Here is a 56,110-nt window from a genome sequence, read left to right as displayed (position 1 = left end):
CCGGCGTCCGCGGCGTCGATCCGGTTGTCGCCGAACGCCTCCTCCTCGATCACCTTCTTCATCGGGTCCCAGCGCGGGTCGTTCGCCGCCGGGTACCAGCCGGTGACGTACGACCCCTCGTACGGCCCCGACCCCCCGCCGGACGCGTCGATCGTCGACTGGTCGACGCTGCCCAGCACGGTCGCGGTGCGCACGTCGGGGTAGTCGGCGCGGGCCCGCCGGAAGGAGTCCATGAAGGTGTTCGTGCGGTCGCCGAGGGCGGGCACCACACAGCCCTGCTCGGCCGTGTCCGCGGTGACGCGCTCCAGGGCCTGCCGCGCCTGGCTCTCGTACGAGGTGGCGTCCTCCGCCGCCCGCTGGTCACCGGAGCGCGCGTGCCCGCCCGCCTCCAGGCCCGAGTCGAGCAGCGGGGGCAGCTGGTCGCCCGTGATGGTGTCGGGCCGGATCAGGGTGACCGGCCCGCAGGTGTCGGCCAGGGTGCGGCCGAGACCGGCCAGCAGCGCCGGCTGGCCGCCGTTGACGGGATAGGACAGGGGGCTGGTGAACTCGTTGGTGGTGATGCCGTAACCGCCGATGTACGGGATTCCGGCGCCCTCCAGGGTGGGCATGAACGAGTCGGCGTACTGGCTGTAGGAGCCGACGACCGCGACGGCCTTCTCCTGCACCGCACGCCGGGCGCACCGCGCGGCGGCCACGGTGTCGTTCTTGTCGTTGCAGGTCAGCACGTTGAGCCGACGGCCGTTGATGCCGCCCTGGGAGTTGACCCAGCGGGCGTACGCTTCGGCGAACGCGGGCATCCCGGGCTTGTTGGTGGCCTGGGTGTCCTGGGGCGCCCACGTCATCACGGTGAGGGGAGCGTCGTCCCCGGAGCCCCCCGTGGCACCGGGGACGATCCCGCACCCGGCGGCGAGCGACGCGCACGCCACCAGCGCGCCCGTGGTCAGGGCGCCGGCTCTGACGGGCCGGTGGAGGAGGCGGGGGAGGAGAATGCTGCGGATGCGTCGCCTGCCGGTCATGCTCACGCACGATTCCGCCACATGGCCAACCTCGGAGTGATCCTTGGTCAACGGACGGTGACGGCGGGGTGAATTACGGGGTCCATTACGACCCGTGCGGCGCGGAAACGTACGATCGACGATCGTGCAAGGTTCGGAGAACTCTTCCCGTCGCGGCCGTCGCTCCTTCACCATGGGCGGCATGCCACTCAACGACATGCCGTGGTGGCGCTGGCGCAGCAATGTGCGCTCCGCGCTGCACATGCTCTCCGATCCCGCCTTCCAGCGGGACGTCTGGCTGGCCGGGGTCGACGGCTACGGCGACGTCACCGACGCCGTCTACCGGCTGGTCGAGGACACCTGGCTGGACAACTGGTCCGCGGAGAAGTACGTCGGCACCATCTTCCGCGACTCGCAGGAGGCGGCGCTCGTCGACACCGCGGTGCTGCGCGTCCTGCGGATCATGCACCAGGTCGGCCCGGACGCGCCGGTGAACGCCTACCTCGAGCACGAGGGGTGGCCGGAGGCGGTGCGGGCCGCGCGGGACGCGCATGTGCGGATGGCGGCGAGCGACGGCGACGACCCCGAGGCGACGCCGAGCACCCTCGAGGTGCTGCGGATCCTGACGCGGTCCGCGTAGCGGAACGGTCGGCCGGGTGCGGCTTCGCGTGTGGGACCCTTTTCTGCATGAGCGAGCAGTCCACCCGAGCCGCGGCCCCGGCCGACCAGTACGTCCTCACCCTGTCCTGTCCCGACAAGCAGGGCATCGTGCACGCCGTGTCGAGCTACCTCTTCATGACCGGCTGCAACATCGAGGACAGCCAGCAGTTCGGTGACCACGACACGGGACTGTTCTTCATGCGCGTCCACTTCTCGGCGGACGCCCCGGTGACCCTGGAGAAGCTGCGGGCGAGCTTCGCGGCGATCGGTGACTCCTTCCACATGGAGTGGCAGATCAACCGGGCCGACGAGAAGATGCGCATCCTGCTCATGGTCAGCAGGTTCGGGCACTGCCTGAACGACCTGCTGTTCCGCGCGCGGACCGGCGCGCTGCCGGTGGAGATAGCCGGGGTGGTGTCCAATCACACGGACTTCGCCGAACTGGTGGCTTCGTACAACATCCCCTTCCATCACATCCCGGTGCCGAAGGGCGGCAAGCCGGAGGCCGAGGCCCGGCTGCTGGAGATCGTGCGTGAGGACGACGTCGAGCTCGTCGTCCTCGCCCGCTACATGCAGGTCCTCTCGGACGACCTGTGCAAGCAGCTCTCCGGGCGGATCATCAACATCCACCACTCCTTCCTGCCGAGCTTCAAGGGCGCGAAGCCGTACCACCAGGCGCACGCGCGGGGTGTGAAGCTCATCGGCGCCACGGCGCACTACGTCACCGCCGACCTCGACGAGGGGCCGATCATCGAGCAGGAGGTCGAGCGGGTGGGGCACGACGTCACCCCCGAGGGGCTCGTCGCGATCGGCCGGGACGTGGAGTGCCAGGCGCTGGCGCGGGCGGTGAAGTGGCACGCGGAGCGCCGCATTCTGCCCAATGGGCGGCGGACGGTGGTGTTCGCCTAGGAGCTCGGAGGGGTTCCGTTCCGTCGGCGGGCGCGGGTGGTCCGTGGTTGCTCGCGCCCACGCGGCGGAGCCGCATGCCGATGCAGTCCCGCGCCCCTTCCGAGTCGGTCCGGTGGACCCACCCCCAGGGGCGCGGGGAACTGCGCGACGAGCCACGGCGAACCCGCACCCGCCGACGAAGCGGGACCCGCCCCTACATCCGGCTCATGCTCGCCGCCGCGAACAGCACGTCCTTGATCGCCTCGCGGTCTCCGACCTGCCCCACCGCTGCCTCCCGCGGCGGCACGTGCCCCGCCGCGAGCCTGCAGAACTCCGCCCCGTCCAGCGCGACGTGCGCCACCTCGTGCTCCGCGGAGCCCTTCGCCGCGGGGGAGTCCAGCGGGATCAGCCACTCGCCCCCGCCGGACCCCTCGATCTCCAGCCGCAGACTGCGCCCCGGCTCCCCGGCGGCGACCAGGTGCCGCTCCACGGGGGAGGCCAGCCCGTGCAGCCGGCGGTGCTCGAGGACGGCCGGCAGCATCCGCGCGGCCAGGTCGACGATGCGGTGCAGATGCCGCCCGGAGGGCGGGTCGTACGGGTAGTCCACCGCCTCGGCGATGTCCTCCGCGTGCACCCAGCACTCGAAGGCCCGGTCCAGCATCGCGTCGTGCAGCGGCAGTTCGTAGTCGCCGTACGACACCGGCAGCCGTCCGGTGCCGCCGTCCGTGAAGGGGACCGTCCGCACGAGGACGTGGCTCTGTTCCCGCCAGGGCGCCCGTACGGAGCGGGTGGGCGGGAAGCGGGAGGCCCGCCAGTACGCCTCGGTGCGGTCCGACGGGGTGGGCCGGACGGCCGTGGCGTCGCCGAGCGGGTCGTCGAGGCCGAGGGCGACCGCGACCAGCCCGTCGACCGTCAGCAGGTGCGCGATGACCCCGGCGACGGTGGTGCGGCGGCTGCTCGCCTCGTCGGACTCGTACCAGCGCAGCCGCACCGGCGCGTGCCACTCGGAGTCGCCGAAGTCCTGGAGCAGCGCGTCCAGCCGCGCGGTCTCGGCGTCGTACGGGGCGGCCCACTCCGGCACGGGGATGCGGGGCGGGCGCCGCTCCAGGCAGGCCTCCAGGACGCGGGTGCGCAGGCCGGGGTCCGGGTCCAGGCTCTCGGGCCGCTGGAGCAGGCCGACCGCCGCGCGCAGCCGCAGCGCCTCGTCCGCGCAGGGTCCGCAGGCGCCGAGGTGCTCCTCGACGGCGGCCGCCTCCGCCTGCGCGCAGGCGGCCAGTGCCCAGGCACCCAGCAGTGACTTCAGCACGTGGTGTTCCAGCACGAGCGGTCCGGCGTCCTTCTCCTGGTCGTCGTACGCCCCGGGGTGGCCGGCGCGGTGCCCGCTCACGCGGCACCCCCGATCCCGGGCGGGGTGCCCGGGGCCCCGGTGTCGTGCGCGGTGGCCAGCAGTTGCAGGCCGAGGCGGAGCCGGCGGCGGGCCTCGTCGTCGGTGACGCCCAGGTCGGCGGCGGTCTGGCGGTAGTCCCGGCGCTGGAAGTAGGCCAGCTCCAGGGCGGCCCGCAGGGGCGCCGGCATGGACTGGACGATGTAGTCGGCGCGGGCCGCCACCGAGGCGTCCCGCACCGTGCGCTCCAGGTCCTCCGTGGTGCCGGGGCCGCCGCGGGCGAGCGCCGCGGTCTCCGTGGTGCGCAGCCGCCGCACGGCCAGTCGGCTGGTCAGCGCGGCGAGCCAGGTGCGCAGGGGTTCCTGCGCGGGGTCGTAGGAGTCCGGGTGCTCCCAGACGTGGGCGAAGACGTCGCGGGTGACGGCGTCGGCGTGTTCGTCGCCGACGACGCGGTGGGCGAGGCCGTGCACGAGCGAGGCGAACCGGTCGTAGAGCTCGCTGAGGGCGGCCGCCTCCCCGTGCGCGAGCCGCTGCTGCATCTTGCGGTCCCAGCGGGGCGGTACGTCCGTTTTCGGCATGCGGCCCCTCACCCCCTGTTCCTCCCCGGTCCCCGGGTTGGTCGGTGCCCGGGTCCGGCGTGTGGCCGGTGACTTCCAGAATGTAATCGGCACGCAGAAGAACGCACGCCCCTTTACGACAATGTGCGCCCCCGGAGGAGCCGCAGGTGGTAAGGGGCCGCCCGCCCACGTCGGACGCCGTCCGGGCCGTGCCCACCCACCTCCGCACCGATCGGAACCGATCGAATCGGAACGAAGGTGACTGGAACAAGCCCTTTTTGTTCGGTACCCGTTTTTCGGCCCGTGTTTCAGGGAACGGCCGGTGGGCAGCCGCGCTGCAAGGAAGCGTAGGGACTGCTTCCGTTTCGGCGAGCGAGGGGCGTGGTGGTGACCTTCAACGTGACCGGCAGAGAGCACGGCGAGTGGGCCGTGCTCCGGGTGTCGGGCGAGCTGGACCTGGTGACGTCCCCGGTGCTGCGCCAGCGGGTGCACGACGTGGTGGCCGAGGGCCGGCACAGCCTCGTCCTCGACCTCTCCGAGGTGTGGTTCTGCGACTCCAGCGGGGTCGGCGTGCTCATCGCCTCCCGCCGGCTGCTCCGCTCCTGCCAGGGCAGCCTGCGGCTGATCCTCCCCGCGCGGGGGGCCGCCGACGGCAGTCACGTCAACAAGGTGCTCGGCGCCCTCGGGGTCCGCAGGCTCTTCGAGATCCACCCGGACGTCCCCTCCGCGGTCGACGAGGAATCCCGCCCGCTGTCGGCGTGACGCCGTGTGCGCGCGCTCACACGTGTCACACGCTTGTCCCGTTATTCCCCCGGTCTTGGTCCGGGCGTCGTTTTCCGGCTCCCCGACGGCCCTCCACCACGTACGCTCCCAGCGAGACGACCCCACTGACCTAAGGCGGCCTGAGAGACATGGTCACCAGCGAGTACGAGCGCAGGATCGCGGCCCGCTTCGCCGGCTTCGACCAGGACGGCAACGGCTACATCGACCGCGAGGACTTCAGCGGAGCGGCCAAGGCGCTGCTCGCCGAGTTCGCCGTCGCGGCCCGCTCCGACCGGGGCCAGGCCCTGTACGTCGGCGCCGAGGCGTTCTGGCAGGGCATGGCGGGGATCGCGGACCGCGACGGCGACCAGCGCATCACGCGCGAGGAGTTCGTGAACGGCGCGGTCAAGCGGCTGCGGGACAACCCGGACCGGTTCGCCGAGATCGCCCGGCCCTTCCTGCACGCGGCGCTCGCCGTCGCCGACACCGACGGCGACGGCGCGGCCACCGTCGAGGACACCGCGCGGGTCATCGAGGCGCTCGGCGTCCCCGGGGACCTCGCCCGCACGGCCGCCGCCGCGCTGGACTCCGACGGCGACGGCAGGATCGGCGAGGAGGAGATCGTCCGCTCCTTCGCCCGCTACTTCACCGTCCCCGAGTAGTTCCGGCGGAACCCCTCCGCGCGGAGGTGCGGAACGCCTCCGCGCGGATGTCACGGATCGTGGCATTTCCATGATCACGGAGGGTTGATACCGGCTCGTGTCCTGTGCCGCTCTCGTCACGGCCCGGAGTCGGACGTCCGCTCCGGTACCTTGTGTGGGATGCGAGTGGTCCCGGGCACGCACCGCGCCGGAGTCGCCCCCGGGGCGGCCCCGTACCGGCCGGTGCCTGCGGCTTTCCGCCGGGTGGCCAGGCGGAACGGCGTCCCCCGTTCGACTCCCCGCGGCGAGCGTCGCACAGTATGCCGCACGTGTACTCCTTCGCGCTGGAATATGCCCGAAGCGCTTGTTGGGGTGACTGTACGTCAACCATGCTGTCTCGCAAGGGAATCACGTTCCGTGACCCCTGTCCCGGCCGTTGTTCTGGCCATGCAGGAAATGGCTACGATCGTGGCCCTCGTGAGGCGCGAGTCCAAGTGTCCGCCGGTTCGGATGGTGTGAGCGGTGCAGGTGCTTCAAGTGCAGCTGGAGATCCGGCCCGACCCCGCTGAGGTGGGACGGGCCCGGCGGTGGGCCCGCTCACGGCTGGCCGGTTCGGGCATAGGGGCCGACGAACCGCTCGCCGAGACCCTGATCCTGCTCGTCTCGGAGCTCGTCACCAACGCCGTGGTGCACACCGGCCGTCCGGCGGTGCTGCGGCTCTCCCTGCCGGGGGCGGACGCCGAGGGGGCCACCGTCCGCCTGGAGGTGACCGACCGCAGCGAACGGGCGCCGGTGCCGCGCTGTGTGGACGGCGAGGCGACGGGCGGACGCGGGCTCGCCCTCGTGGACGGCCTGGCCGACCGCTGGGGCTGGAGCGCGGAGGGGTCCGGCAAGCGGATCTGGTGCGAACTGGACCGCTGCGCGCAGGTGTCCGGCGGGGCGTCGGCGTGCGGCGGACTGGCGTACGAAGCGGTGTGAGGACGCCGCGGTAGAGCTCGGTGTGCCGGGTCGGGCGCCGGCTGCGGGTCGATCGGGGCCGGCCGTGCCCACGCGGCGGAGCCGCATGCCGCCACGGCCCCGCGTCCCTGAACGCGCAGTCGCCCGCACCCCTTCAGGGGGCACGGATGCACGGTGGGTCGGCCGGGTGGGCGAACGTGTGACGCGGTGCGCCGGGTGTGCTTCCGTGCGCGGCCTCGGCGAACAGGGCATATGCCCCAACCAGGTCATTGTCACCCGAACCGGTGTTGACGCGTGGTGACCGTTTGATCACGCTGTTCCTCGGCGATTCGCCGCGAGGGGACGGCGAGGGCTCGACGACGGGAGCCCTCGACGAGCGTGGGTCGTGATCCGGCGCCGGTTCCCAGGGGCGAGGGGGAACCCGGGGAGGGAGCGCCGGAGCCGAAGAGCGGTGCGGCGCTGCCGTGCTCGGGGCGGACAGCGCCGCACCGCCACCGTCGGCGGGAACAGCCGGTTCCGCCACGGCCCGGGGACGGCCTCCCGCTCACCCCCCGGCCGGCGCGACCGCCCCCGGCCGCCGCCCGCCGGCCCGGAAGGTCCGCCGGTACGCGGTCGGCGTCACCCCCAGTGCCGCCTGGAGGTGCTGCCGCATCGACTGGGCCGTGCCGAAACCGGCGTCGCGGGCCACCTGGTCCACGGACAGGTCGGTGGACTCCAGCAGCTGCCGGGCCCGCTCCACCCGCTGCCGGGTCAGCCACTGCCCCGGACTGATCCCGGACTCCTCCCGGAAGCGGCGCGTGAAGGTGCGCACCGACATCGCCTCCCGCGCGGCCATGTCGCGCAGCTGGATCGGCTCGTGCAGCCGGCCCAGCGCCCACGCGCGGGCACCGCTCGTGGAGGACTGCTGCGGATCGGGCACCGGCCGCTCGATGTACTGCGCCTGCCCGCCGTCCCGGTGCGGCGGTACGACCGTACGGCGGGCCACCTCGTTGGCCACGGCGGCGCCGTGGTCACGCCGCACCATGTGCAGGCACAGGTCGATCCCGGCCGCGACGCCCGCCGAGGTCAGGATGGAGCCGTCGTCGACGAACAGCACGTCCGGGTCGACGTCGATCCGGGGGAACAGCCGCTGGAAGCGCTCGGCGTCGGCCCAGTGGGTGGTGGCGGGCCGGCCGTCGAGGTACCCGGCGGCGGCGAGGACGTACACGCCGGTGCAGATGGAGGCGAGCCGGGTGCCGGGGCGGATGCGGGCGAGGGCGGCGGCCAGGGCGTCGGTCAGCTCACCCCGCTCGTACACCGGGCCGAGCTCGTAGGACGCCGGGACGATCACCGTGTCGGCGGTGGCGAGGGCCTCGGGGCCGTGGGCGACGTGGACGGCGAAGTCGGCGTCGGTCTCCACCGGCCCGGGCGGCCGGACCGAGCAGGTGACCACCTCGTACAGGCGCCGCCCCCGCTCGTCCCTCGGGCGGCCGAAGATGCGGTGCGGGATGCCCAGCTCGAAGGGGAGCAGCCCGTCGAGGGCGAGGACGACGACGCGGTGGGGCCGGAAGCCGGCGGACGCGTGCGGGGACTCGACCGGATCCATGGCCCGATCCTAGCGAATGCTGTCCTCCGGGCCACTCGTTGCGGCGGACCCGATCGCGGAAGCTCTAGGGCGTGACCTGGACAAGCGAGACAGCCGCCGTCGTGGAGCCGCCCGCGAGCGGCCCGAAGCCGACCCGCGTCCGTGTGCACCGCGCGTGGTTCGTCGCCGCCGTCACCTTCGTGACGATCATCGGTGCCGCCGCCTTCCGCTCCGTGCCGGGCCTGTTCATCGACCCGTTGCACGACGAGTTCGGCTGGTCGCGCGGGGTCATCGGCGCGGCGGTCTCCGTGAACCTCGCGCTGTACGGCCTCACCGCGCCGTTCGCGGCGGCGCTGATGGACCGCTACGGCATCCGCAAGGTGGTCGCGGTCGCCCTCGGCGTGATCGCGCTCGGCTCGGGCCTGACGGTGTGGATGACGGCGCCCTGGCAACTGCTGCTGTGCTGGGGTCTGCTGGTGGGGCTCGGCTCCGGTTCCATGGCGCTGGCCTTCGCCGCGACCGTCACCAACCGCTGGTTCACCGAGCGCTGGGGACTGGTCAGCGGCATCCTCACCGCCGCGTCCGCCTCCGGGCAGTTGATCTTCCTGCCCCTGCTGTCCTGGATCGTCACCCGGCACGACTGGCGCCCGGCGGCCGTCACCGTGGCGCTCGCCGCGCTCGCGGTGGTCCCGTTCGTCTGGCTGCTGCTGCACGACCACCCGGCCGACGTGGGCCAGAGGCCGTACGGCGCGAAGGAGTTCGTGCCCAAGCCGGCACCCGTTCCCGGCGCCGCCCGGCGTGCGCTGACCGTGCTGTCCTCGGCGGTGCGGACGGGGCCGTTCTGGCTGCTCGCCGGGTCCTTCGCGATCTGCGGCGCCTCGACCAACGGCCTGATCCAGACCCACTTCGTGCCCGCGTCGCACGACCACGGGATGCCGGTCACGACCGCGGCGTCCCTGCTGGCCGTCATCGGCGTCTTCGACGTCGTCGGGACGGTGGCGTCCGGGTGGTTCACGGACCGCTTCGATGCGCGGCGGCTGCTCGCGGTGTACTACGCGCTGCGGGGGGTCTCGCTGCTGTTCCTGCCGATCCTGCTGGCACCGAACGTGCATCCGCCGATGCTGTTCTTCATCGTCTTCTACGGGCTGGACTGGGTGGCCACCGTGCCGCCGACGCTCGCCCTGTGCCGGGAGCACTACGGCGAGGACAGTCCGATCGTGTTCGGCTGGGTGCTCGCCTCGCACCAGGTGGGCGCGGCGGTCGTCGCCTTCCTCGGGGGTGCCGCGCGGGACGCGTTCGGGTCGTACGACGTGGTCTGGTACGCGTCGGGGGCGCTGTGCGCCGCGGCGGCGCTGATGGCGCTGGTGATCCGGCGGCGGGCGGGGGCCTCTCTTGCGACGGCGGTCGCCTAGGGGATCGGGGTCGGGGCCGGGCGCGGTTATGAGGGGAGCCGGGAAACCCCTCCCGCGCGGGACACCGCCTTCGCGATGCGCTGCGCGTCCAGCGCCAGTTCGCGGAGGTTGCCGCTGATCGGGGTGGTGAACCCCGTGAAGTAGAGGCCGGGCGCGCCGGACGGGGTGCGGGCGCCGTGGACGACCGGTCTGCCGCGGTCGTCGAGGACGCCGAGCCCGCCGACCAGACCCTCCAGGCCGCGCACGTAGCCGGTGGCCGCCACGATCGCGTCCGGGCCGATGCGGTCGCCGTCCGCCAGGACGACCTGGCCCTCCTCGAACCCCTCCACCGCGGCCACGACCTCCACCGCTCCCGTGCGCACGGCGTCGACGAGGCCGACGTCCTGCACGGGGATGGCCCCCTCCAGCACCCTGCTGTACAGACCGGAGCCGGGACGCGGGAGTCCCCGGGCCGACAGGTCCGGCAGCGCCACCCTCGCCTGGACCCGGCACAGCCGGTCGACGAGGCCGACCGGCAGCCGGCGCACCAGGACGCCCGAGTACTGCGCGGGCCAGCCCGCGGTCGAGCGGCGCACGATGTGCGGAGGGGTGCGCACGGCCAGCCGCACCCGGGAGGCACCCCCCTCCACCAGGTCCACGGCGATCTCGGCACCCGTGTTGCCGACGCCCACGACCAGCACGTCCCGGCCGGCGAAGGGCTTCGCGTCCCGGTACGCGCAGGCGTGCAGGAACTCGCCGGTGTACGTGTCCCGGCCGGGCCAGTCGGGGACGCGGGGCGTGTGGTTGAAGCCCGTGGCGACGACGACCGCCGCGCCGGTCAGCTCGCGGCCCCCGGTGGCGTGCAGCAGCCAGCCGGTGCCGTCGGGGGTGCGCTCGACCCGGGAGACCTCGACCCCGGTGACGATCTCCAGCCGGTGGTGCTCGGCGTACTTCTCCAGGTACCGGACCACGTCGTCCCGGGCCGGCCACCGCCCGAACCGGCGCGGCATCGGCAGCCCGGGCAGCGCGGACAGGCGGCGGGTGGTGTGCAGGCGCAGCCGGTCGTAGTGGCGCCGCCAGGAGTCCCCCACGCGGCCGGACCGTTCCAGGACGACGGCCCGTATCCCCCGGGCGCGCAGGGCGTACGCGACGGCGAGTCCGCCCGGGCCGCCACCGATGACGTAGACGGGGCGGTCCCCCCGGTTCGGCGCGGTGGGCGGCGCGGACGTGGAGGAGCGGGAGTCGGGGGAGTCGGCCATGAGCGCGAGCGTAATCACACCCCTGGTTGATGGGTATCGGTCAAGATCGGAATTGGTTGCGGATTGATCACGTGTGCGGGGATCGCGGGCTTGAATGTCCTCATGCTCTCCTCATCCGGCCCCACCCGTCCCCTCCCCGAGCTGTACGGCCACGGCCTGTGCCTCCGTCCCTGGGACCCCGGGTCCCGGGCGGACGTGGACACCTGGCTGCGCGGCCTCACGGACCCGGAGTTCCGGCGCTGGAACACCCCGCTCCGGCCGATCACGGACGCGGACGGCGCCCGGGAGTCACTGCGCCGGGGCGCGCAGCGCGACGCGGACGGCACGGGGGCGTCCTTCCGGATCGCCGACGCCCGCAGCGGTACGGCACTGGGGCACATCGGCGTCAACGAGATCCACCCCGTCCTGCGGCGCGGCCTGGTCGGCTACTGGGTGCTCCCCGAGGCGCGCGGCCGGGGCGTCGCCACCCGGGCGCTGCTGCTCGCCTCGCACTGGGCGTTCACCGGGCTCGGCCTGCACCGGCTGGAGCTGGACCACGCCGTCGGGCACGAGGCGTCCTGCCGGGTCGCCGAGCGCTGCGGGTTCCGCCCCGAGGGGACCATGCGCGGCGCGATCTTCGAAGCCGGCCGCCACGACGCGTTCCGCGACGCCCATCTGCACGCCCGCCTCGCCACGGACCCGGAGCCCGTCCTCACGGCCACAGCGACTCCCTGACCCAGCCCTCCGCCCCGCGCCGGTAGCGGAGCCGCACGTGCCGTCGTCGGGCCTCGCCCTGGAAGAACTCCACCTCGTCCGCCCGCAGCCGGTACAGGGTCCAGGACGGGGCCGGGGTGTCCGGCGCGCGCCGTGCCCGCTCCCACGCCGCCTCCGAGGCCCGCGCCAGCTCCTGGGCCGACCCGAGGACCGCGCTCTGCCTGCCGGTCAGCGCGGCGGCCAGCGCCCCGGTGGAACGGGCGTGCAGATCCGCCTGCGCCTCCTCGGCCGGGGCCGCCGCGACGGGCCCGCGCACCCGCACCTGGCGGCCCAGCACCGGCCAGTAGAAGGCCAGCGCGGCGTACGGGCGCGCGGCGAGGTGGCCGCCCTTGCGGCTGTGCGCGTGGGTGGCGAAGGACCAGCCGTCGTCGTCCGCGCCGTGCAGCATCACGATCCGTACGTCCGGCAGCCCCCGGGCGTCCGCCGTGGCCAGGGACATGGTGTGCGGCTCGGCCTGACCGGCCGCCACGGCCTCGGCGAACCACCGCGTGAACAGCGGCAGCGGCTCGGCGGGCGCGGCGGCCGGGTCGAACACCGGCAGGTCGGTGGCCTGCGGGTCCCACACCCGCAGCGACCTCAGCAGCTCGTGGAGATCGGGTTCCATGCACCGATTGTCCGGCGTCCGGCGTCCGGTCGTCGGGCGTCCGGCGGGCTCACACCGATCCGAGGTCCGACGACACCCACCGCTCGGGCCGCATCCGCACGACGACCTGCTCGCCGTGGTTCTTCCAGGAGAAGTCGACGTACCCCTCGACCTTGTCGGCCGGCAGGTAGCGCGCGGAGATCTCCCGCAGCTGCTCGACCGTGGCCGGGGTGGTGTCGAGCACCGGCCCCTCGACCGAGACGTAACGGATGGTGGGTTCGACGCGGTCGACCATGAGGGAGAACCGCCCCGCCGCGCCGATCAGCCGGTTCTTGCGCGAGTCCAGGCCGGTCATGATCCACACGTCGCCGCCGGGTGCGTACTGGTACCAGATCGGCACGGTGAGCGGGGCGCGGCCGTCCCCCGCGTCGACCGCCAGCGCCGCGATGTGCGGCTCGGCCAGGAACTGTTCGCGCTCTTCGCGGGTCAGGGCCATTCCGGGTTCCTCCTGCGGCGGGTGCGTCGGACGTTCACTCGGTCACTCAGGGTCGTTCGGGGTCACTCGGGGTCACTCGGGCCTGCGATCGGCTCACCGGGACACAACACCGGCCGGACGGCGCCGTGTTCCCCGTTCCCCCGCACCGCGCGGAAAGCGACGGGCGGCGGCCCACCGGAGTGAACCGCCGCCCGTCTGACAGGACTTGCGAGACCGCGCATCGGTGTGGGCCGCCGGGCGCCTACTTCGCCGGCTTCTTGCCGGTGACCCCCAGGTGCACCAGCAGGGCGAGGTTCGGTTTGAGTTCCGCCTGCTTGACCCCCCAGGAGGAGAAACCTTTCTGGTGGGAGGCGACGGCCGCAAGCATGGCCACCAGGGAGCCGGCGACCGCCGCGGGGTTCACGTCCTTGTCGATCCGTCCCTTGGCCTGCAGCTCGGCGACGGAGTCCGCCAGCGAGTTGTTCACGGAGTTCAGGATCTTCATGCGGATCTTGTAGAAGCGCTTGTCGCCCTCGGCCGCGCCGAGGTCCACGACCCGCAGGATCGCCTCGTTGTTCCGCCAGAACTCCAGGAAGCCGTCCACGAGTTCCTGTGCCGTCCGCCAGCCGGCCTTCCCCGCCCAGGAGCGTCCCTCCAGCAGCTCGCCCAGCCCGGCGCTCTCGGCGGCCATGCGCTCGGCGATCTCCAGGACGGCGCCCTCGACGTCCGGGAAGTACTGGTAGAAGGTCGCGGGCGAGGTGCCCGCCTTCCGTGCGACATCGATGACTTTGACGTCCCGGTAGGGGGAGGAGCTGAGCATCTCGCTGAGGCAGTCGAGCAGTTTCTGCCGGGTCGCCTGCCCACGCCGGCCGGCCACACGGCCGTCGACGGTACGCACTTGTCCTGTCATGCCGTCAGCTTACCGACGGGTGATCCGAGCGCGATTCGGCCGACTGCAAATGGGGTGTGCGGGTCTGTGGGGGCTGGTGTGCCTGGTCTGCGGCCTGCGGGCGGCGCGGTTACTTTGGCGGCATGGCCGAAAACAGGGCATCGGAGTACGCGCGGTACGCGGAGGGCACCCCCTGCTGGGTGGACGCCCAGCTGCCCGACGTGGAGGCGGGCAAGCGGTTCTACGGCGAGCTCTTCGGGTGGACCTTCGAGGACCAGCCCCAGGGAACCGTACGGGCGTTGAAGGACGGCGACCCCGTCGCCTCCCTCGCGCACAAGACGGACGGCCGGCTGCCCACCGTGTGGACGGTGTCCTTCGCCACCCCGGACGCCGGGGCGCTGTGCCGGCGGGTCCACGCGGCCGGCGGGCGGATCGTCTCCCCGCCGGTGCCCTTCGGCGACCTGGGCGTCACCGCGCTCGTCACCGACCCCGAGGGGGCGGTCTTCTCCCTCTGGCAGGGCACGGGGACCCCCGGCTTCGGGCGCCGGTACGAGCCGGGCACCTTCGCCTGGGCGCAGCTGTACACGCGGGACACGCGGGCGGCCGACACCTTCTACGGCGGCCTCTTCCACGACGCCCTGTTCGGCCCGGACGCCGACCCCGGATTCGGCCGCGCGCCGGTCTCCGACGTCTTCCCCGCCGAGATGCCGCCGCACTTCCTCGTCCACTTCGCCGTCGAGGACCCCGGGGCCGCCCTGGAGGAGGTGGTCCGGCTCGGCGGCCGGGTCCAGGTTCCGCCCTTCGGGACGTCCTACGGCACGGCGGCCGTGGTCACCGACAATCAGGGGGCGTCCTTCGCGCTGCTGCGCCGCTGAGCCGTTTCCACCCCCTGTGTCGTATGAAAACCTGGACACCCTATTTGTCGGCCGGTTCGCAACCGGGCGCGCGGACAGGAAGAATCGGGGTGCGTGCCGCCACGGCGGTGCGGTGGTGAGACGCTGCACTACGGTCGCGGGCACAGGTGGTGGCGCGACTCGTACGGGGAGGTGGCAGGCAAGTGGTGGATCAGCTGACGCAGCACGATCCGCGGCGTATCGGGCCGTTCGAGGTGCTGGGACGGCTGGGAGCCGGCGGCATGGGGCTGGTCTATCTCGCGCGCTCGGCGTCCGGGCGGCGCGTGGCGATCAAGACGGTCCGGACCGAACTGGCCGAGGACCAGCTGTTCCGGGTCCGCTTCACGCGCGAGGTCGAGGCGGCCCGCGCGGTCTCCGGTTTCTACACGGCGGCCGTCGTGGACGCCGATCCGCGCGCCGCCGTGCCCTGGCTGGCCACCGCGTACGTGCCCGCGCCCTCCCTCGAGGAGATAGTGAACGAGTGCGGGCCGCTCCCGGCCCAGGCGGTGCGCTGGCTCGCGGCGGGCGTCGCGGAGGCGCTGCAGTCGATCCACGGTGCCGGGCTGGTCCACCGCGACCTGAAGCCCTCCAACGTCCTCGTCGTCGAGGACGGACCCCGGGTGATCGACTTCGGTATCGCCTCCGGTGTCTCGAACACCCGCCTGACGATGACGAACGTCGCCGTCGGCACGCCCGCCTACATGTCCCCGGAGCAGGCCAAGGACTCCCGCAGCGTCACCGGCGCGAGCGACGTCTTCTCGCTGGGCTCGATGCTGGTCTTCGCCGCCACGGGACATCCGCCGTTCCACGGCGCCAACCCCGTCGAGACCGTCTTCATGCTGCTGCGCGAGGGCCCGGACCTCGAAGGACTCCCGGACGAGCTGCGCCCGCTCATCGAAGCCTGCATGCAGATGGAGGCGACGAGTCGGCCCAACCCCGCCGACCTCCAGGCCCAGCTCGCCCCGCACCTGTTCGGCTCCGGCTCCGACGACAGCGGTACGGCGTCGGCGTGGCTGCCCGAGCGGGCGGTCAGCCTGATCGAGGCGCGGCGGGGCGGCCGGACGGCGGTCCGGCCCGCGCACGGAACCGGCCGCAGCGGCGGTGGCGGGGCCCGCCCCCACGTCCCGCCGCCGCCCCCGCACGACCCGGTCGTCCCGCCGCCGCCCCCGCCGATGCCCGCGCCGGTGGGCGCCCCCGCGGGCGCCCCCGACACCGGCCCCGTACGGCTGGTGGGCGCGGCGGTGCCCATCGGACCCGGCCCGCGCGTCGCCGACACGCGCGCGGCCGCCGTCAAGGCGCCCCCGCCGGCCGCCGCCCTGGCCGCCACCTGGTCCAAGCCCCGCCCCGGCGTCAACGGCGCCGACCCGGCCGTACCGGCACCCGCGGCGCCCACCGTGCCGCCGGAGCACCCCGGCGGCTGGCGCCCGTGGCGCTTCCGCATGTCCAACGACGTCTGGGGCACCCCGGCCGTCGACGGCGACCTCGTCTACGTCACCTCCTTCGAGGTGCACGCCCTCGACGTCGCCACCGGTCGGCGCCGCTTCAAGACCCGCGACGTCGCCTGGTCGATGGCGGTCGCCGACGGCCGTATCCACGCCTCCGACGGGCCCACCCTCTACGCCCTGGAGGCCCGCGAGGGCGGCGACCTGTGGCGGCTGTCCACGGACGCCTGGGTGTACTCCCTCAAGGCCGACCGCGGCACCGTCGTCACCGGCACGCGCGGCGGCGGCGTCCAGGCGTGGGAGGCGTCCACCGGCCAGAAGCTGTGGGAGGTCACCGGCTGCCAGAGCGACTTCGAGTCCCCCGAGGCCGGCCCCGCCGTCCACGAGGGCACGGTCTACGTCTGGCAGGACGCCCGCCTGCGCGCCCTCGACGCCCGCACCGGCGACGAGCGCTGGTCGTACCCCATCGGGGACGCGGCCTCCTGCGGCGGAGTGCCGGTCCGGGTGACGCACGCCCCCGACGGCCACGTCTACGTCTGCGCCGGCACCCGCGTCCTCGCCCTGGAGGTCACCACCGGCCACGTCCGCTGGCACTTCGAGGCCCCGGCGGTCTTCCTCGCCCCGCCCGCCTTCGTCCCCGGCCCGGCGGTCACCGGCGGCGGCCTCTACCTCGCCGACTACCTCGGCACGGTCTACGCCCTCGACGCCACCGACGGCCGCGACCGCTGGCGCATCGCCACCGAGTCCCGCGCCTCCGTCGAGCCGGTCCTGGTCGCCGCCGGCCACGTCCACGTGGGCAGCGGCAAGGGCCTGTACACCCTGGACGCGGTCACCGGCACGCCCAAGTGGCGCTTCCAGTCCGGCGGCGAGATCGTGGGCGCCCCCGCGGTCGCCGAGGGCCGTATCCACTTCGGCTCCAGCGACCACCTGCTCTACACCCTGAAGGCCGACGACGGCCGCCTGAGGTGGAAGCTGGCGACCGGCGGCGAGATCACCGGCTCCCCGGTGGTCCGGGACGGCGTGGTGTACGCGTGCAGCAAGGACCGCTGCGTGTACGCGCTGGACGCGGAGAAGGGGACGGGCACGGCGCGGACGGCGTAGGCCGCGGGTTCCGGGGGCGGCGCGCCGCGGACGGCCGTCGTACCGGGTCGCACGGAAGGGGTGTCGGACGGCGGCCGTCGCTGCGGGGAGCGGCGGCCGCCGCTCCCACCGCAGACGCTACGCCGGGTACGCGACGGTCGCCAGGCGGTGACATGCCCGTGACACAGAGATCGATAGCCTGACGGCCATGAATCCCCGGGGGAACACACTCAAGCTCACAGCGGTCTCGGCGCTCGTCGTCCTCACCCTCACCGGTTTCTCGACCGGCCGCGGCGGCGGCAGCGGGAGCGGCGACGGGGGCGGGGGCGGCGGGTGCAGCAGCTCCGACCAGAACCACGACTCGTCGTCGAGTTCCGGAGGCGGCTCGCACCGCGACTACGACGATGACGACGACGACACCTCGGGCGGCGGCGGAAGCGGGAACGCGTCCGCGTCCGTGCAGGACGCCACGGTGGAACTGGTGACCTGCGCCTCGGAGGCGTCCCCGTACGCCACGGTCGAGGTCACCAACCCGAACGCCACGGACGGCGTCTTCACCGTCACCGTGATCTTCGAGGACACGGCCGGCGCGGAGGTCGCCACCCGGGTCCAGGACGTCGACGTGCCCGCGAACGACACGGCGACGGTGCAGGTGGACGTCGGTGACGGCGCGGACGCGACCCGGGTCGCCGAGTGCGACCCCGGCCTGTACGCCCCGGCGGCCCGCTGAGCCGCGCACACGGCCTGTCGCCGCTCGGAGCGGCGGTGCGCGGGTGGGGAGTGGAGCGCGCGGGCGAGGGCGAGACGGTGTGGTGCGAGCCGGACGGTACGTGGACCACGGCCGTACGACGAGGGGGCCGAGGTCTCCCCCGGCCCCTCGGCGGCCGATCGTTCCGGACGGTTCGCGTCACGGGTCGACCACGGACCCGTGCGGACGCACGTCGGCCGCGACGGCTCCCCCTCCGCGCCGCCGCGGCCGATTCCCCGTGCGGGAAGGACGGCTACTTGCCGTCGAGGTCCAGGGCGGGCGGGGCGGGCGAGTGGTTGTCCAGCGTGGTGATGACACCGTCGGCCGGCGGTACCGGAGAGTGGTTGTCGAGAGTCGTGATCGTCCCGTCGGCCGGCGGCGCGGGAGAGTGGTTGTCCTGCGTGGTCGCGTCTTCCGTCTTCTTCGGACTCTCGCCCATCTCATGGCTCCCTTTGCGAATGGATCAGGTCTGGCGGCCCCTGCTCGGCAACTCCCCCGAGGGTTGCTGAGCAGGGGCCAGTCAGGACTCTCACACAGGAGGTGAGGCCCGAGCGACCCGCCTGCCCCCCGACGCGACGGATCGACATGCCGAGCATGGCAGCCGGGCATAAACAATCGATGAACGTCCCCGCGGACCCGCTATGCGACGGCAAGCGGGGAGAGAAGCGCACGTACGGTGCCTGCTTCGGGAGACCCGGCCTGCTCGTGCAGAGGCAGTGCCTCCAGCCAGCAGACGCGCGCGCGGTCCGTCTGACCCAGTGCGTGCAGGGCGCGTCCCAGGGTGGTCAGTACGCCGGCCCGTACTCGGTCGCCGCCGATACTGCCGATGGTCAGGGCTTGTTCGGCGTGCTGGGCCGCCTGTGGGTAATTCTGTCCCACCAGGTGGGCCTGAGCGATGCGGAAGTGCGTTGTTCCTTCCCAGAGGCGTTGTCGGTTCGTCCGGAACATGTCCAACGCCTCGGTGAGTTCATGGAGGGCGTCACGGGGCCGCTCGGCCTCCGTCAACGCCAGGCCCAAGGCGTACTTGGCATTGGCCAACCGCACGGTCGTTCCCAGGCGGCCGTACACGCCGATGCCCTCCTGAGCGAGGGTGATCGCAAGAGAGGTACGGCCCATGGCCAGGTGGACCCGTGAGAGATTGCACAGGGCGCTTGCCTCCCCGGCCAGGTTCTCGTCCTCCCGCGACACCTCGATGGCGCGGAGCAGGTGCTGCTCGGCGTCCTGGTACCGGCCCTGATTGAGTCCGATGATCCCGCGGTCGTTACTGGCCCAGAAGAGAGGGGTGGGATCCTCCGCGGCACGGGCGAGCAACTCCGCCTGCCGTGCCTCCTCGTCCGCTTCTTCGTAGCGGCCCGCCACCAGGTGCACGTTGGTCAGAGCCGTCCGGGCGCGTCCCTCCGAGTGGGGGTCCCCGACGGACTGCGCGGCGTCCCTGGCGGTGAACGCGACTGTCTCGTACTGCTTGGAATTGGCGCCGGATTCTCCCAAGTCCTTGGCGGCCCAGAGCAGATCCACTCCTCTGCGGAGACGATCGGTGCCGAAGGCCTGCCGGGCGCAGGCCAGGAGAGAGTTGGCCTCGGAGTAAAGCCAGTCCAGGGCCTCTTGCCGGTCATTGAAGTGGAGTCCTGGGTACCGAGTCGCTTCCAGGTGATGAACCAGCCGGTCCCCGGGCCGCTCGATCGCGTACACCCCCGCCGCCGTCGCCAGGTAGAAGTCCAGCAGGCGGGACATCGCCGTCTCCCGCTCGCTCGGCGGCTGTTCGTCCCTCTCCGCGCACGCACGCGCGTAGAGCCGCACCAGATCGTGGAACCGGTACCGTCCCGGCGCCGCCGACTCCAGCAGGGACGTGTCCACCAGGGACTCCAGCAGGTCCTCCGTGTCCTCCGCCGGGAGGTCCAGGACCGCCGCCGCCGCCGCGAGGGAGATGTCCGGGCCGTCCGCGAGTCCCAGCAGCCGGAACGCGCGGGCCTGGGCGGGCTCCAGCTGCCCGTAGCCCAGCTCGAACGTCGCCTTCACCGCCAGGTCACCCGCCTGGAGTTCGTCCAGGCGGCGGCGTTCGTCGGCGAGCTTGGCCGCCAGGACCGAGACGGTCCAGGTGCGCCTCGCCGCCAGCCTGGACGCCGCGATGCGGATCGCCAGCGGCAGGAAGCCGCACGCCGCCACCACGTCCAGGGCGGCATCCCGCTCCGACGCCACCCGCTCCTCGCCCACGATCCTCGTGAAGAGCGCCAGCGCCTCCTCCGGTGACATCACGTCCAGATCGATCAGGTGCGCGCCCGCCAGGCCCACCATCCGGACCCGGGAGGTCACCAGGGCCGCGCAGCCCGCCGTGCCGGGGAGCAGGGGCCTGACCTGCGCCGCGTCCCGCGCGTTGTCCAGCAGCACCAGGACCTTGCGGCCGTCCAGGACCGAGCGGTACAGCGCCGCCCGCTCCTCCAGCGAGTCCGGGATCGCCGAGTCCGCCGTGCCGAGGGCGCGCAGGAAGGAGCCCAGGACCGTCTCCGGTTCCGCGGAACGGGATCCCGCGCCCTGGAGGTCGACGTACAGCTGGCCGTCGGGGAAGGAGGAACGCGCCGCATGAGCCACGTGCACCGCCAGCGTCGTCTTGCCGACGCCGCCGATGCCGGCCAGCGCCGACACCGCCATCACCCGGCCCTCGTCGCCGGACGCCGCCGCGAGGACCTCGCTCAGCTCCCGTACGAAGGACGCGCGGCCCGTGAAGTCCGGGACCGTCGCCGGGAGCTGGGCCGGGCGGACGGGGCCCGCCACCGGTTCCGCCACGGGGGCCGACGGCTCCGCCAGGTTCGGGTCGGCCCGCAGGATGCGCTGCTGGAGTTCCTGGAGGCCGGGGCGCGGGTCGACGCCCAGCTCGTCGGCGAGGAGGCGGCGGGTGTCCGCGTACACCGCGAGGGCCTCCGCCTGGCGGCCGCTGCGGTAGAGCGCCAGCATCAGCAGTTCGCGAAGGCGCTCCCGCAGCGGGTGCGCCGCCGTCAGCGCCGTCAGCTCCGAGACCGCCTCCGCGTGGCAGCCCTGCTCCAAGTCCATGTCCAGGCGGGACTCCAGGAGTCGGAGCCGCCATTCCTCCAGGCGGACCCGCTGGGCCTCCGCGTACGGGCCCGGCACGCCGGCCAGCGTCTCGCCGTCCCAGAGGGACAGGGCCCGGTTCAGCACCTCCCGCGCGTGGCACAGGTCCCCGGTGTTCCGCGCCTTCTCCGCCTCCGCCGCCAGTTCCTGCGCCGCCGCGAGGTCCAGCGCCCCCTCGCCGAGCCCGCGCACCGCGTAGCCGCCGGACTCGCTGACCAGCACCCCGGGGTCCAGCACCTTCCGCAGCCGGGAGGCGTAGGTGCGCACCGCCGCCAGCGCCTGGGACGGGGGTTCCTCGCCCCACAGGGCGTCGATGAGCTCGGCCGCCGTGGCCGTACGGCCCTCGCGCAGCAGCAGGGCGGCGAGCAGGGCGCGCTGCTGGGGGCTGCCGGTGGCGACGGGCTCGTCGTCGCGCCAGGCGCGCACCGGGCCGAGCACGCCGAAGCGCAGCGCCGCGGGCTCCGTCGAGGAGCCGGGACGCCGCTGCTCCGGTCCCCGCGGCACACCGTCCATACAGTCCCCCTCTGCATCCTGAGCAACTACGCCAGTTTGCCTTGTTCATGGCGGATGCGGCAGCCGTGGGAGACGGCGATCACACGGGGAACGACGGGCCGTCACGGTGCCCACACAGTTCGTCCTCAGCCGTCCGGACCCGGATCCAGATCCACCCGCACCGTCAGCAGCCCCGCCCCGAAGGCCCGCACGGCGGCGCTGTTGAAGCGGGGCAGGGTGCGCAGCCGGGCCACGGGGTCGTCGTCGGGCAGGAGGTGTGCGGTGCCGGTGTGCCAGCGGCCCCGGATGCGCACCCGCACCCGGGGGTCCGCCCTGATGTTGCGGACGTACTGCGACCGTTCGCCGAACTCCGACACCAGCCAGAAGGAGTCCCCGGCCCGCCGGCCGCCCACCGGGGTCCGGCGGGGCAGGCCGGAGACGCGTCCCGTGGTCTCCAGGAGGGTCTGGAACGGCAGCCGGCGCAGGACGGGATTGATCCGGCGCTGGAAGGCGGTGGCGCTCCGGTACTTGCGTTCGGCGTGCGAGGTCCCGGGAGTCATCGTGCGGTGAGCCTACCGGCCGCCGAGGAAGATCGGGTTGGTGAATCCGGCCAGGGCGCCGGGCAGCGGTCCGGCGGCCGCCTCGTGCCGCAGTTCGGCGCGTACGTAGGCGGCGTACGACGGTGTGGTCCGCCACTCCACCACGCCCGCCCCGGACACCGGCAGCGGGCCGCCGGTGTGCAGCACGCCCTGGTCGGTCACGAACCGGACGGTGCAGCGCGGGGCGCCGGTGACCTCCAGGCGGACGGTGACCGGGGTGTCCCCGTCCACCCGCAACCGCTCGCCGATGCCCGCGTGTTCACCGCGCCCGCCGGACGCGGTGAAGCCGAGGGACACCTTGCCGGACTCGGCGACGTACGAGCGCCCCGCACGGATGCCGTCCAGGACGGCCTCCCGGGTCAGGTCGTCGGCGAGGACCACGGTCTGCGGGCTGCCGACGGCGTCCGGGTCGCGGTGGGCGTCGCTGCCGCCCATCGCCGGGATCCAGTCGAGCCCGTCCCGCCCGTCCCGTACGGACGCCACCAGCATGCCGTCCCAGTCGGCCAGCGCCACCTCGTCGTCGGGCGTGTACGGGCCGTTCCACACCTCCACGGCGTCCGCCTCGCCGAAGCCGAACTTCCAGGCGCAGCCGATGCAGGTGGCGTGCGGATGGGCGGGGACGACCAGGCCGCCGGCGCGGCGGATCCGCCGGGCGAACCGGCCGAAGCGGTTCTCGCGGGCGCGGTAGCGCCAGTCGACGAACGTGCCGGGGTCCGTGCCGATCGCCACCACGTGGCCGTTCCGCGTGGTGACCTCCTCGCCCAGCAGCACCAGCAGGTCGTCGCCGGCCGCCTCGGCCCAGTGGGCGTGCGCCGCGTGCGTGTTGTGCTCGCTGCTGTTGATGAAGTCCAGCCCGGCCGCGCGGGCGAGCGCGGCGATCTCGGCGGGGGTGCGGCGGCCGTCGGAGTACCAGGAGTGCAGGTGGCAGTCGCCCCGGTACCAGGCCCGCCCCCGCCCCCTGGCCCGCTCCGGCGGGTACACCGGCCGCACGGTCTCGCCGGGCTCCCCGTAGGTCAGCGTCACGGTGATCTCGTACGGCAGTCCCCGCGGGGCCACGGTGTAGGGGCCCAGCGCGATGTGCCAGGTGCCCGCGCGCACCGGGCCGGGAATGTAGCCGGGGGTGGCGTCGTCGGCGCGGAGGAAGAACTCCGTGCGGGCCCCGCCCGACCAGCCCCGGAAGCCCCGGCCGCCCAGGTCGGTGCCGCGCTCGTCGAAGATGCCGATGTCGAGGGCGTTGCCGGTGGTGCCGGCCGGCACGGTGGGCCGGTCGTAGGTGTAGGCGACCTTGATCTCGCGGACGCCGTCGGGCACCTCGACGGGGACGTACACGAAGTCGGGGGAGCCCGGCGGGAGGGTGCCGCGCACCGTCCTCGTCTCCCGGCCGTCCCGGTCCGCCGCGGAAGCGAAGCTCACGCTCCCCAACGTAAGCGCGGCGGCGGCGCCCGTCACGAACACGGCGCGCCGCCCGATCCCGCTCTGCTGCTCCTCGCACATGCTGCTGCTCCCAGGTGTCGTCCGATGACAGGACTCGGGTGGTGCAGGGGTCGGTGCGGTGCCACCTTTGTAGTGAGCGGTGAACTGCCGTGTAAGAGAAGGGAATCGACAGCAGACCATGAGATTCGCCTGGTTCGTCTGGCTCACCCGGCACCTCGACGGTCTCGGTTTCAGCCACGGCCCCGTGAAAGGCGCGATCGGAACGGCCGCCGTGCTGCTCACCGCCGTGCTGCTCGGCTTCGCGCTGCGCCGCCACCGGCCGGCCGACCTGGCCGTCGGCGGTTTCACGGCGGTCGCGGGAATCGGCTGGCTGGCCTTCCACTGAACCGAGCGGGGCGCGAGGAGCCCGTGGGAGGACGGGGAGGCCGGGACGGAATGCCGACCGGTCGGTATGGACAGGTGGGGCCCGTGCGGGTATTGATGGGTCCGTCGTCCGCGTACGAAAGGCCGCTCATGCGCATCGCCGTCACGATCTTCCTCACCGACGAGACGATCACCCCGGTCCGGCTCGCCCGTGAGCTGGAGCAGCGCGGGTTCGCCGGGCTGTACCTGCCGGAGCACACGCACATCCCCGTCGAGCGGACCAGCCCGTACCCGGCGGGCGGGGAGCTGCCGCGGGAGTACGGCCGCACGCTCGACCCCTTCGTCGCGCTCGGGCAGGCCGCCGCCGTCACCGGGCGGCTGGGGCTCGGCACCGGCATCACGCTCGCCGCGCAGCACGACCCGATCGACCTGGCCAAGCAGATCGCGACCCTGGACCACCTCTCCGGCGGCCGGTTCACGCTGGGGCTCGGCTTCGGCTGGAACGTCGAGGAGGCCGCCGACCACGGGGTGCGGTGGCGGACCCGGCGCGAGCTGGTGCGGGACCGGATGGGGCTGATGCGGGCCCTGTGGGCGGAGGAACCGACGGCGTACGAGGGGGAGTTCGGGAGCGTGCGGGCGAGCCTCGCGCACCCCAAGCCCGTGCAGAAGCCGCGCGGTCCTGTGGTCGGGCCGCGCACCCTGGTCGGCGGGGCGGCGGGACCGAAGCTGTTCGCGCACATCTGCGAGTACGCCGACGGCTGGCTGCCGATCGGCGGGCGGGGCCTGACGGAGTCGCTGCCCGCGCTGCGCACCGCCTGGGCCGACGCGGGCCGCGACCCCGGCGCCCTCCAGGTCGTGCCGTACGCCGTGCGTCCCAGCGCGGGCAAGCTGGCCCACTTCGCGGATCTGGGCATCGAGGAGGTCGTGGTGCAGCTGCCGCCGGAGGGGGAGGCGGAGATGCTGCGGGCGCTGGACGCGTTCCAGCCGTTCGTGGACGGGGAAGCGGGCGGTGCGGAGGAAGGGGCCCGATGAGGACGGACAAGGGGCCTGATCAGTCCGAACGTATGCTCAAGGAATGACGACTTCCGTGACCACCGGAACCGGCGGCCCCACCGAGAGCTCCCTGCGGCGCGCCCTCAGACGCGCCCGGGACGGTGTCTCCCTGGACGTCTCCGAGGCGGCGGTCCTGCTCCAGGCGCGCGGTGAGCACCTTCAGGACCTCTCCGCGTCGGCCGCCCGGGTGCGGGACGCGGGGCTTCGGGCGGCGGGGCGCCCCGGTGTCATCACGTACTCGAAGAGCGTCTTCGTCCCGCTGACCCGGCTGTGCCGGGACAAGTGCCACTACTGCACGTTCGTCACCGTGCCCGGCAAGCTGCGCCGGGCCGGACACGGGATGTTCATGTCGCCGGACGAGGTGCTGGACATCGCCCGCAAGGGCGCCGCCCTCGGCTGCAAGGAAGCCCTCATCACCCTCGGCGACAAGCCCGAGGACCGCTGGCCCGAGGCGCGCGAGTGGCTCGACGCGCACGGCTACGACGACACGATCGCCTACGTCCGCGCCATCTCCGTCCGGATCCTGGAGGAGACGGGACTCCTCCCGCACCTCAACCCGGGCGTCATGACCTGGACGGACTTCCAGCGCCTCAAGCCGGTCGCGCCGTCGATGGGCATGATGCTGGAGACGACGGCGACCCGCCTGTGGTCCGAGCCCGGCGGCCCGCACCACGGCTCCCCGGACAAGGAGCCGGCCGTGCGGCTGCGGGTGCTGGAGGACGCGGGCCGCTCCTCGGTCCCCTTCACCTCCGGCATCCTCATCGGCATCGGCGAGACCTACGAGGAGCGCGCCGAGTCGCTGTTCGCCCTCCGCAGGATCTCCCGCGCCCACCACGGCATCCAGGAACTGATCATCCAGAACTTCCGCGCCAAGCCGGACACCGCGATGCGCGGCATGCCGGACGCGGAACTCGACGAGCTGGTCGCCACGGTCGCCGTCGCCCGGCTGGTCCTCGGCCCCGCCGCCTGCCTCCAGGCCCCGCCGAACCTGGTCGACGCCGAGTACGGGCGGCTGATCGCGGCCGGCATCGACGACTGGGGCGGGGTCTCCCCGCTCACCATCGACCACGTCAACCCCGAGCGGCCCTGGCCGAAGATCGAGGAACTGGCCGAGCAGTCCCGGGCGGCCGGCTTCGAGCTGCGCGAACGCCTCTGCGTCTACCCGGAGTTCGTGCGGCGGGGCGAGCCGTGGCTGGACCCGCGGCTGCGCCCGCACGTGGCCGCGCTCGCCGACCCGGAGACGGGTCTGGCCCGCGCGGACGCGGTGGTCGAAGGCCGGCCGTGGCAGGAGCCGGACGAGGCGTTCACCGCGACCGGCCGCACCGACCTGCACCGCACCATCGACACCGAGGGGCGCACCGGCGACCGCCGCGAGGACTTCGACGAGGTCTACGGCGACTGGGACGCCCTGCGCGAGGCCGCCGCCCCCGGCATGGTCCCGGAGCGCATCGACACCGACGTGCGCGGGGCCCTGCGCACGGCGGCCGACGACCCGACGCGGCTCACGGACGCGGAGGCGCTGGCGCTGCTGCACGCGGACGGTCCCGCGCTGGACGCGCTGTGCCGGGTCGCGGACGACGTCCGCAAGTCGGCGGTGGGCGACGAGGTCACCTACATCGTCACCCGCAACATCAACTTCACCAACGTCTGCTACACCGGCTGCCGCTTCTGCGCCTTCGCGCAGCGCCGCACCGACGCGGACGCCTACACGCTCTCGCTGGAGCAGGTCGCCGACCGCGCCCAGCAGGCGTGGGACGTGGGCGCGGTGGAGGTCTGCATGCAGGGCGGCATCCACCCCGACCTGCCGGGCACGGCGTACTTCGACATCGCGAGGGCGGTGAAGGAACGCGTCCCCGGCATGCACGTGCACGCCTTTTCCCCGATGGAGGTCGTCAACGGCGCGACCCGCACCGGCCTGTCGATCCGGGAGTGGCTCACGGCGGCGAAGGAGGCCGGCCTGGACACCATCCCCGGCACGGCGGCGGAGATCCTCGACGACGAGGTCCGCTGGATCCTGACCAAGGGGAAACTCCCGGCGGCGACCTGGACCGAGGTGGTCACCACGGCCCACGAGCTGGGCATCCGCTCCTCCTCGACGATGATGTACGGCCACGTCGACCAGCCCCGCCACTGGCTGGGCCACCTGCGGACCCTGGCGGACATCCAGCGGCGGACCGGTGGCTTCACGGAGTTCGTGACGCTTCCCTTCGTGCACACCAACGCCCCCGTCTACCTGGCGGGCATCGCCCGCCCGGGCCCGACGGTCCGGGACAACCGCGCGGTCACGGCGATGGCCCGCCTCCTCCTCCACCCGCACATCCCGAACATCCAGACGAGCTGGGTGAAACTGGGCGCGGAGGGCGCGGCGGAGATGCTCCGCTCCGGCGCGAACGACCTCGGCGGCACGCTGATGGAGGAGACGATCTCGCGGATGGCGGGTTCGTCGTACGGCTCCTACAAGTCGGTCAAGGACCTGATCGCGGTCGCGGAGGCCGCGGGCCGCCCGGCGAAGCCCCGCACCACCCTGTACGGCGAGGTGCCCAAGGAGCGCCGTCGGGCGGCGGAGGCGTCGGACGGTCACCTGCCGGAGCTGCTGCCGGTGCTGGACTGAGACGGACCGGGGGAGCGCGGGCGCTGGCAGTAGGATGATCCGAACCGCGTTCGACCGGGTGCCGTGGCCTGCGATCGGGACCCGTAGCTGAGGAGATGCGTACCGGTGCCTGCCCGTCTTCCTTCGTGGGCCTGGGTGACCGGGCTGACCACGGGGGCGATTGCCGCGGTGGCGGTCCTGGCCGTCCAGGCGGACCAGGGGACGAAGCCCGTCGCCGCCACACCCCGGCCGAGCGCGTCGGCGACGGCGGACGCGAAACCGTCCGCCGAGCCGGAGGAGGAGAAGCCGGTGGCGGTACCGGACGGCTCGGGCACCGGCCGCCGGATCGTCTACTCCCTCGGCCAGAAGCGGGTCTGGCTGGTCGACGCCAGCGACACCCCCCGCCGCTCCTTCGCGGTCTGGCCGGGCACGGTCGCCCCGGACCCCGGCACGTACACGATCGGCAAGCGCACCGAGGCCACCACCGGCAGCGACGGCGTCCCGGTCGAGCACATCATGTACTTCGCCCAGAAGTCCGGCGTCTTCGTCGCCTTCTCCAACGCGGTCGACGGCTCCTCGCCCCCGCCCGCGGACCCGGGCGCGCAGACGGGCGGCATCCGCGTCGGCAAGTCCGACGGCAAGTCCCTGTGGACCTTCGGCGCGGCGGGCACGACGGTCAGGGTCGTCGAGTAGGCGCGGCGGAGCACGAGAAGACCGGTCGCGGCGACGTGCGTGGCTACTCGGTGTCTTTCGGGTGGCGAGTGGACGCGTACACGAAATGAACCGTGCGGCGTGCCTCGTCGACGAGGTAGCGGACGCGGCCGCCTGACGTCACCTCGTACTCCCACTGGGGATAATCCCGACCACCGAGGCCGCCGGTGGCCAGTCGGCCGCGGAGCCTGTGCTGACGGTCCGGGTCGGCCCGGGACAGTGGATCGCGGCGCAGGGCTTCGAAGCACCGACGTGTGTTCCCCGGGGCCTCCGCGCCCAGCTCGCCCCATCCCTTGGCTGCTTCGTTGGTCGCGAATCGCAGGCGCCACTCACCGTCCACCGGCGGCGGAGCGACGTCGTCACCGCGCTTCGGACTCACGGCACCGTCACCTCGCCGTGGTCCTCGTCCGGCCGCGGGCGGGTGAGCTGTGCCGTGAGCTCAGGATCGGCGAGGATACGAGCCGTCGCGCGCCATTCGACGACGAGGCGATGAAGATTGCCATGGACGTCCAGCTGGGCCGCGTCGTGCGTGGCGTCGATGAGTTCGGTCACGAACTCCCGCGACTCCTCGGCGTTCAAGTGGCGGACCCACGGGAAGACCGATGGCAGCGCGCGCAGTATGGCCCGCTCGCCGGCGTCACTGCGCACAAGGGCGGCCAGGAGACGGGCGGTGATGTCCGCCGTCTCCTCGCGCTGCTGGTCGTGGCGGGCGGTGGTCAGGTAGAGATCCTCGCCGTCCCGACGCGTGACGTGCACGCGCTGCGTCCGGTCGAGTGTCTCGGCGACCCGCTTCGAATTCTTCGAGAGCTCGGAAAAGGCAACCGTGGGAGTGGACACGGGTCGACGGTACTTCGGAATGTATTCCGAAGTCAATCGGGGCGGTGACCGGATTGCCCGCCCTGCTGGACCGGCAACTGGTCGACCAGCAGCACCACCCCGCTGAAGACGAACACCCGCAGCGCCGCGTCCAGGCCGTTCCAGTCCTCCGACTGCCACATCGCGAACCACTCGCCGCCGATCGCCATGAAGCCGGCGCCGAAGAGGAGCATCACCATCAGCAGGCCGTAGGTGGAGACGCGGCGGGCGCGCGGGTGGTCGTGGCGGACCCAGAGCCAGGTGCCGTACACCAGGACCAGCGCGGCGGCCGTCTCCCAGACGATGATCGCGATGTACGCGGCGTCCTGCACGCCCTCGTTGGTGATCGCGCGCCACATCAGGTCGTCGTCCTTGAACGTGGTGTCCATCGCGAGGACGTGCCGTACGAAGTCCTGGTTCGTCCCGAAGTCCGTGATGTTGCCGAAGGCGACCAGCGCCATGTAGAGGGCGACGGAGGCGGTGAGGAGCGTGGCGGCGAGGGGCAGCGCGCCGCGTGCGGTCGTGGTGGGCATGCCCTCTTCCTTCCCCGCGAAGGCCGTTGTCTCCCCTGCCGGTTGAGCGAGAATGGGGCGCGTCGGGTTCCGGGGTGAGGAGACGTTCGCGTGGCGCAGGCACGGTCGTCGATGCAACAGATCGTCCAGCGGCGCAGACGCACCGGACTCGTGGCCCGCGACGCCGAACGCGAGTTGTTCCGGGCGAACTTCGACACCTCGCCCGAGGAGGAACGGCACCGCTTCCTGTTCCACGTGCACGGCGACGCGGGGGTCGGGAAGACCTTCCTGGTCCGGGAGTTCGAGCAGATCGCCCGGGAACGGGGGGCGCTGACCGCGTACGTCGACGAGAGCGCGGGCAGCGTGCCCGAGGTACTGGCCGCGGTGTGCCGTCAGGCCGGCGACCAGGGGCACCGCTTCAAGGAGCTGGACAGGCTCCTGCTCGCACACCGCGAACGGCGCCACGAGGCGGAGCTCGCCGCTCTCGCCGCACTGGACCCGCAGCCGGACGCCGGCGGCCCGTCGGCGGGCAGCATGGCCCTGGCCCGGGCGGGACTGGCCGGGCTCGGACTGATCCCGGGCGTCGGCGCCTTCGCCGGCGCCGTCGATCCGGGGCAACTCGCCCAGGGCGCCGACCGGTTGCGCTCCGGGCTCGGCGCACGCTTCCGCAGCCACGAGGACGTGCGGCTGGTCCTCTCCCCGGAGAGCGTCCTCACCCCGGTGCTGACGAAGGAACTCGCCGACGCCGCCGCCTCGGTGCCGTGGATCGTGCTGTTCTTCGACACCTACGAGCGCACCGGCCCCTTCCTCGACGGCTGGCTGCACGACGTGATGACGACCGACCGCCACGGCGTCCTGCCCGCCACCGTCGTGGTGGTGACCGCCGGCCAGCGCCCCTTCGACACCGCCCGCTGGGGCGGCTTCGCGGATTTCATGACCGCGGTGCCGCTCGAACCGTTCACCGAGGCGGAGGCGCGTGGCCTGCTCGCCGGCCGGGGCGTCACGGCGGAGCCGGTCGTCGCCGAGGTCCTGCGGCTCACCGGCGGCCTCCCGGTCCTGGTCTCCACCCTCGCCGGGACCCGGCCCGCCGGACCCGACGACGTGCAGGACCCGAGCGCGACGGCGGTCGAGCGGTTCCTCAAATGGGAGCGGGAACCCGCGCGCAGGGCCGCCGCGGTCTGGGGCGCGCTGCCGCGCTGGCTGGACGCGGACGTGTTCCGGGTGGCGGCCGACTGCCCGGAGGAGCGGTGCGACGAGCTGTACGACTGGCTGGGCGGGCTGGCGTTCACCGACGAACGCGCGGCCCGGCTCCGCTACCACGACGTCGTGCGCGCCCCGATGCTGCGGTGGCAGCGCACCCGCTCCCCGCGCGGCTGGGCGGAACGGCACCGCCACCTGGCGGGGACGTTCCGCCGGTGGCGGGAGGAGACCGAGGCCGGGCGGGACGCCGCGGAGCTGTGGGCGGACGCGGAGTGGCGGGAACTGCGGCTGGCGGAGTCGTACCACCTGCTGTGCGCCCGGGAGCGCGGGGCGCCGCAGGCGGTGGTCGGGGATCTGATCGCGGCCTGCGAGCAGGGCGAGGCCGCGGCCGAGCGGTGGGTGCGGCTGCTGGAGGACGCGGGCCGGGACGCGGACCTGGAGACACTGACCGGCTGGTGGCGGGAGCTGTCCGAGGCGCTCGGGGAGGGCGGCCCGGCGGCCGTCCTGGACCGGCTGTTGGGCTTGCTGCCCCAACCACCCGTCAAGAAGGCCCGGGCGAACCGCCACCCCTTGGTGGTCGGTGACGACGCCGACCTGCTGCCGGGTCTGTGGCCGGTCCCCCCGGGCGCCGACGCGGGGCGGCACGACGAGGACCACGAGGCCGACGAGGCCGACGTGCCCTGGCCCGCCGACCCGGACCCCGGCTCCGAGCCGTACGTTCCCGGGGCCGCCGACCCGGACCCCGGCATCCTGCTCCCGGCCTCCCTGGCCGTCCGGCTCCAGCGCGGCTCGGCCGTCCTGGCCGCGGCCCGGGGCGACTACGGGGCCGCCGTCACCCGGCTGCGGTACGCGATCCGGCTGGCGCCGCGGGACGCCGGTCTCTTCGCCCTGAGGGGGGAGTACCGCCGCGTCCTGCGGCAGCACTCCGCGGCGGTGCGGGACCTCCGCCACGCGCTCACCCTGGATCCGGGGCGCGCCTACGCCTGGGCCTCCCTCGGCGCCGCCCGTCTCGCCCTCGGCGCCCCGGCCGCCGCGCTCATCGCACTGGACCGCGCCCTTGAGCTCGACCCGGACTACGCCTGGGCGCTGATCCGCCGGGCCCGTGTCTGGCGGGAGCTCGGCGAACCCGGACGCCGGCTCACCGACCTCGACCGCGCCGTCGCCCTGCAGCCCGACTCGCCGTGGGCCCACTGCGAGCGCGGGGACGCGCTGCGTGCCGCCGGCCGGGACGAGGAGGCCCTCACCGACTACGACGTCGCCCTGACCCTCGACCCCGACTACGCGTCGGCGTACGCGAGCCGGGGGGTCTCCCGCTTCCACCTCGGCCGCGCCGCGGACGCCCTGGCCGACCTGGACCGCGCCCTGGAACTCAGCCCCTCCTACGCGTGGGCGCGGGACCGGCGCGACGAGGTCGTACGTCACCTGGACGGCTGAAATCCCCCTGTCCGCCCCCTTCCGATCACCCGGTTCACACTCCTCACACTCCGCATCCCGATCCGCCCCCTCAACCGACCGTCCCCGTTCGATTACAGTGCTGGGCGTCGTACGAACGGACGGTGCCTGGGAGGTCGTGGTGGCCGGTACTGCCGGGCCCGTGTGGGGGCGCCGTGAGCAGCAGGACTTCCGCAGCCGGGTGCGCGGGACGCTGCTCGGGGCCGCCCTCGGGGACGCGCTGGGCGCGCCCGTGGACGGGGTGACGACCGACGGGATACGGGAGGCGCACGGCGCGGAGGGCCTCGCCGACCTCGCCCCCGCCCACGGCCGGCGCGGTGCCGTCACCCACCACACCCAGCTCACCCTCTTCTCCGTGGACGGCCTGATCCGCGCCCAGGTACGGCGCGACACCGGCGCCTGGCACCCGCCGACCGATCTGCACCGGGCGTATCTGCGCTGGGCCACCACCCAGCGGGACTGGGGCCCGGACGAGCGGCGCGAGGACGACGGGTGGCTGGCGCGCGAGGAGTGGCTGTACGCCCGCCGGAACCCCGCCCGCCCGCTGCTGCTGGGGCTCGGGGACGAGGTGATGGGGACGCCCGAGGCGCCCAAGAACCCCGGTGCGGCGGGGCCCGAGGCCGCCGCCCGGTCCGCGCCGTTCGGGCTGCTCGTCGGCTGGGAGCCGCAGCTCGTCGCCCAGCTCGCCGTGGAGTGCGCGGCGCAGACCCACGGCCACCCGGTCGCCTGCCTCGCGGCGGGCGCGTACGCCGTGATCGTGCACGCGCTGGCCCGGGGCGAGAGCCTGGACACGGCGGTGCAGCGGGCGCTCGCGCTGCTGGCCGCCCGGCCGGGCCACCAGCCGGTGTCGGACGCGCTCCAGCACGCGCTGGGCGCCGTACGGCAGGGGATACCCACTCCGCAGCGGGTCACGGAGCTGGTCGGGAACGCCACCGCCGAGGGAGTGCTCGCCGCCGCCGTGTACTGCGCGCTGGTGGGGGAGGACGTACGGCAGGGGCTGTGCCTGGCCGTGAACCACGACGGTCCCAGCGCCGCCGCCGGGGCGCTGGCCGGCGGGCTGCTCGGGGCGCTGCACGGCGAGACGGCCCTCCCGCCGGCCTGGCTGGCCGAGCTGGAGGGCCGTCCCACGATCCTGGAACTCGCCGACGACTTCGCGATGGAGATGACCCAGGGCCCCGCGCTGCACGGGCCCGCGGGCTCGTCCCCGGCGTGGCTGGCGCGCTACCCGCGAGGGGCCTGACCCCTGATAGGGGCGCGGGCACAAAGGGGCGCGGGGAACTGCGCGAAGGGGGTCTGGGGGCAGAGCCCCCAGGCACGGGAAGGGGCGGCGGGGGCGGGAAACCCAGGGCACGACGAACCGCCCACCCTGCGCCCCGCCGCTGTCGCACCTAGTCCTTCACGGGGGCGGGGGCGGTCCCCTCCGCCGGAGCCGGAACCGGTACCGCGGCCGCCGCCGAGTCGTCGTCGCCGTCGGTGTTGACGCGTTCGATGATCGCCATCCGCTCCGGGGTGTCCTCCGGCTTCACATAGCCGATCAGGACGTACAGGACCAGCGAGACCGCCAGCGGGATGGAGACCTGGTACTCCAGCGGCACGCCGCCGTCGACGGCCCAGTGGATCGGGTAGTTCACCAGCCAGAAGGCCAGCAGGCCCATGGCCCAGCTGATGATGGCCGCCGTCGGGCCGGAGCGGCGGAACGGCCGCAGCAGGCCCAGCATCATCGGGATGGCGATCGGGCCCATCAGTCCGGCCACCCACTTGATGACGACCGTGATGATGTCCTTGAAGGTCGGCGAGTTGACCTGCGTCGCGACGGCCATGGACAGGCCGAGGAAGACCACCGTCGTGATCCGGGCCGCGAGCAGGCCGGACCGCTCGCCCCACGTCCGCGCCCTCGCCGACAGCACCGGCGCCACGTCACGGGTGAAGACGGCCGCGATGGCGTTGGCGTCCGAGGAGCACATGGCCATCGTGTGGGAGAAGAAGCCGACGATGACCAGGCCCAGCAGGCCGTGCGGCAGCAGCTGCTCGGTCATCAGGGCGTAGGAGTCGGAGCCGTCCGGCTTCTGGGACTCCACCAGCAGCGGCGACATCCACATCGGGTAGAACAGGATCACCGGCCAGACCAGCCACAGCACCGCCGACAGCCGCGCCGAGCGCTCCGCCTCGCGGGCGTTGGGGGTGGCCATGTAGCGCTGGGCCTGGTTGAGCATGCCGCCGTTGTACTCGAACAGCTTGATGAACAGGAACGCCAGCAGGAAGATCGTGCCGTACGGTCCGACCAGCGGCTCCCCGTGGCCCTGGAGCTCCGGCTCGTCCCACGCCCCGAAGAAGCCGCCGTGGTCGCCGAGTTCGGCCACCACCGCGACGAACATCGCGAGGCCGGCCAGCAGCTGGATGATGAACTGGCCGAGTTCGGTCAGCGCGTCCGCCCACAGGCCGCCGATGGTGCAGTAGATCGCCGTGACGACACCGGTGATGAGGATGCCCTGGTTGAGCGAGACGCCGGTGAACACCGACAGCAGGGTGGCGATGGCCGCCCACTTCGCGCCCACGTCCACGATCTTCAGCAGCATGCCGGACCAGGCCAGCGCCTGCTGAGTCTTCAGGTCGTAGCGGTTCTTCAGGTACTCCAGCGGGGACGCCACGTGGAGCCGGGAGCGCAGCCGGTTGATCCGCGGGGCGAACAGCTTCGACCCGATGGCGATGCCGAAGGCGATGGGGAACGACCAGGTGACGAAGGACGTCACGCCGTAGGTGTAGGCGATGCCGGCGTAGCCGGTGAACATCACCGCGCTGTACCCCGACATGTGGTGGGAGATGCCGGAGAGCCACCACGGCATCTTGCCGCCGGCCGTGAAGAAGTCGCTGACGTTGTCCACCCGCTTGTGCGACCAGACACCGATGGCGACCATCACGGCGAAGTAGCCGATGAGAACCGCCCAGTCGAGACCGTTCATGTCCCCCCTTCCAGGGTCTTCCTTGTGAACTCCACTCAGCTGGTTGGCACTTCGCCTGAGTGGGGTAGGGACGAGGAAGGCCGCGAAGTGCCCGCTCATCGTGGGCGCGATGGCGCGATCATGACAAGGAAGCGTAAGGTCAAGAGCAGGTAAAAATGTTCGGCTAGCTGACCTGCGTTCATATTCGTGAATGAGTCCGGAGGGGGCGGAACCCCCGGGTCAGCGCAGCTCGTCCGGGCAGGGCGTGCCCCGCTCCCCCCACTTGTACGGAGCCGCCAGGCGGTACGTCCCCGGCTTCGGCGCGAGCAGCGTCGTCCACGTGTCGCCGTTCGCGTCCTCCTCCGTCTCCATCAGGCAGCCGTGGACGTTCTCGTACGTCCTCGGCTCGCCCTCCGGGCGGTCCTCGGACTCCTCCGTCTCCCGCGGAGGCTCCAGCGCCTTGCCCTCGGCGTCGACGAGACCCAGCCACGGCGAGTACGGGACGCGGATCAGGATCCGGCCCGCCTTCTCCACCCGCAGCGTCCACTCACCCTGCTCGGCCCGCTCCACGACCGTGTCCGGCTCCGCCAGCGGCGTCGGCTGCTCCACCGCGAACAGCTGCCAGTTGGCGTCGCCCCAGATCTGGTTCAGATACGGCAGCCCGCGCTGCACCAGCTCCCGCTCCCGCTGGCCGCCGTCACCGTCCGGCTCGTCCTTGGGCAGCACCACGTAGCGCACGCCCCAGCGCTTCAGCCATTCGTGGTAGTTCGCCGAGTTGAGGGTGTCGTCGTAGAAGAGCGGGTTGCGCTCCATGTCGGCCTGCCGGTTCCAGCCCCGGGCCAGGTTGACGTACGGGGCGAGGGCGGACGCCTCACGGTGCGAGCGGGCCGGGACGACCTCCACGCGGCCCCGCCAGGCGCCGACCTCCTGGAGCTCGTTCACCAGCGGCGCCAGCTCGCGCGCCCAGGACGCGCGCGGTGTGGTGTGCACGACGTCGTCGACCGTCTTGAAGCCGATCCAGCCGGTGAAGCCGACGAAGGCGAGGACGATCGCGTACCACTTGAGGGTCCTCGGCACCGCGAACGGCAGCGCCGCCACCAGCACCACCCCGCCGAACAGCATCGCCAGCCGGGTCATGTTCGACCCGATCTGCGAACTGATCAGCCACACCAGCACGAGCCCCAGCCCGTACACCGCGGCCGTGATCCGCACGGTCCTCCACTCCGCGGGGACCAGGACGTACACCAGGACCGAGTACAGCAGCGGCAGGACCACCGAGCCGATGCCCATCGGCTGGGTCCCCGAGAACGGGAACAGCCAGGCCGACACCGCCACCACCGCGCTCGGCGCCAGACCCAGCGCCCACGCGCCCGGCCGGCGCTTCTGCAGGAACAGCGCCGCCGCCACCAGGCCCACGAACAGGCCCGCGACCGGCGAGGCCATGGTGGCCAGCGCCGCCAGCGGGGCCGCGCACAGGGCCTTCGCCCACCGCTTGTAGCGCCACCGGTGGGGCCAGCAGAAGACGACGGCGACCGCGCCGAGCGCGAACATCGTGCCGAGCCCGTACGTCACCCGCCCCGAGGCCGCGTTGCACAGCAGCGCGAACACCCCCGCGAGCGCGGCCCACAGGGGGTTCCGCACCTCCCGGCTGCGCATCAGCACCAGCGTCAGCAGCCCCGCCGACACCGTGCCCGCGATCATCATCGTGGTCCGCACCCCGAGGACCGACATCAGGTACGGCGACACCACGCTGTACGACACCGGGTGCATACCGCCGTACCAGGCGAGGTTGTACGCCGAGTCCGGGTGCCGGCCGACGAACTCCGCCCACGCGTCCTGCGCGGCGAGATCGCCGCCGCTGTTGGCGAACGTGAAGAACCAGACGACGTGCAGCAGGCCGGCGAGCGCGGTGACGGACAGCGCCGGGTGCCGCAGCATGCGGGCGCGCACGGCGAGGACGGCGGCCACGGGGGCGCCGGGCGGCCGCTCGGGCGACTGCTCAGGAGGCCGCTGCCGCTGATCTCCGGGTACGGGTATTCGCGGGCCGGATCCCGGGTCCGGATCGGCGTCGTCGGCGCGTGTCGGCTCCGCTGTGGCCACCTGAAGGCACTCCCCGTGTCCCGTCTGCTTGCCCGTTTCGTGACGCTAGCACGCAGTCCGGCGGCCGTCGCCCGGGTGGGCGGCGGCCGCCGGCTCCGTACGGTCCCGGATCAGCCGAGCCGCGTCAGCTTGTCCGTGAAGCCGGGCTCCACGAGGTCTTCCTGCAGGGCGACCGGCACCTCGACGGCACCGCTCGTGCCGTCGCCCACGGTGAGCGTGCCCACCTTCGTGCCGGCCTCCGCCGTGTGCGGCAGCTCCTCCGCGGCGAACGTCAGCTTCACCGACAGGCCCGCCCAGCCGACCGCCTTGACGTCCTCGGTGACGGCGACGGGCGTACGGCCGCCGAGACCGTCGTCCGCGTACCCGACGACGGTGCCCTTCTTCAGGATCTTCGCCGAGGTCAGCGCCTCCTGGGCGGCGCGCAGCGCGGGCTCGCTGACCTCGTTGACCGTATCCAGGATCGACGGGCCCTTGTGCTGGCCGAGGATCGCGCCGACGACGACGACCGTCTCGCCGTCCACCTCCTTGCGGGCGGCGAAGAGCAGGTTGCCGCCGGCCTTGGTGGTGGAGCCGGTCTTGATGCCGATCGCACCCATGACGTAGGGCAGCTCGTTGTAGTTGCTCCAGTACTTCCCGGTCGGGTCCGTCCAGCTGGCCGCGCTGGTGATGGCCACCATGGCCGGAATCCTCATGGCCGCGATGCCGAGCTTCGTCTGGTCCTCGGCGGTGGAGACGGTGGTCTCCTTCAGTCCCGAGGGGTCGGTGTACGTCGTGTCGGTCATCCCGAGCTCCTTGGCGGTGTCGTTCATCTTCTTGATGAACGCCTCCTCGGAGCCCGCGTCCCAACGCGCCAGCAGGCGCGCGATGTTGTTCGCGGAGGGGATCATGACGGCCGACAGCGCCTGCTTCTCGGTGAGGAAGTCGCCGGCCTTGACGGTGTGGAGCGTGGACTCGCCGTCCTTGTAGTAGCCGCCCTCCTCCTCCGCCTTCGCGTCGACCTCGATCTTCGGGCCTTCCTCGCCGGGCTTCAGCGGGTGCTCGCGCAGGATGATGTACGCCGTCATGGTCTTGGCGACCGAGCCGATGGCGACCGGCTTCTGCTCACCGAAGTGGTCCATCGCGCCGATGCCGTCGCCGCTCATCCACCCCTGGCCCTCGTCCGGCCAGGGCAGCTTCACCTGGTCGCCGTCGAAGGTGTGGGTGTCCTCCGCGGTGAGCACCAGGGTGGGAGTAGGCAGCGGGCGTACGGCCTGCACGATCGCAAAGACGATCGCGAGGAGCACGACCAGCGGCGCCCAGATCTTGACCCGCCGCACGGCCGTCCGCAGCGGGGTCTGCGGGGGCGGCGGGGTGTTGGTCAGCTCGGCCAGCAGGTCCAGCGGCGGCCTGGGCGGCAGCGGTTGCTGCGTGGTCCGCTCGGGGCCGACCTGCGGGAACGAGGCGGTGGGCTCGGCGAGGGAGGCGGAAGGCTTGCGGACGCCGAGGTCCTCGTCCCGCTTGAGCGCGACGAACTTGCTGGTCCGCTCGGCCTCGGCCTCGGCCGGGGTCTCGCGGCCCGCGCCGCCCAGCTTCAGCATGGTGGTGGGCTGGTCCACGGCCGGTGCGGAGGGCCGCCCGGTCCGGAACACGGCGGTGGGCTGGTCGACGGGGCCCTCGGCCTTCGGCCCGCCGTCCTGGCCCGCGTCCTCCGCCCCGCCACCCGCGGTGCCGGTCCCGGGGGCGTCATCCGCCGCCGGTCCGTCCCCGGGCCCGTCCTCGTCGTGCCGGTCATCCTCGTCGTGCCGGTCATCCTCGGCGGAGGCGTCGTCGGCCGCCCCCCGGGCCCCGGGGACCGGGCCGGCGGCCGGCTCCCCGCCGTCGCCTTCGGACGAACCCGTCCCGGGTCCCTCCTCGCCCGGGGCCGCGCCCTTCGCCGCACCGGCGGCCCCGGTGACGCCGCTCTTCTCCGCACCGGCGCCCGGCACGTCCTGCGCGGCGTCCTCGGGCCCGTCGTCGTCGCGGGGCGCGTCGTCCGCGGAGGTACCGGTCTCGGGCGCGTCCGTGTCCGTCCCGGCGCCGGCGGCGTCCTCGGGCCCGTCGTCGTCGCGGGGCGCGTCGTCCGCGGAAGCGCCGGCCGTCGGTGCGTCCGCGTCCGTCCCGGCGCTCTCGGGCTCCTCCTCGGCGCGGGAGGCGCCGGTCGTGGGCTTCGGCGCACGCGCGTCCGTGGCGGTCCCGGAGGTGGCCTGCGCGGCGTCCTCGGGCTCCTCCTCGGGCTCCTCCTCGGCGCGGGGCGCGTCGGCCGGGGCGGTGGGCCTCCCGCTCCCGGCGTCCTCGGGGCCGTCCTGGTCGTGGGAGGCGTCCGCCGTGTCCGCGGGCGCCTCCTCGGGAGCGTCCTCGGCCCCGTCCGCCGGCTCCGCGGCGGCAGCCGTCCGCCCGGAGGCGTCCTCCGCCCCGTCGGCGGCGCCCCCGGTGCCGCCCTCCGCCCCGTCCGGGTCCTCGTCCGGTTCCGCCGAACGGACCCACGTGGCCACCGCCTCGCGCAGGCGGCCGGCCTCGCCACCCTCGTCGGCGGGTGCGCCGTCGCGGGTGGACAGCACACGGGTGGCCGTGTCGACGTTCCCGCGGTCCTCGGAGGGCTCGGTCCCACGGCTCACCGCCAACCGGGGATCCCGCTTCCCGGGAACCGGGCCCCCGTTCCCCGACGTCGTTTCTTCCGACGACTCGCGCTGCTTCGACCTGTCGGGGGACTCGCCCGCCACCGATGCCTCCTCCATGCGCCGCACGCCCCGCGTGCGCCAACCGAACCGTGAACCGCCCGCCCGCGACAGTGCTCCGCAGCGCTGTCCGAACCATGTACCAGTGTCCTGTGTGCGGGCTTCCCCCACGTGGTAGACGAGAACGACATAGCTACTGGTTCCACTACGAACCGGTCACGCACCCTCGACAGACCAATGTGAGAGGGGTCACCCTGTCATTCATCCACGCGGGGAGGCATGGATGGGCAGGAGCCGCAGAACACTTCCGGAGGAGCTTCTGTTGCTGGCACTGGACCCGACCACGGGTACCACTGCACAGCCGCAGTCGCTCGACCTGGGTCTGGCCGGAGCGCAGCTAGTGGAGCTGGCGCTGGCCGGACGGATAGCCCCAGACGGGGATCGTATCGCCGTGGTGGTGCCACGGCCGACTGGAGACCCAACACTGGACTGCGCGTTGGAGTTGCTGCGAAGGCGCGGCGCTCCGGTACGGGCGGTCCACTGGATCGGCGGGCCGCGTCTCGGGCTGCGCCAGACCTACCTCTCGCATCTGGAGCGGTGCGGCATGGTGCACGCCGTGGCCGGACAGATGTGCGGGGTGCTGCCGACGACTCGCTACCAGGCGACGGACACCGAGATCAGCCGGGAGATCAGAACCCGGCTGGACTCCGCGATCCGCACCGGCGTCCCGCCGGACCCGCGGACCGCGGCGCTCGCCGCACTGGCGCACGCGGTCGGCCTCGGCAAGCACCTGTACCCGGGGAACGAGGGACGCTCCTCGCGTTCCCGGTTGCGGGACCTGATCCGGCACGACCCGATGGGCGGACTCGTCGCGCACGCCGTGATGGACGTCCAGAACGGCGTGGCGGCCCAGCCGCGCCGCAGCCCCGCTCCGGCAGGCCGGCAGGCCCCCGCCGGCGGCCGGGGCGCACCGGAACCCGCCCGAGGCGTTCCGGCGCAACCGCACCGCGGATCCATGGCACGCGCCGCGGCCCACTGAGCCGTACGTCCCCAGGGCCGACGGCACGGCACGGCCTGTGGATCCGCGGCCGACAGACCCGGTCACGGGAGCCGCAGTCCGAGCGGGGTGGGGAGAGCGCACGGGTTCTCCCCACCCCGCTCGGCGCACCCGGGTCCGGTGCCGTCGCGCACCGACACCCGCCCTCACATCGTGAAGTGGCGTGTACCCGTCGCATATCCACCGTTTCCCAGCGGTGGGAAGCACCTTGGTGGCAGTCTGCTCCACAGCAGACACGCAAAGTGGCAAGTACGAGGCACGCAGCCGGAGGTGCACGTCCCGTGGCGTCCAATGTCAATCCCACCGTCAGGCGGCGCCGGCTGGGCCAGGAGTTGCGCCGGCTCCGCGAGGTCAAGGGCATGACCGCCGAGGAAGTGGCGGAACGGCTGCTGGTGTCGCAGTCGAAGATCAGCCGCCTGGAGAACGGCAGGCGCAGCATCAGCCAGCGTGACGTCCGCGATCTGTGCGGGGTCTACGAGGTGGAGGACCAGCGGATCGTCGAGTCGCTGATGCAGATGGCCAAGGACTCGCGCCAGCAGGGCTGGTGGCACGCCTTCGGCGACATCCCGTACAGCGTCTACATCGGTCTGGAGACGGACGCGGAGTCGCTCCGCGTCTACGAACCCCAGATCATCACCGGTCTGCTGCAGACCCGCGCGTACGCCGAGGCGATCGTCCAGGGCGGTTCGCCGGAGTCGTCCGAGCAGGACAACGACAAGCGGGTCGAGGTCCGGCTGCGGCGGCAGGGCCGGATCACCGCCGAGAAGGACCCGCTGCGGCTGTGGGTGGTGCTGGACGAGGCGTCGCTGCACCGGGTCGTCGGGAGCCGTCAGGTGATGCGGGAACAGCTGGAGCACGTCATGGAGCTGTCCCAGCTGCCGCACATCACCGTGCAGGTGCTGCCGTTCGAGGTCGGCGCGCACGCCGGCATCAACGGCCAGTACTCGATCCTGGAGTTCGCCGACGCGGCCGACTCCAGCGTCGTCTACATCGAGGGCGTCACCAGCGACCTGTACCTGGAGAAGCCGCACGACGTGCAGAAGTACACGGTGATGTACGAGCACCTGCGGGCCCAGTCGCTGAACGTGGACCAGTCCCGGCAGCTCGTCGAGCGCCTCGCGAAGGACTACGCACGCTGAACATCGGCCGGGAGGCGGCGGGATGATACACCGCTGACAGGTTGGGCTGGAAGTCTCACCTGGTATATGCCACCCGGTCGAGTGAACGACTGCTCCGGAAGAAGATGTTGGCGAGTAGCGTCGATCACGCCAACCACCCGTGAGGGTTGGCAAAATCCGTTCTGCGGGTCCACGCCGGAACGCGCAGGCCGGTGACAGCAACTCAGCATCTGGCTACGGAGCGAACATGGCAATTCGTCTGGGCGCCACGGAAACGTGGACGACGTCCTCCTACACCAACAACAACGGCGCGTGCGTGATGGTCCGGTCGACCACCGGGGCGGCGCTGGAACTCGGGGACACCAAGGTCCCCGAGGGCCCGAAGCTGGCCTTCCCCGCGGACGCGTGGAGCGCCTTCGTGGCCTCGGTCAAGGGCTGACCGGTCCGGCGACCGCCCACCGGGCGCCGCCGGACCGGCACGAGCACCACCGACAGGGCCCTCTCGACAGTTCGCCGTCCTGGCCGAGAGGGCTCGGCCCGCACCCTCCCGGCTCGGCCCGCCGTTCACCGTCGTTCACCGCCGAGCGGTCAGCCGAGCGCCTTCTCCACCGCCGCCACGACCTCCGCGGACTCCGGCTCGGTCTGCGGCGCGAACCGGGCGACGACCTCGCCGTCCCGCCCGATCAGGAACTTCTCGAAGTTCCAGCGGATGTCCCCGTTGTGCCCCTCCGCGTCGGCGAAGCCGGTCAGCCGCTCGTACAGGGCGTGCCGTCCCTCCCCGTTGACCTCGACCTTCTCGGTCATCGGGAAGGTCACGCCGTACGTCGCCGAGCAGAACTCGGCGATCTCCTCCGCGCTGCCCGGCTCCTGCCCGAGGAACTGGTTGCAGGGCACGCCGAGCACGGTGAAGCCCTGCTCCGCGTACCGCTCGTGCAGCCGCTCGAGACCGGCGTACTGCGGGGTCAGCCCGCACTTGGAGGCCACGTTCACCACGAGCACGGCCCGCCCCGCGTACTGGGCGAGGCCGGCGGAGCCGCCGTTCAGCGCGCCGATCTCGACGTCGAGGGGAGAGGTGCCGTCGTTCTCTGCAGTCGTCATGAGCGCGAGCCTAGACCCACGGCGCGCGGCGCCCCGGTCGTCGCGCCGGCCGGCGGTCAGGGCTTGCGGCCCACACCGCCGTAGGCGTCCACGGGCGCCGCGCCGTCGACGTCCCCGTCCGGCCGCCACTCCGGCACCCGTACGACGCCCGGCTCCACCAGCTCCAGCCCGTCGAAGAACCCGGCGATCTCGTCGACGCCGCGCACGTGGTACGGCACGGCACCGCTGGAGTTGTACGCCTCGGACGCGGCGATCATGCCCTCGCTGGTGGCCGTACTGTCGCTGATCACCAGGTGGCTGCCCGGGGGGAGCCCCGCCATGAGCCGGCGCACCAGGTCGCGGGCCTGCTCGTAGTCGGCCACGTGGCCGAGCGTGTTGAGGATCACCAGGGCGACCGGCCGGGACAGGTCGAGCGTCCCGGCGGCGGCCCGCAGCACGGCCTCGGGGTCGTACAGGTCGGCGTCGAGGTACGCCGTCCTCCCCTCGGGTGCGCTGGTGAGCAGGGCGTTCGCGTGGGCGAGGACGATCGGGTCGTTGTCGACGTACACGATCCGGGAGTCCGGGGCGACGCGCTGGGCCACCTCGTGCGTGTTGTCGGCGGTCGGCAGCCCCGTTCCCACGTCCAGGAACTGCCGTACGCCCTGCTCACCGGCGAGGTACCGGACGGCCCGCCCCAGGAACCGCCGGCTGGTGTGCGCCACGTCGACCAGCCCGGGGAAGATCCCCTTGATCTGGTCGCCTATCTCCCGGTCGACCTCGTAGTGGTCCTTCCCGCCGACGAAGTAGTTCCAGAACCGCGCCGAGTGCGGCTTGGTCGTGTCGATCCGGGCACGTGCCGCGAAACCGGAACGGTCCTGGGTGATGTCCTCGGACACGGGCGATCCTCCTGGGAACGGTCGATGGCCAGTCGCCTTCAACCTAGGCGAACCGGCGGTCGAACGCCGGGAGTTGGAGGACCCGGCCGCACAGGGGAGTGCGGGTGGGCACCCGGTGCCCACCCGCACGTACGAACTCGTCCTCCCGCGGGGCCGTCAGCCGCCCACGTACCAGCTGAACCCGCCGCTGTTCGCGGCGACGATCAGGAGCACGAGCCACAGGACCACGTCGACGATGCCGAGGATGATGCCGGCCTTCGCCATCCCGGTGCCGTTCCCGCCCGCCTGGCGGCGGGCGACGGCGCCGAAGACGATGGCCAGCGGGCCCAGGACGATGTTCAGGAAGAACAGTCCGATGATGCCGCAGCACAGGCTCGCGATCGCCAGGCCGTTGGTGCGCGAGCCGGAGGACGCGGCGGAAGAGGTTCCGTAACTCGTCATTGAGTACTCCCGGTTGTCGGTCGCACGGACCGAACGGGCCGTTGTTTCCTCACTCTTGACTTGCTTGTTCCGAATGCCCCCTCGCCGCGCTCCCATGCCGGCCGGCCGGACGACGCGCGCTCCGTCAGACCTTCGCCGGGTCCTTCGGATACGGCGACTCCGCCACCGCCACCGGGGCAGCCGCGGGCCCGCCCTCGCTGAGCCCGAACCGGTCGTGGAACCTACGGAGGAAGGGCGGCGCGTACCAGGCCGAGCGGCCGAGCAGGCGCATCGCCGCGGGGACGAGGACGCCGCGCACGGCGATGGCGTCGATGAGGATGGCCAGCCCGCTGCCCAGGCCGAACATCTGCATGAAGCTGATCTCCGAGGTGCCGAAGGCGAAGAAGCTGACCGCGAGCAGGCAGGCCGCCGCGCTGACGATGCGCCCGGTGTGCCCGAGCCCGCCCGCGACGGCGGACTCGTTGTCCTCGCCCGCGTCGTGGAGTTCCTTGATGCGGCTGGTGACGAACACCTCGTAGTCCATCGACAGGCCGAAGGCGATGCAGAACATCAGCACCGTCATCGCCACCTCCATCGGCTGCGCGGTGAAACCGAGCAGGGAGGAGAGGTTGCCGTCCTGGAAGATCCAGGTCATGACGCCGAGGGTGGCGCCCAGGCTGATCAGGTTCAGGACCAGCGCGCGCAGCGGCTGCACCACACTCCCGGTGAACAGGAAGAGCAGGAGGAAGGTGGTGAGGGCGATCAGCGCGACGGCGACCGGGAGCCGGCTGCCGATGGAGTCCTTGGAGTCGACCAGCTGGGCGTCGACGCCGCCCACCAGGGGACGCGCCCCCTCGGGCGGGGTGACCGCCCTGACGTCCGCCACCAGGTCCTGGGCCGCGTCCGACTTCGGCACCAGACCGCTCACCACGGTGATCCGCTGCGCGTCGTCACGGCCGAGCGCGGCGTCGCCGGGGCCGGCCGCCGTGGACCGCCCCCCGGCGTAGCCGCCCGCACTGGTCTCGACGCGGACGACCCCCTCGACCCCGGACAGCGCGACGGCGTACGCCTCCAGCGGCGCCCCGCCCACCGGTTCGTCGATGACGACGTGCAGGGCCGAGTCCTCGCTGCCGCCGAAGTCCTCCCGCAGGACGGCGGCGACCCGGCGGCTCTCGGCGTCCTCGGGCAGCACGCGCTCGTCCGACGTGCCGAAGGTGATGCCCAGCAGCGGGCTCGCCGCCAGCAGCAGGACCGCGAGCACGGGAAGCGTGGTGAGCGCGGGCCGCCGCATGACGGTACGGGCCAGCCGCCCCCACAGCGGCGCCCGGGTGCCGGAGCGCCCCGGCTTCGCCCACGGCAGCCGCCCGCTGTTGACCCGGTGCCCCAGGACGGCCAGCAGGGCCGGCATGACGAACAGGGTGCCGACGGCGGCGATGGCGACGACCCCGACCCCGGCGAAGCCGAACGAGCGCAGGAAGTACTGCGGGAACACCAGGAGCGCCCCGAGCGCCGCCGCCACGGTCGCGGCGGAGAACGCGACCGTCCGGCCCGCGGTGCTCACCGTGCGCCGGACGGCGTCGTCCACGCCCGCCCCCGCCGCGAGCTGCTCCCGGAAGCGGCTGACCATCAGCAGGGCGTAGTCGATGCCGAGGCCGAGGCCGAGGGCGGTGGTGAGGTTGGTCGCGGTGTCGGCGACGTCGGTGACGCTCGCGAGCAGGGAGAGCTGGGCGAACGAGCCGATGATGGCGACGAGGGCGATGACCAGCGGCAGCAGGGCCGCGACCACGCTGCCGAAGACGAACAGCAGCAGGACGAGGGTGAGCGGTATGGCGATGGCCTCGGCCAGCACCAGATCGTCGACCACCTGCTTCGACAGGTCGCTGCCCACGGCGGCCCCGCCCCCGGCCCGGACCGTGAGGACGTCCTCGTACGTCCCGGTGTAGGCGTCGATGATCTCCTTGGCGTGCTCCCGCTGCCGCGTCTCGTCGCCCGTCACATGGGCGAGCACCATGGCCTCGCGGCCGTCCCGGGAGCGCAGGTCGTCGCTGCCCGTCTCCCAGTACGAGACGACGTTGGTGAGCCTCTCGTCCTTCTCCAGGTCGGCGGTCAGGGTCTGCCCGCTCCGCCGGGCGGCGGGAGCGTCGACCCGGCCGTCGGAGGCCCGGACCAGCAGGACCAGGTTCGCCTCACCGCCGAACTTCTCGTCGATGACCTCCGCCGCCCGGGTGGACTCCGAGGCGGGGTCGTCGAAGCCGCCGCCGAGCAGCTTGCTGAACGCGCCGGCGCCGAGCACGCCCATGAGGGCCACCGCCAGGGCGGCGACGACGAGGACCAGCCGGGATCGCCGAATCGTAAATTCGGCCAAACGTTCGAACACGTGCGATCTCCTTGGTGTCGGAAGAGGTGAAGACGACGCGTGTCGGCCGGATGCGCGGGGGACCCGGCGCGGTGCCCCGCAGAGGCACCCGCCCCGTGCGGACGGGTGCGTGTCGCACTCCTCGTCGCCGCGAACGACGTTAGTGAGAGGACGACTTGTTGAGCAGAAGGAAGTTTTTCTGACAGTGTCAGATTTCCCGAACAGTCCGCGGATCTCCGTCGTAGGGTCACCACATGCCCGCAGACGAACACCCGTCGGCCCCGCTCACGCTGCGCCAGCGGCGCAGGGCCGTCGCCACCCGGGAGATCGTGGACGCCGCCGAGCGCCACATCACCGAACACGGCCCCGCGGCCCTGTCCCTGCGGGCGGTGGCCCGCAACCTCGGCATGAGCGTCCAGGCGCTCTACCACTACTTCCCGAACCGGAACGCCCTCGTCACGGTGCTCATCGCCAAGGCGTACGACGACCTGGCCGACGCCGTACGGACCGCGGTCGACACCGCGCCGGACGACCCGGCGGTGCCGCGGTTCGTGACCGCGGCCGAGGGCTACCGCCGCTGGGCCGTCGCCCACCCCGAACTGTTCCAGCTCCTGTACGGGACACCGCTGCGCGACTACGCGGCACCCGCCGAGGGCCCCACCACCCGCGCCATGCGCCGGATGAGCGGGGTCTTCCAGCACGTGCTGTTCGACGGGTTCACCGAGGCGCAGCTCGCCGCCGCCGACACCCGCACGCTCTCGCCCCCGCTCCGGGCGCATCTGGAAGCCCCGCCACCGGACGGCACGCCGGCTCTGCCGGCCCCCGCGACCGTGCTCATGCTGAGCGGATGGGGCCACATGCACGGCCTCGTCGTCCTGGAGGTGTTCGGCCACACCTCCTTCATGGACGGCCACCAGGCCGAGATCTTCCGCATGGCGATGCGCGACCTCCTCGCGGACATCTACCGCCGCATCCCCGCGGAACGACCCGGCGTCGGACGAGTCGGCGTCGGACGACCCGGCGGACGGGTGGGATGACCGCATGACGGACACCGCGTGGTCCGGGCCGTTCCGCACCTGATCCCGGGCAACGGCTGGAAGTAGGCTGCCCGGGCCCGGTCCAGCCACAGGGGCGGGCCGGTACGGAGGTGACCGACCTGATAGCCCGTCATCGTCCGGGACCGGCGGCACCGGCGGCCCGCCGGGTGACCAAGGCGCTGGGGACGGCTGCCGTCGTGGCGCTCGCCCTCACGGGGGTGCTGCTGTCGCCGTTCGCGCTGGAGGAGATCTCCGGCTCCCGCGGCGCGGACTGGAACCGGCTCAGCCAGGCCGGCGCCGCGTACGGCTTCACGTCGGCGATCGTCTCGGCGCTGGCGCTGACCGGCGTCGCGGTGTCCCTGATCGTCCAGAACCGGCAGGCCAGGGCGGAGCAGATCCAGGGAATCCGCAGCTACTACCTCGAGCTGGTCCGGCTGGAGCTCGACGACATGGCGCTCTTCCAGCCGGTCTGGGGCGCCACGGACATCGTCGATCCGGACGAGCGGAAACGGCATGTCTACGCCGATCTGCTGATGAACTACGCCTGGATGGGCTTCGAGATCCGGTCGATCCCCGAGAGCCTGCTGCGGGACATGCTCGCCGGGATGTTCACCGGTGAGGCCGGGCGCGACCACTGGCGCAGGGCGCGCACGTCGTGGACCGCCCGCACGTCCGGGAGCCGCGTGGGCCGCCGCTTCCTGCGCATCGTGGGCGAGGAGCACGCGCGCCGTCGCCGCGGGACCACCGGTTCGCCCACCGCGCGTCCCCGACCCGCCCTCCGCTCCCGCAGCGGGGACGGCGCGCCGCCGGGGGGCCTCGGTCGGCGCCCTGATCGGCCTGGGCCCCGGACTGGCCGTCGGATCGCTGCTGCGTCGCCGACGCTGACCGCCACGGCCCGGCACCACGTGGCCCCAGGAGCGGATCCCCGGGCGGTGCCCTCGTCGTCGTGCGGCACCGCACACCTTCCGGTCCGGCGGGACCGGGGGAAGGCGCGTGTCGGCTTGCCGGCTCCTCCTGGTACGGCACGGAGGAGCCCCACTCCGTGGCCCGCACCCGAGACCGATCCGATGGGGCACAGGATGTCGGGTCGGGGAGGGGGGCCGCTCCCTAGCGTGGTGAGCGCGAAAGAGGAAGGAGACCGGGAGTGCTGGAGCGTCTCAACCAGACCCTGGAGCACATCGAGGGCCGTCTCGACCAGCGGATCGACGTGACCGAGCTGGCCCGCGTCGCGGCCACCTCGGAGTACCACCTGCGCCGGATGTTCTCCGCGCTCGCGGGCATGCCGCTGTCGGAGTACGTACGGCGTCGGCGGCTCACGGTCGCGGGTGCCGAGGTGCTCGCGGGGCGGGAGTCCCTGCTGGAGGTCGCGGTGCGCTACGGCTACGGCTCGGGCGAGGCGTTCGCCCGGGCGTTCCGCGCCATGCACGGCATCGGGCCGGGCGAGGCCCGGCGCACCGGCGCCGCACTCGTCTCCCAGCCCCGGCTGTCCTTCCGCCTCACCGTCGAAGGGAGCAGCAGCATGCGCTATCGCGTAGTGGACAAGCCCGACTTCACCGTCGTCGGACCCAGGGCCCGGGTGCCACTGGTGCACACGGGACCGAACCAGGCGATCATCGACTTCGTCCGCGGGATCGGCCCGCAGACGCTGGAACGCCTGGGGAAGCTGTCGGACCAGGAGCCGCAGGGCATCGTCGCGGTCTGCGACGACCTGGACCCGAGCCGCGCCGAGGGCACCGAACTCGACTACTACCACGGGGTGATCACGACGGCGGCCGCCCCCGAGGGCACCACGGCGCTCCCCGTCCCGGCCGGCACCTGGGCGGTCTTCACCACCTCCGGACCGGCCCCGCAGGCCATCCAGGAGCTGTGGCGGGACGTGTTCACCCAGTGGTTCCCGTCCAACCCGTACCGCAGCCGCCCCGGCCCCGAGATCCTGCGCACCACCCTCTCCCCGGACGGGACCGAGGCCGACGCCGAACTGTGGCTCCCGGTGGAACGGGAGCGCGCCTGAAGCCGCGGGGGCACGGCGGTCGTGCTGTCACGTGCCCCGACCCGACGAGAACTCCGGTCCGGCCCCCGTCACAGGTCCACCACCGTCCCCCGCGCCCCTCCCGCCCGCCCGGGGCGACGGCGGACGGGAGGGGAACTCCTCCGCACACGCCGGACCCGGATACCGGGGCCGGAGAAGCACCCCTCCTCGGGTCCCGTCCTCGCGTGTGCCGGACGGGTTCCGTGGACCCGGTCGCGCACGGACGGAGGTGTGAGGCGTGGCGCCCAGATAAGTGCCCTGGTTCTTGTGACGTTGAGGCGGTGGCCATCTGAACCACGGGTGGCGGACGGACAGTCGCGTAGTCGGTCCCCGCCAGTCCCACGAGGAGTCACACCCGATGTTGAGCACCACGTTCGCCGAGGTCCGTACCGTCCCGGCGAGCGGCAGATCCGCACCGCGCGGAAGCCACCCCTTACGGCTCGACATCCAAGGGCTGCGCGCGGTGGCCGTCGGGCTCGTGGTGCTCTCCCACGCCGGAGTGACGCAGGTCAGCGGCGGTTACGTCGGGGTCGACGTCTTCTTCGTGATCTCCGGCTTCCTCATCACGTCCCTGCTTCTGCGCGAACTCGCCGCCACCGGCCGCGTGTCGATCCGCGCCTTCTACGCCCGCCGGGCGCTCCGGCTGCTGCCCGCGTCGACCCTGGTCATCGCCGTCACACTGGCCGGAGCGTGGCTGTTCCTGTCGAAGGCGCGACTCACCGAGTACGCGGGCGACGCCCTCGCCGGCGCGCTGTACACGGTCAACTTCCGGCTGGCGGCGGCCGGTACGGACTACCTCGCCCAGAACAGTCCGCCGTCGCCGTTCCAGCACTTCTGGTCGCTCGCCGTGGAGGAGCAGTTCTACCTGGTGTGGCCGCTGCTCCTGCTGCTCGGCTGGCGGGCCGCCCGCGGTCGGCGCGGGCTGGTCGTGGTGCCGCTCGGAGCGCTGGTCCTGGGGTCGTTCGCGGCCAGCGTCCTCATGACCGACTCCTCACCCTCCTGGGCGTACTTCGTCTCCCTCACCCGGGGCTGGGAACTCGGCGCCGGAGCGCTGCCGGCGCTGGCCACCGCCCGGCTGGAACGGCTGCCCGCCGCCCTCGCGGGCCCGCTGACCTGGCTCGGCCTGGCCTGCGTCACGCTGGCGGCGGTCCGGTACGACGACCAGACGCCCTTCCCGGGCCACCACGCCCTCCTGCCGGTCCTCGGCACCGTGCTCGTCCTGGCCGGCGGCTGCGCGCCCGCCCCGCACGGCGCGGGCCGGCTGCTCGGGCGGCGACCGCTGGTGCGGCTCGGCGAGCTCTCCTACGGCTGGTACCTGTGGCACTGGCCGCTGCTGGTCATAGCCCCGGCGGCGCTGGGCCGTACGGACGGCACCGCCGGGGTGCCGCTCGCGCTCGGGCTGTGCGCGGTGGCGCTGGTCCTGGCGTGGCTGACGCTGCGCCTCGTCGAGAACCCCGTCCGCTTCCACCGGGCGTTCCGGGGGCGGCCCCGCCGGGCCCTGGCGCTCGGGACCGGGCTGACGGCGGGGGCCACGGCGCTGTCCCTGACGGCGGCGGCGGTCCCGCCGACGATCGAGGTCGGCGGACCCGCACCCGTACTGGCGGAGGCGCTGGCCGACGCGCCGGACCCGCGGACGCGGCTGGCCGAACTCCTGGCGTCGTCCCCCGGCAGCCTGCCGAGCAACCTCGCCCCGGCCCTGCCGAAGGTGAAGTCCTCCCGGTCCGCGGTCTACCGGGACGGCTGCCACGTCGACCACGACAGCACCCGGACCCCGTCCTGCGTCTACGGGGACCGCGCGTCCTCCCGGACCGTCGTGCTCTTCGGCGACTCCCACGCGGCCCAGTGGTTCCCGGCCCTGCAGCGGCTCGCGACAGCGCGCGGGTGGAAGCTGGTCTCGCTGACGAAGGCCTCCTGCAAGGTCGCCGACGTGACCATCGTCAGCGACCACGAGCCGTACACGGCCTGCGACACCTGGCGTTCCCGCGCCGTCGCGAGGATCAACGCCCTGCACCCGGCACTGGTCGTCGTCTCCTCCTCGGACGCGGGCGACCCCGCCCGGCCCGCCGACGACCCCCTCCGGCAGTGGACCACCGGCTTCGAGGACACCCTCCGGGACCTCGGCACCTCCGGCGCCCACGTCGCCGTCCTGCTCGACACCCCGTGGCCCAAGGGCGACCCGGTCGACTGCGCCGCCAAGAACCCCCTGCACCTGCGCGCCTGCGCGAACCACCTGCCGGACGCGATCCACGACGCGACCCGCCACACCGCCCTCCGCGGCGCCGCCACCGCGACCAGCGCCTCGGTCATCGATCCCGGACCCTGGGTCTGCGCCCCCCGCACCGGCACCTGTCCCGTCGTCGTCGGCGACACCGCCGTCCACCGCGACGACAGCCACCTCTCCGAGGCCTACGCCGAGGCCCTCACCCCGGTCCTCGCCCCCGCGCTGGACCGCCTCCTCGGCACGGGCTGAGCACGCCGGACCGCCCTGCCGCCGGTCCCCACCGCGGGCCCCTGCCGACTCGGCAGGGGCCCGCGGTGGGGAGAACCGCGCGGAGCCGGAACCCGTCCTCGACGAGCGGCCTCCTGCCCGGCGCCGCTCACCGTCTGCCGCCGGCCTGGCGGCCCGGCCTCACTTCAGGTGCCGGCCGAAGAACCGCCTGCTGTCCTCCAGTTCGAACCACGGGGTGCCGGTGTGCCCGCCCGTATTGGCGTGCAGCGTCTTCTCCTTGCCGGCGTAGGCGTCGAACAGGTCCAGCGCCCGCTGCCGTGGGTTCCCCTCGTCGTCCCACTGCAGCAGCATCAGCAGCGGAACGGTCACCTGCCGGGCCTCCTCGCGCTGGGCGCGGGGCACGTGGCCCCCGGCGAAGAAGCACGCGGCCGCGATGCGCGGCTCGACCGCCGCCAGCCGAATGCCCAGGGCCATCCACCCGGAGTATCCGACCGGGCCGCCGATCCCGGGCAGCGAGAGGAGGGCGTCCAGGGTGGTACGCCAATCCGGGGCCGCCTTTTCGACCAGCGGGCCGATGAAGGACTCGAAGATCCCGTCGACCGGCTCGCCGGCCTGCATCGCCCGGCGGAACTCGGCGCGGGCCCGCTCGTCGGCGGCGGAACGGGGCCGGTCACCGCACCCGGTGGCGTCGACGGAGGCCACCGCGTAGCCGTCCGCCGCGGTGATGCGGGCCCGGGCCACCAGCCGGGAGTCCCCCTTGGGCAGGCCGTTGTTGTGGGCCATCAGGATCAGCGGAACCGGTGCCGCGGACTCGGGCGTCCACAGGGTGCCGGGGATCTCGCCGAGGGTGAATGCGCGCTCGAGGACGCCGTCGTCGAGGCGCTGCTCGGAAGTGAATCGCATGGTCGTACCTTTCGGGAGTGCTCAGAAACGGCGCTCCCGGACGACCTGTCGCCCGGCCGTGACCTCGGAGAGGAGCACCCATGCCGATACTGCGTTCACGGGTACCACCTCCTCGTTCTCTCGCACGGCCTCCGGGAACATAGCCGTGGACGCCGCGGCCCGCAAAGGGTTTTCGACGCGGACCCGGCGACGACGGGGCCCCTCGGAGGTGTTGCCTGGCTGCTCCGACCAGTCGGCTGATGGCGTCACGGGTCCGTACGTGATCCCCGGACCGAGCAGGGTTCCCAGGACGGCCATGCCGCTGGCGATGATGGTCTCCACAGCTCAAGCTGATCACGCATCGCCGCCCTCCGCGGGCCGTTGCCCCACTCCGATGCCCCCACGTTCTCCCACTGTGGTGACCCGTACCGGCTGGACGAGGAGCCGGCCAGGTGGGCGCAGGTGCGGCACGACCCGCGCCGGGCCGTGCGGCACGGCGTGAGCGGCGGCGGGACCCGCCGGACGCCACGGCCCGTACTCCGCCGGGCTGTGACTACCCCCCGAACACGCCCCGGCTCTCCAGTGCCTTCCGCAGCGCTCGCATGGCGTAGAAGGCGCGGCTCTTGACGGTGCCGGGCGGGATGCCGAGGTGCTCGGCCGCCTGGGCCACGCTGCATTCCAGGTAGTACATGACCCGGATGACGGTCCGCTGCTGCTCGTTCAGTTCCCGCAGCGCTTCCAGCACCACGTGGGAGGTGAGAGTGGAGTCCGTGCCGTCCCAGGCGGCGTCCCACTCCTCGATCGGCATCAGCTCCAGCGGCCGTACCCGCCGGGCCCGGTAATGGTCGAAGACAAGGTTCCTGACCACAGTGAGCAGCCACGGCCGGACGTGCTCGCCGCGGGTGCCCAGGAACCGGGCGTGCTTCCAGGCGCGGGTCGCCGCCTCCTGGAGGATGTCCTCCGCCTTGTGCCAGTCGCCGTCCAGCAGCCGCACGGCATACCGGACGAGCAGAGGTCCGTACCGTTCGTAGACGTCCTGGACGAAGGCGTCGCAGTCGGCGTCCGACGCGATGTACCGGGCATGTGCCCGCGCTGGAGCGAGGGGGGCGGTCCCCGCCCCCATGGTCCCGTTCATGGTGGTGCCCAATTCCGTTCAAGTGTTCCGTGCCGTGTCTCCCGCACGGGCGGGAAAGTGGGTCAACACTCTCCGGAGGACCTTGGCCAAACCTTTTCGTCTCCTTGTCGTGCCGGGTCGCCGTTTCCCGGCGCAGGCCCTGGCCGCGTCGTCGCGCCCGGCACGGCGATGCTTCGAGCCGACTCCCAGGCGCATCGGAGGGCACGGACCGACCGGACGGGCGCGCCCCGTCGGCGCGCGGCCGACATCCCGCCGAGCGGCCGACATCCCGCCGAACGGACGCGTCCGCTGATCGGAGAAGGGGACCGAGGCGGCTCGACACATCCGATTCCACCGGCACGCTGAACCGCAGACCCGTACGCGACGTTGAACCGATCAAGCAAGTGCGCGTTCGGTCGGCGAGGCCAGGCGACTCCCCTTCTCGCCGCCTCGGGACGCGACCGTCGGGCGCAGACCGATCCACTGCCCGTCGGCCTCAGGAATCATCCGGCTCCCTCCCTCCCGTGAACGCGGAGGGCGGGTGTCGACCACGCACCGTGCCACTTTGCAGCACGGCACCAGTACGGAAGGAAAGTTCCACCATGCGGCGCTCCGTTTCACGCATCGCGCTCACCGCAGTGGCGGTGGGGGCCGTGACAGCCCTCGCACCCGTCTCCACGGCTTCCGCGGCCAACCAGACCGACTGCGGGGACAGGACCGACTTCGTCAAGGTCTGGTACAACGGCAGCCAGACCGCGTGCTTCGCCAACGCGGGTGTCCTGGCGCCCCAGCTCCCCAACGTCTCGCGGATCACATCCGGCAACAACAACATCGAGATACTTCTGGGCGGTGAGGTGAGGACCATGCCCAAGTGGTCGAGCATCGTGGACGTCGAGGGGCTCAACTCGACGTTGTACATCCTGCAGATCCGCTGACCCACCACGTCGCCGGACGGACGCCGTGCACCGGGGCCACGCCGCCCCGGTGCACGGACGGCTCCCCGTTCCCGACCGCACCGCGGATGCCGCGGGCGAGGACCCGCGACGCCGCCACCGGTGCCTCAGCGGTGCTGGCCGGCGCTCTGGTGGCATTCAACGCCCCGGCGGCACAGGCCCACTACAGCCAGTGCCCCTCCGGACACTTCTGCGTCTGGCAGCACAGCAGTTACGAAGGCCGGTTCTTCTCGAGCGCCGGCAGTACGCCGAACATCGGCAGTCACATGAACGACCGCACGACCTCGGTCTGGAACCGGTCCGACCGCACCGTCTGCATGTACCGGCACGAGAGCTACGGTTACCCCATGGGGTGTTACGCACCCGGTGGCTCAGTCGCGGCCCTGCCGATCCACAACGACGAACTGACCAGCTTCCGGTTCGTGTGACCCCGGCCAACCGGTCGCGGCCGCCGACAACCCGCTGCGCGGCCCGGCGAGCGACGCCGCCCACCTGCGCGGCGTCGTCCAGCACATCGACGGGCCCGTGGCCCCGGCCGGCCACTCCCACGGCGGCACCGTCATCAGCCAGGTGCCGTGACCCGCATCGTCGAGCAGGCCGCCCGCACGGTCCGCTGACCGCACTTGATTCCACCCCCTCGTCACATCTCGCACCAGGAAGGCAGCAACCACCATGCCGTTCATCACCGTCGGCCGGGAGAACACCACCGACATCGAGCTCTACT

General features: G+C 72.9%; 49 protein-coding genes and 1 pseudogene (1 of these 50 cut by a window edge). 26 read left to right on the top strand and 24 right to left on the bottom strand.

The window, feature by feature from the left end; translation table 11 throughout:
- Positions 1–1,016, bottom strand: partial view of an ABC transporter substrate-binding protein gene (locus AB0A94_RS25535; RefSeq protein ID WP_361747926.1) — the 5' portion only. Its footprint begins 298 nt before the window's first position; only the first 1,016 of its 1,314 coding nucleotides appear in the window; the start codon lies at positions 1,014–1,016; the stop codon falls past the left edge of the window.
- A 172-nt stretch (positions 1,017–1,188) separates the two neighbouring features.
- On the opposite strand from AB0A94_RS25535, the gene AB0A94_RS25530 reads away from it, so the two are divergent.
- Together AB0A94_RS25530 and purU are read left to right on the top strand one after the other, a co-directional pair.
- Entirely contained in the window at positions 1,189–1,635 is a 447-nt protein-coding gene (locus AB0A94_RS25530; RefSeq protein WP_361747923.1) for a hypothetical protein, read from the top strand.
- A gap of 47 nt (positions 1,636–1,682) precedes the next feature.
- Positions 1,683–2,564 carry a formyltetrahydrofolate deformylase gene (gene purU, locus AB0A94_RS25525; protein WP_217130518.1) on the top strand — a complete coding sequence of 294 codons (882 nt, stop codon included), beginning with the start codon at positions 1,683–1,685 and terminating at the stop codon, positions 2,562–2,564.
- A gap of 193 nt (positions 2,565–2,757) precedes the next feature.
- Here the strand turns inward: purU and AB0A94_RS25520 are convergent, their stop codons facing one another.
- The gene (locus AB0A94_RS25520) at positions 2,758–3,930 is read right to left on the bottom strand and encodes a maleylpyruvate isomerase N-terminal domain-containing protein (RefSeq protein ID WP_361747921.1); all 1,173 of its coding nucleotides are present in this window, start codon (positions 3,928–3,930) and stop codon (positions 2,758–2,760) included.
- Positions 3,927–4,505, bottom strand: coding sequence for a sigma-70 family RNA polymerase sigma factor (locus tag AB0A94_RS25515; protein ID WP_361747919.1), 579 nt, complete (start codon positions 4,503–4,505; stop codon positions 3,927–3,929). The genes AB0A94_RS25520 and AB0A94_RS25515 overlap by 4 nt, the downstream gene beginning before the upstream one ends.
- Positions 4,506–4,865: 360 nt before the next feature.
- On the opposite strand from AB0A94_RS25515, the gene AB0A94_RS25510 reads away from it, so the two are divergent.
- The 3 genes from AB0A94_RS25510 to AB0A94_RS25500 all read left to right on the top strand — a co-directional run bounded on the left by AB0A94_RS25510 (position 4,866) and on the right by AB0A94_RS25500 (position 6,865).
- A complete protein-coding gene (locus AB0A94_RS25510; RefSeq protein WP_361747917.1) occupies positions 4,866–5,246 on the top strand; it encodes an STAS domain-containing protein in 381 nt (126 codons plus the stop codon).
- A gap of 149 nt (positions 5,247–5,395) precedes the next feature.
- A complete protein-coding gene (locus AB0A94_RS25505) occupies positions 5,396–5,908 on the top strand; it encodes an EF-hand domain-containing protein (RefSeq protein ID WP_361747915.1) in 513 nt (170 codons plus the stop codon).
- A 516-nt stretch (positions 5,909–6,424) separates the two neighbouring features.
- Positions 6,425–6,865 (top strand): ATP-binding protein, encoded by a 441-nt coding sequence (locus AB0A94_RS25500; RefSeq protein ID WP_361748051.1) that lies wholly within the window; start codon positions 6,425–6,427, stop codon positions 6,863–6,865.
- 523 nt (positions 6,866–7,388) lie between these two features.
- On the opposite strand, the gene AB0A94_RS25495 is transcribed toward AB0A94_RS25500, so the two are convergent.
- The gene (locus AB0A94_RS25495; protein WP_217130522.1) at positions 7,389–8,429 is read right to left on the bottom strand and encodes a helix-turn-helix domain-containing protein; all 1,041 of its coding nucleotides are present in this window, start codon (positions 8,427–8,429) and stop codon (positions 7,389–7,391) included.
- A 71-nt stretch (positions 8,430–8,500) separates the two neighbouring features.
- Here AB0A94_RS25495 and AB0A94_RS25490 point away from each other — a divergent pair, with 71 nt between their 5' ends.
- On the top strand, positions 8,501–9,820 hold the full coding sequence (locus AB0A94_RS25490; protein WP_361747913.1) for an MFS transporter: 1,320 nt from the start codon (positions 8,501–8,503) through the stop codon (positions 9,818–9,820).
- Between the two features lie 26 nt (positions 9,821–9,846).
- On the opposite strand, the gene AB0A94_RS25485 is transcribed toward AB0A94_RS25490, so the two are convergent.
- Positions 9,847–11,058 (bottom strand): NAD(P)/FAD-dependent oxidoreductase, encoded by a 1,212-nt coding sequence (locus AB0A94_RS25485; protein ID WP_361747911.1) that lies wholly within the window; start codon positions 11,056–11,058, stop codon positions 9,847–9,849.
- 102 nt (positions 11,059–11,160) lie between these two features.
- On the opposite strand from AB0A94_RS25485, the gene AB0A94_RS25480 reads away from it, so the two are divergent.
- On the top strand, positions 11,161–11,772 hold the full coding sequence (locus AB0A94_RS25480) for a GNAT family N-acetyltransferase (protein WP_361747910.1): 612 nt from the start codon (positions 11,161–11,163) through the stop codon (positions 11,770–11,772).
- Here the strand turns inward: AB0A94_RS25480 and AB0A94_RS25475 are convergent.
- The 3 genes from AB0A94_RS25475 to AB0A94_RS25465 all read right to left on the bottom strand — a co-directional run bounded on the left by AB0A94_RS25475 (position 11,750) and on the right by AB0A94_RS25465 (position 13,767).
- Complete coding sequence (locus AB0A94_RS25475; RefSeq protein WP_361747907.1) at positions 11,750–12,415, bottom strand: pyridoxal 5'-phosphate synthase; 666 nt, start codon at positions 12,413–12,415, stop codon at positions 11,750–11,752. The genes AB0A94_RS25480 and AB0A94_RS25475 overlap by 23 nt on opposite strands.
- A 49-nt stretch (positions 12,416–12,464) precedes the next feature.
- Positions 12,465–12,890: a pyridoxamine 5'-phosphate oxidase family protein gene (locus tag AB0A94_RS25470; protein WP_361747905.1), complete on the bottom strand. Its 426-nt coding sequence runs from the start codon at positions 12,888–12,890 to the stop codon at positions 12,465–12,467.
- 241 nt (positions 12,891–13,131) lie between these two features.
- Entirely contained in the window at positions 13,132–13,767 is a 636-nt protein-coding gene (locus tag AB0A94_RS25465; RefSeq protein ID WP_361748049.1) for a TetR family transcriptional regulator, read from the bottom strand.
- A 134-nt stretch (positions 13,768–13,901) separates the two neighbouring features.
- Here AB0A94_RS25465 and AB0A94_RS25460 point away from each other — a divergent pair, with 134 nt between their 5' ends.
- The 3 genes from AB0A94_RS25460 (at position 13,902) to AB0A94_RS25450 (ending at position 17,903) form a co-directional block, all read left to right on the top strand.
- Positions 13,902–14,633 carry a VOC family protein gene (locus AB0A94_RS25460; RefSeq protein WP_361747903.1) on the top strand — a complete coding sequence of 244 codons (732 nt, stop codon included), beginning with the start codon at positions 13,902–13,904 and terminating at the stop codon, positions 14,631–14,633.
- 182 nt (positions 14,634–14,815) lie between these two features.
- On the top strand, positions 14,816–17,194 hold the full coding sequence (locus AB0A94_RS25455; protein WP_361747901.1) for a serine/threonine-protein kinase: 2,379 nt from the start codon (positions 14,816–14,818) through the stop codon (positions 17,192–17,194).
- Between the two features lie 187 nt (positions 17,195–17,381).
- A complete protein-coding gene (locus AB0A94_RS25450) occupies positions 17,382–17,903 on the top strand; it encodes a hypothetical protein (RefSeq protein ID WP_361747898.1) in 522 nt (173 codons plus the stop codon).
- Positions 17,904–18,174: 271 nt separating this feature from the next.
- On the opposite strand, the gene AB0A94_RS25445 is transcribed toward AB0A94_RS25450, so the two are convergent.
- From AB0A94_RS25445 to AB0A94_RS25430, 4 genes are all read right to left on the bottom strand, one after another.
- The gene (locus AB0A94_RS25445; RefSeq protein ID WP_361747896.1) at positions 18,175–18,360 is read right to left on the bottom strand and encodes a hypothetical protein; all 186 of its coding nucleotides are present in this window, start codon (positions 18,358–18,360) and stop codon (positions 18,175–18,177) included.
- Positions 18,361–18,560: 200 nt separating this feature from the next.
- Positions 18,561–21,518, bottom strand: a complete 2,958-nt coding sequence (locus AB0A94_RS25440) for a BTAD domain-containing putative transcriptional regulator (protein ID WP_361747894.1) — start codon at positions 21,516–21,518, stop codon at positions 18,561–18,563.
- A gap of 125 nt (positions 21,519–21,643) precedes the next feature.
- A complete protein-coding gene (locus AB0A94_RS25435; protein WP_361747892.1) occupies positions 21,644–22,057 on the bottom strand; it encodes a nitroreductase/quinone reductase family protein in 414 nt (137 codons plus the stop codon).
- A gap of 12 nt (positions 22,058–22,069) precedes the next feature.
- Positions 22,070–23,590 carry a CehA/McbA family metallohydrolase gene (locus AB0A94_RS25430; RefSeq protein ID WP_361747890.1) on the bottom strand — a complete coding sequence of 507 codons (1,521 nt, stop codon included), beginning with the start codon at positions 23,588–23,590 and terminating at the stop codon, positions 22,070–22,072.
- Between the two features lie 118 nt (positions 23,591–23,708).
- Here AB0A94_RS25430 and AB0A94_RS25425 point away from each other — a divergent pair, with 118 nt between their 5' ends.
- The 4 genes from AB0A94_RS25425 (at position 23,709) to AB0A94_RS25410 (ending at position 28,229) form a co-directional block, all read left to right on the top strand.
- Complete coding sequence (locus AB0A94_RS25425; RefSeq protein ID WP_361747887.1) at positions 23,709–23,915, top strand: hypothetical protein; 207 nt, start codon at positions 23,709–23,711, stop codon at positions 23,913–23,915.
- Positions 23,916–24,043: 128 nt separating this feature from the next.
- Positions 24,044–24,925, top strand: coding sequence for an LLM class F420-dependent oxidoreductase (locus AB0A94_RS25420; RefSeq protein ID WP_361747885.1), 882 nt, complete (start codon positions 24,044–24,046; stop codon positions 24,923–24,925).
- Between the two features lie 43 nt (positions 24,926–24,968).
- Positions 24,969–27,557: a bifunctional FO biosynthesis protein CofGH gene (locus AB0A94_RS25415; protein ID WP_361747882.1), complete on the top strand. Its 2,589-nt coding sequence runs from the start codon at positions 24,969–24,971 to the stop codon at positions 27,555–27,557.
- A gap of 105 nt (positions 27,558–27,662) precedes the next feature.
- Complete coding sequence (locus tag AB0A94_RS25410; protein ID WP_361747880.1) at positions 27,663–28,229, top strand: hypothetical protein; 567 nt, start codon at positions 27,663–27,665, stop codon at positions 28,227–28,229.
- Between the two features lie 393 nt (positions 28,230–28,622).
- Here the strand turns inward: AB0A94_RS25410 and AB0A94_RS25405 are convergent, their stop codons facing one another.
- Together AB0A94_RS25405 and AB0A94_RS25400 are read right to left on the bottom strand one after the other, a co-directional pair.
- Positions 28,623–29,084 carry a prevent-host-death family protein gene (locus AB0A94_RS25405; RefSeq protein WP_217129665.1) on the bottom strand — a complete coding sequence of 154 codons (462 nt, stop codon included), beginning with the start codon at positions 29,082–29,084 and terminating at the stop codon, positions 28,623–28,625.
- Positions 29,085–29,116: 32 nt separating this feature from the next.
- On the bottom strand, positions 29,117–29,635 hold the full coding sequence (locus AB0A94_RS25400; RefSeq protein ID WP_361747878.1) for a DUF2165 domain-containing protein: 519 nt from the start codon (positions 29,633–29,635) through the stop codon (positions 29,117–29,119).
- A gap of 90 nt (positions 29,636–29,725) precedes the next feature.
- Between AB0A94_RS25400 and AB0A94_RS25395 the strand changes: the two genes are divergently transcribed.
- Positions 29,726–32,248: a tetratricopeptide repeat protein gene (locus tag AB0A94_RS25395; protein ID WP_361747875.1), complete on the top strand. Its 2,523-nt coding sequence runs from the start codon at positions 29,726–29,728 to the stop codon at positions 32,246–32,248.
- A 139-nt stretch (positions 32,249–32,387) separates the two neighbouring features.
- Complete coding sequence (locus AB0A94_RS25390) at positions 32,388–33,506, top strand: ADP-ribosylglycohydrolase family protein (protein ID WP_361747873.1); 1,119 nt, start codon at positions 32,388–32,390, stop codon at positions 33,504–33,506.
- Positions 33,507–33,654: 148 nt separating this feature from the next.
- On the opposite strand, the gene AB0A94_RS25385 is transcribed toward AB0A94_RS25390, so the two are convergent.
- The 3 genes from AB0A94_RS25385 to AB0A94_RS25375 all read right to left on the bottom strand — a co-directional run bounded on the left by AB0A94_RS25385 (position 33,655) and on the right by AB0A94_RS25375 (position 40,058).
- Positions 33,655–35,226 (bottom strand): sodium:solute symporter family protein, encoded by a 1,572-nt coding sequence (locus AB0A94_RS25385; protein ID WP_361747872.1) that lies wholly within the window; start codon positions 35,224–35,226, stop codon positions 33,655–33,657.
- A gap of 219 nt (positions 35,227–35,445) precedes the next feature.
- Complete coding sequence (locus AB0A94_RS25380) at positions 35,446–37,305, bottom strand: MFS transporter (protein WP_361747870.1); 1,860 nt, start codon at positions 37,303–37,305, stop codon at positions 35,446–35,448.
- Between the two features lie 110 nt (positions 37,306–37,415).
- Positions 37,416–40,058, bottom strand: a complete 2,643-nt coding sequence (locus tag AB0A94_RS25375; protein WP_361747868.1) for a D-alanyl-D-alanine carboxypeptidase — start codon at positions 40,056–40,058, stop codon at positions 37,416–37,418.
- Between the two features lie 223 nt (positions 40,059–40,281).
- On the opposite strand from AB0A94_RS25375, the gene AB0A94_RS25370 reads away from it, so the two are divergent.
- The 3 genes from AB0A94_RS25370 (at position 40,282) to AB0A94_RS25360 (ending at position 42,612) form a co-directional block, all read left to right on the top strand.
- Positions 40,282–41,037 carry a GPP34 family phosphoprotein gene (locus AB0A94_RS25370; RefSeq protein WP_361747866.1) on the top strand — a complete coding sequence of 252 codons (756 nt, stop codon included), beginning with the start codon at positions 40,282–40,284 and terminating at the stop codon, positions 41,035–41,037.
- 299 nt (positions 41,038–41,336) lie between these two features.
- Positions 41,337–42,194 (top strand): helix-turn-helix transcriptional regulator, encoded by an 858-nt coding sequence (locus AB0A94_RS25365; RefSeq protein WP_217129672.1) that lies wholly within the window; start codon positions 41,337–41,339, stop codon positions 42,192–42,194.
- A 226-nt stretch (positions 42,195–42,420) separates the two neighbouring features.
- Positions 42,421–42,612 carry a DUF397 domain-containing protein gene (locus AB0A94_RS25360; RefSeq protein ID WP_217129673.1) on the top strand — a complete coding sequence of 64 codons (192 nt, stop codon included), beginning with the start codon at positions 42,421–42,423 and terminating at the stop codon, positions 42,610–42,612.
- Positions 42,613–42,761: 149 nt separating this feature from the next.
- On the opposite strand, the gene AB0A94_RS25355 is transcribed toward AB0A94_RS25360, so the two are convergent.
- From AB0A94_RS25355 to AB0A94_RS25340, 4 genes are all read right to left on the bottom strand, one after another.
- A complete protein-coding gene (locus tag AB0A94_RS25355; protein WP_361747863.1) occupies positions 42,762–43,271 on the bottom strand; it encodes a glutathione peroxidase in 510 nt (169 codons plus the stop codon).
- A 56-nt stretch (positions 43,272–43,327) separates the two neighbouring features.
- Positions 43,328–44,146 carry an SAM-dependent methyltransferase gene (locus AB0A94_RS25350; RefSeq protein WP_361747862.1) on the bottom strand — a complete coding sequence of 273 codons (819 nt, stop codon included), beginning with the start codon at positions 44,144–44,146 and terminating at the stop codon, positions 43,328–43,330.
- A gap of 156 nt (positions 44,147–44,302) precedes the next feature.
- Complete coding sequence (locus AB0A94_RS25345; RefSeq protein WP_361747860.1) at positions 44,303–44,587, bottom strand: DUF4190 domain-containing protein; 285 nt, start codon at positions 44,585–44,587, stop codon at positions 44,303–44,305.
- A gap of 124 nt (positions 44,588–44,711) precedes the next feature.
- Entirely contained in the window at positions 44,712–46,943 is a 2,232-nt protein-coding gene (locus AB0A94_RS25340) for an MMPL family transporter (RefSeq protein ID WP_361747858.1), read from the bottom strand.
- A gap of 233 nt (positions 46,944–47,176) precedes the next feature.
- On the opposite strand from AB0A94_RS25340, the gene AB0A94_RS25335 reads away from it, so the two are divergent.
- The 4 genes from AB0A94_RS25335 to AB0A94_RS25320 all read left to right on the top strand — a co-directional run bounded on the left by AB0A94_RS25335 (position 47,177) and on the right by AB0A94_RS25320 (position 52,458).
- A complete protein-coding gene (locus tag AB0A94_RS25335) occupies positions 47,177–47,959 on the top strand; it encodes a TetR/AcrR family transcriptional regulator (RefSeq protein WP_361747856.1) in 783 nt (260 codons plus the stop codon).
- Positions 47,960–48,069: 110 nt separating this feature from the next.
- Positions 48,070–49,170: a DUF6082 family protein gene (locus AB0A94_RS25330; RefSeq protein WP_361747854.1), complete on the top strand. Its 1,101-nt coding sequence runs from the start codon at positions 48,070–48,072 to the stop codon at positions 49,168–49,170.
- A complete protein-coding gene (locus AB0A94_RS25325) occupies positions 49,104–49,970 on the top strand; it encodes an AraC family transcriptional regulator (RefSeq protein WP_361747852.1) in 867 nt (288 codons plus the stop codon). The genes AB0A94_RS25330 and AB0A94_RS25325 overlap by 67 nt, the downstream gene beginning before the upstream one ends.
- Positions 49,971–50,346: 376 nt before the next feature.
- The gene (locus tag AB0A94_RS25320; protein ID WP_361747851.1) at positions 50,347–52,458 is read left to right on the top strand and encodes an acyltransferase family protein; all 2,112 of its coding nucleotides are present in this window, start codon (positions 50,347–50,349) and stop codon (positions 52,456–52,458) included.
- A gap of 159 nt (positions 52,459–52,617) precedes the next feature.
- Here the strand turns inward: AB0A94_RS25320 and AB0A94_RS25315 are convergent, their stop codons facing one another.
- The 3 genes from AB0A94_RS25315 to AB0A94_RS25305 form a co-directional block, all read right to left on the bottom strand.
- Positions 52,618–53,340 (bottom strand): alpha/beta hydrolase, encoded by a 723-nt coding sequence (locus AB0A94_RS25315; protein WP_361747849.1) that lies wholly within the window; start codon positions 53,338–53,340, stop codon positions 52,618–52,620.
- A 21-nt stretch (positions 53,341–53,361) separates the two neighbouring features.
- Complete coding sequence (locus tag AB0A94_RS25310; RefSeq protein ID WP_361747847.1) at positions 53,362–53,661, bottom strand: hypothetical protein; 300 nt, start codon at positions 53,659–53,661, stop codon at positions 53,362–53,364.
- 211 nt (positions 53,662–53,872) lie between these two features.
- The gene (locus tag AB0A94_RS25305) at positions 53,873–54,454 is read right to left on the bottom strand and encodes a sigma-70 family RNA polymerase sigma factor (RefSeq protein ID WP_361747845.1); all 582 of its coding nucleotides are present in this window, start codon (positions 54,452–54,454) and stop codon (positions 53,873–53,875) included.
- 581 nt (positions 54,455–55,035) lie between these two features.
- Here AB0A94_RS25305 and AB0A94_RS25300 point away from each other — a divergent pair.
- From AB0A94_RS25300 to AB0A94_RS25290, 3 genes and pseudogenes are all read left to right on the top strand, one after another.
- Complete coding sequence (locus tag AB0A94_RS25300) at positions 55,036–55,368, top strand: beta/gamma crystallin domain-containing protein (protein ID WP_361747843.1); 333 nt, start codon at positions 55,036–55,038, stop codon at positions 55,366–55,368.
- Between the two features lie 86 nt (positions 55,369–55,454).
- Positions 55,455–55,814, top strand: a complete 360-nt coding sequence (locus tag AB0A94_RS25295) for a peptidase inhibitor family I36 protein (RefSeq protein ID WP_361747842.1) — start codon at positions 55,455–55,457, stop codon at positions 55,812–55,814.
- A gap of 4 nt (positions 55,815–55,818) precedes the next feature.
- Positions 55,819–55,956: pseudogene (locus AB0A94_RS25290) on the top strand (alpha/beta hydrolase); the annotation flags it as partial.
- Between the last annotated feature and the right edge of the window lie 154 nt (positions 55,957–56,110).

The organism is Streptomyces sp. NPDC044984 (assembly GCF_040646935.1).
Classification (GTDB): domain Bacteria; phylum Actinomycetota; class Actinomycetes; order Streptomycetales; family Streptomycetaceae; genus Streptomyces.
This window is presented reverse-complemented; position numbering and strand designations above follow the sequence as displayed.

Bases quoted from the DNA above. Each gene is read 5' to 3' on its own strand.
- AB0A94_RS25530 (WP_361747923.1), top strand. From the start codon at position 1,189: ATGGGCGGCATGCCACTCAACGACATGCCGTGGTGGCGCTGGCGCAGC.
- purU (WP_217130518.1), top strand. From the start codon at position 1,683: ATGAGCGAGCAGTCCACCCGAGCCGCGGCCCCGGCCGACCAGTACGTC.
- AB0A94_RS25515 (WP_361747919.1), bottom strand. From the start codon at position 4,505: ATGCCGAAAACGGACGTACCGCCCCGCTGGGACCGCAAGATGCAGCAG.
- AB0A94_RS25505 (WP_361747915.1), top strand. From the start codon at position 5,396: ATGGTCACCAGCGAGTACGAGCGCAGGATCGCGGCCCGCTTCGCCGGC.
- AB0A94_RS25495 (WP_217130522.1), bottom strand. From the start codon at position 8,429: ATGGATCCGGTCGAGTCCCCGCACGCGTCCGCCGGCTTCCGGCCCCAC.
- AB0A94_RS25485 (WP_361747911.1), bottom strand. From the start codon at position 11,058: ATGGCCGACTCCCCCGACTCCCGCTCCTCCACGTCCGCGCCGCCCACC.
- AB0A94_RS25480 (WP_361747910.1), top strand. From the start codon at position 11,161: ATGCTCTCCTCATCCGGCCCCACCCGTCCCCTCCCCGAGCTGTACGGC.
- AB0A94_RS25475 (WP_361747907.1), bottom strand. From the start codon at position 12,415: ATGGAACCCGATCTCCACGAGCTGCTGAGGTCGCTGCGGGTGTGGGAC.
- AB0A94_RS25470 (WP_361747905.1), bottom strand. From the start codon at position 12,890: ATGGCCCTGACCCGCGAAGAGCGCGAACAGTTCCTGGCCGAGCCGCAC.
- AB0A94_RS25460 (WP_361747903.1), top strand. From the start codon at position 13,902: ATGGCCGAAAACAGGGCATCGGAGTACGCGCGGTACGCGGAGGGCACC.
- AB0A94_RS25450 (WP_361747898.1), top strand. From the start codon at position 17,382: ATGAATCCCCGGGGGAACACACTCAAGCTCACAGCGGTCTCGGCGCTC.
- AB0A94_RS25445 (WP_361747896.1), bottom strand. From the start codon at position 18,360: ATGGGCGAGAGTCCGAAGAAGACGGAAGACGCGACCACGCAGGACAAC.
- AB0A94_RS25440 (WP_361747894.1), bottom strand. From the start codon at position 21,518: ATGGACGGTGTGCCGCGGGGACCGGAGCAGCGGCGTCCCGGCTCCTCG.
- AB0A94_RS25435 (WP_361747892.1), bottom strand. From the start codon at position 22,057: ATGACTCCCGGGACCTCGCACGCCGAACGCAAGTACCGGAGCGCCACC.
- AB0A94_RS25430 (WP_361747890.1), bottom strand. From the start codon at position 23,590: ATGTGCGAGGAGCAGCAGAGCGGGATCGGGCGGCGCGCCGTGTTCGTG.
- AB0A94_RS25425 (WP_361747887.1), top strand. From the start codon at position 23,709: ATGAGATTCGCCTGGTTCGTCTGGCTCACCCGGCACCTCGACGGTCTC.
- AB0A94_RS25420 (WP_361747885.1), top strand. From the start codon at position 24,044: ATGCGCATCGCCGTCACGATCTTCCTCACCGACGAGACGATCACCCCG.
- AB0A94_RS25415 (WP_361747882.1), top strand. From the start codon at position 24,969: ATGACGACTTCCGTGACCACCGGAACCGGCGGCCCCACCGAGAGCTCC.
- AB0A94_RS25400 (WP_361747878.1), bottom strand. From the start codon at position 29,635: ATGCCCACCACGACCGCACGCGGCGCGCTGCCCCTCGCCGCCACGCTC.
- AB0A94_RS25385 (WP_361747872.1), bottom strand. From the start codon at position 35,226: ATGAACGGTCTCGACTGGGCGGTTCTCATCGGCTACTTCGCCGTGATG.
- AB0A94_RS25375 (WP_361747868.1), bottom strand. From the start codon at position 40,058: ATGGAGGAGGCATCGGTGGCGGGCGAGTCCCCCGACAGGTCGAAGCAG.
- AB0A94_RS25370 (WP_361747866.1), top strand. From the start codon at position 40,282: ATGGGCAGGAGCCGCAGAACACTTCCGGAGGAGCTTCTGTTGCTGGCA.
- AB0A94_RS25360 (WP_217129673.1), top strand. From the start codon at position 42,421: ATGGCAATTCGTCTGGGCGCCACGGAAACGTGGACGACGTCCTCCTAC.
- AB0A94_RS25355 (WP_361747863.1), bottom strand. From the start codon at position 43,271: ATGACGACTGCAGAGAACGACGGCACCTCTCCCCTCGACGTCGAGATC.
- AB0A94_RS25345 (WP_361747860.1), bottom strand. From the start codon at position 44,587: ATGACGAGTTACGGAACCTCTTCCGCCGCGTCCTCCGGCTCGCGCACC.
- AB0A94_RS25335 (WP_361747856.1), top strand. From the start codon at position 47,177: ATGCCCGCAGACGAACACCCGTCGGCCCCGCTCACGCTGCGCCAGCGG.
- AB0A94_RS25320 (WP_361747851.1), top strand. From the start codon at position 50,347: ATGTTGAGCACCACGTTCGCCGAGGTCCGTACCGTCCCGGCGAGCGGC.
- AB0A94_RS25315 (WP_361747849.1), bottom strand. From the start codon at position 53,340: ATGCGATTCACTTCCGAGCAGCGCCTCGACGACGGCGTCCTCGAGCGC.
- AB0A94_RS25305 (WP_361747845.1), bottom strand. From the start codon at position 54,454: ATGAACGGGACCATGGGGGCGGGGACCGCCCCCCTCGCTCCAGCGCGG.
- AB0A94_RS25300 (WP_361747843.1), top strand. From the start codon at position 55,036: ATGCGGCGCTCCGTTTCACGCATCGCGCTCACCGCAGTGGCGGTGGGG.
- AB0A94_RS25295 (WP_361747842.1), top strand. From the start codon at position 55,455: ATGCCGCGGGCGAGGACCCGCGACGCCGCCACCGGTGCCTCAGCGGTG.